General features: G+C 63.4%; 51 protein-coding genes and 1 pseudogene (1 of these 52 cut by a window edge). 28 read left to right on the top strand and 24 right to left on the bottom strand.

Annotation, left to right across the window (positions count from 1 at the left end; translation table 11 throughout):
* A protein-coding gene (locus tag ACQKRQ_RS36070) for an aldo/keto reductase (RefSeq protein WP_427482395.1) crosses the window boundary here: on the top strand, positions 1–497 show its 3' portion. It extends 505 nt beyond the left edge of the window; only the last 497 of its 1002 coding nucleotides appear in the window; the start codon falls outside the window, past its left edge; the stop codon is at positions 495–497.
* Between the two features lie 126 nt (positions 498–623).
* Here ACQKRQ_RS36070 and ACQKRQ_RS36065 read toward each other — a convergent pair whose 3' ends face one another.
* Together ACQKRQ_RS36065 and ACQKRQ_RS36060 are read right to left on the bottom strand one after the other, a co-directional pair.
* On the bottom strand, positions 624–953 hold the full coding sequence (locus ACQKRQ_RS36065; protein WP_342960527.1) for a hypothetical protein: 330 nt from the start codon (positions 951–953) through the stop codon (positions 624–626).
* 222 nt (positions 954–1175) lie between these two features.
* Positions 1176–1763: an NUDIX domain-containing protein gene (locus tag ACQKRQ_RS36060; RefSeq protein WP_427482392.1), complete on the bottom strand. Its 588-nt coding sequence runs from the start codon at positions 1761–1763 to the stop codon at positions 1176–1178.
* A gap of 123 nt (positions 1764–1886) precedes the next feature.
* Between ACQKRQ_RS36060 and ACQKRQ_RS36055 the strand changes: the two genes are divergently transcribed.
* From ACQKRQ_RS36055 to ACQKRQ_RS36040, 4 genes are all read left to right on the top strand, one after another.
* A complete protein-coding gene (locus ACQKRQ_RS36055) occupies positions 1887–2642 on the top strand; it encodes a DeoR/GlpR family DNA-binding transcription regulator (protein ID WP_427482391.1) in 756 nt (251 codons plus the stop codon).
* Positions 2643–3075: 433 nt separating this feature from the next.
* Positions 3076–5904, top strand: a complete 2829-nt coding sequence (locus ACQKRQ_RS36050) for a xanthine dehydrogenase family protein molybdopterin-binding subunit (RefSeq protein WP_427482389.1) — start codon at positions 3076–3078, stop codon at positions 5902–5904.
* On the top strand, positions 5901–6623 hold the full coding sequence (locus tag ACQKRQ_RS36045; protein WP_427482387.1) for a (2Fe-2S)-binding protein: 723 nt from the start codon (positions 5901–5903) through the stop codon (positions 6621–6623). Before ACQKRQ_RS36050 ends, ACQKRQ_RS36045 begins: the two co-directional genes overlap by 4 nt.
* Entirely contained in the window at positions 6620–7879 is a 1260-nt protein-coding gene (locus ACQKRQ_RS36040; RefSeq protein WP_427482385.1) for a c-type cytochrome, read from the top strand. The genes ACQKRQ_RS36045 and ACQKRQ_RS36040 overlap by 4 nt, the downstream gene beginning before the upstream one ends.
* 155 nt (positions 7880–8034) lie before the next feature.
* On the opposite strand, the gene ACQKRQ_RS36035 is transcribed toward ACQKRQ_RS36040, so the two are convergent.
* The gene (locus ACQKRQ_RS36035; RefSeq protein WP_427482383.1) at positions 8035–8442 is read right to left on the bottom strand and encodes an SRPBCC family protein; all 408 of its coding nucleotides are present in this window, start codon (positions 8440–8442) and stop codon (positions 8035–8037) included.
* A gap of 131 nt (positions 8443–8573) precedes the next feature.
* Here ACQKRQ_RS36035 and ACQKRQ_RS36030 point away from each other — a divergent pair, with 131 nt between their 5' ends.
* The gene (locus tag ACQKRQ_RS36030; RefSeq protein WP_427482381.1) at positions 8574–8990 is read left to right on the top strand and encodes a hypothetical protein; all 417 of its coding nucleotides are present in this window, start codon (positions 8574–8576) and stop codon (positions 8988–8990) included.
* A gap of 619 nt (positions 8991–9609) precedes the next feature.
* On the top strand, positions 9610–10572 hold the full coding sequence (locus ACQKRQ_RS36025) for a peptidoglycan DD-metalloendopeptidase family protein (RefSeq protein ID WP_427482380.1): 963 nt from the start codon (positions 9610–9612) through the stop codon (positions 10570–10572).
* A 10-nt stretch (positions 10573–10582) separates the two neighbouring features.
* Here ACQKRQ_RS36025 and ACQKRQ_RS36020 read toward each other — a convergent pair whose 3' ends face one another.
* Together ACQKRQ_RS36020 and ACQKRQ_RS36015 are read right to left on the bottom strand one after the other, a co-directional pair.
* Positions 10583–11401, bottom strand: a complete 819-nt coding sequence (locus ACQKRQ_RS36020; RefSeq protein WP_427482378.1) for an alpha/beta fold hydrolase — start codon at positions 11399–11401, stop codon at positions 10583–10585.
* Between the two features lie 494 nt (positions 11402–11895).
* Complete coding sequence (locus tag ACQKRQ_RS36015; protein ID WP_132383021.1) at positions 11896–12294, bottom strand: hypothetical protein; 399 nt, start codon at positions 12292–12294, stop codon at positions 11896–11898.
* Between the two features lie 410 nt (positions 12295–12704).
* Here ACQKRQ_RS36015 and ACQKRQ_RS36010 point away from each other — a divergent pair, with 410 nt between their 5' ends.
* From ACQKRQ_RS36010 to ACQKRQ_RS36000, 3 genes are read left to right on the top strand one after another with little or no spacing between them, the layout of a single operon-like run.
* Positions 12705–13160: a (2Fe-2S)-binding protein gene (locus ACQKRQ_RS36010; RefSeq protein ID WP_427482376.1), complete on the top strand. Its 456-nt coding sequence runs from the start codon at positions 12705–12707 to the stop codon at positions 13158–13160.
* 1 nt (position 13161) lies between these two features.
* A complete protein-coding gene (locus tag ACQKRQ_RS36005; RefSeq protein WP_427482374.1) occupies positions 13162–15393 on the top strand; it encodes a molybdopterin cofactor-binding domain-containing protein in 2232 nt (743 codons plus the stop codon).
* A 12-nt stretch (positions 15394–15405) separates the two neighbouring features.
* Entirely contained in the window at positions 15406–16686 is a 1281-nt protein-coding gene (locus ACQKRQ_RS36000) for a c-type cytochrome (RefSeq protein ID WP_427482372.1), read from the top strand.
* Between the two features lie 81 nt (positions 16687–16767).
* Here the strand turns inward: ACQKRQ_RS36000 and ACQKRQ_RS35995 are convergent, their stop codons facing one another.
* The 7 genes from ACQKRQ_RS35995 to ACQKRQ_RS35965 all read right to left on the bottom strand — a co-directional run bounded on the left by ACQKRQ_RS35995 (position 16768) and on the right by ACQKRQ_RS35965 (position 23188).
* On the bottom strand, positions 16768–17424 hold the full coding sequence (locus ACQKRQ_RS35995) for an amino acid ABC transporter permease (RefSeq protein ID WP_427482371.1): 657 nt from the start codon (positions 17422–17424) through the stop codon (positions 16768–16770).
* Positions 17425–17426: 2 nt separating this feature from the next.
* On the bottom strand, positions 17427–18173 hold the full coding sequence (locus ACQKRQ_RS35990) for an amino acid ABC transporter permease (protein ID WP_106277825.1): 747 nt from the start codon (positions 18171–18173) through the stop codon (positions 17427–17429).
* A 67-nt stretch (positions 18174–18240) separates the two neighbouring features.
* Positions 18241–19065, bottom strand: a complete 825-nt coding sequence (locus ACQKRQ_RS35985; protein ID WP_408285946.1) for a transporter substrate-binding domain-containing protein — start codon at positions 19063–19065, stop codon at positions 18241–18243.
* A gap of 75 nt (positions 19066–19140) precedes the next feature.
* The gene (locus tag ACQKRQ_RS35980; protein WP_427482369.1) at positions 19141–20214 is read right to left on the bottom strand and encodes an ABC transporter ATP-binding protein; all 1074 of its coding nucleotides are present in this window, start codon (positions 20212–20214) and stop codon (positions 19141–19143) included.
* Between the two features lie 39 nt (positions 20215–20253).
* Positions 20254–21138 (bottom strand): ABC transporter permease, encoded by an 885-nt coding sequence (locus ACQKRQ_RS35975; protein ID WP_427482368.1) that lies wholly within the window; start codon positions 21136–21138, stop codon positions 20254–20256.
* On the bottom strand, positions 21135–22097 hold the full coding sequence (locus ACQKRQ_RS35970; protein WP_427482367.1) for an ABC transporter permease: 963 nt from the start codon (positions 22095–22097) through the stop codon (positions 21135–21137). Before ACQKRQ_RS35970 ends, ACQKRQ_RS35975 begins: the two co-directional genes overlap by 4 nt.
* Entirely contained in the window at positions 22094–23188 is a 1095-nt protein-coding gene (locus ACQKRQ_RS35965) for an ABC transporter substrate-binding protein (RefSeq protein ID WP_132383037.1), read from the bottom strand. The genes ACQKRQ_RS35970 and ACQKRQ_RS35965 overlap by 4 nt, the downstream gene beginning before the upstream one ends.
* Before the next feature lie 533 nt (positions 23189–23721).
* On the opposite strand from ACQKRQ_RS35965, the gene ACQKRQ_RS35960 reads away from it, so the two are divergent.
* Positions 23722–24615: a LysR substrate-binding domain-containing protein gene (locus ACQKRQ_RS35960; protein ID WP_427482366.1), complete on the top strand. Its 894-nt coding sequence runs from the start codon at positions 23722–23724 to the stop codon at positions 24613–24615.
* Between the two features lie 66 nt (positions 24616–24681).
* On the opposite strand, the gene ACQKRQ_RS35955 is transcribed toward ACQKRQ_RS35960, so the two are convergent.
* Both ACQKRQ_RS35955 and ACQKRQ_RS35950 read right to left on the bottom strand, forming a co-directional pair.
* Positions 24682–25764, bottom strand: coding sequence for a calcium:proton antiporter (locus ACQKRQ_RS35955; protein WP_427482364.1), 1083 nt, complete (start codon positions 25762–25764; stop codon positions 24682–24684).
* 472 nt (positions 25765–26236) lie between these two features.
* Complete coding sequence (locus ACQKRQ_RS35950) at positions 26237–26599, bottom strand: BON domain-containing protein (RefSeq protein WP_132383043.1); 363 nt, start codon at positions 26597–26599, stop codon at positions 26237–26239.
* 418 nt (positions 26600–27017) lie between these two features.
* On the opposite strand from ACQKRQ_RS35950, the gene ACQKRQ_RS35945 reads away from it, so the two are divergent.
* Both ACQKRQ_RS35945 and ACQKRQ_RS35940 read left to right on the top strand, forming a co-directional pair.
* Positions 27018–27659, top strand: a complete 642-nt coding sequence (locus ACQKRQ_RS35945; RefSeq protein WP_132383045.1) for a DNA-3-methyladenine glycosylase — start codon at positions 27018–27020, stop codon at positions 27657–27659.
* Between the two features lie 282 nt (positions 27660–27941).
* Positions 27942–28286, top strand: coding sequence for a DUF4148 domain-containing protein (locus ACQKRQ_RS35940; RefSeq protein ID WP_427482361.1), 345 nt, complete (start codon positions 27942–27944; stop codon positions 28284–28286).
* 369 nt (positions 28287–28655) lie between these two features.
* Here the strand turns inward: ACQKRQ_RS35940 and ACQKRQ_RS35935 are convergent, their stop codons facing one another.
* Entirely contained in the window at positions 28656–29099 is a 444-nt protein-coding gene (locus ACQKRQ_RS35935) for a CBS domain-containing protein (RefSeq protein WP_132383049.1), read from the bottom strand.
* A 270-nt stretch (positions 29100–29369) separates the two neighbouring features.
* On the opposite strand from ACQKRQ_RS35935, the gene ribA reads away from it, so the two are divergent.
* Positions 29370–30020 (top strand): GTP cyclohydrolase II, encoded by a 651-nt coding sequence (gene ribA, locus ACQKRQ_RS35930; protein ID WP_116121574.1) that lies wholly within the window; start codon positions 29370–29372, stop codon positions 30018–30020.
* Between the two features lie 128 nt (positions 30021–30148).
* Here ribA and ACQKRQ_RS35925 read toward each other — a convergent pair whose 3' ends face one another.
* Both ACQKRQ_RS35925 and ACQKRQ_RS35920 read right to left on the bottom strand, forming a co-directional pair.
* Complete coding sequence (locus tag ACQKRQ_RS35925; protein WP_427482359.1) at positions 30149–30352, bottom strand: hypothetical protein; 204 nt, start codon at positions 30350–30352, stop codon at positions 30149–30151.
* Positions 30353–30366: 14 nt separating this feature from the next.
* The gene (locus ACQKRQ_RS35920; RefSeq protein WP_427482357.1) at positions 30367–31284 is read right to left on the bottom strand and encodes an NAD(P)H-binding protein; all 918 of its coding nucleotides are present in this window, start codon (positions 31282–31284) and stop codon (positions 30367–30369) included.
* Between the two features lie 205 nt (positions 31285–31489).
* Here ACQKRQ_RS35920 and ACQKRQ_RS35915 point away from each other — a divergent pair, with 205 nt between their 5' ends.
* Positions 31490–32428 carry a helix-turn-helix domain-containing protein gene (locus tag ACQKRQ_RS35915; RefSeq protein ID WP_132383055.1) on the top strand — a complete coding sequence of 313 codons (939 nt, stop codon included), beginning with the start codon at positions 31490–31492 and terminating at the stop codon, positions 32426–32428.
* A gap of 89 nt (positions 32429–32517) precedes the next feature.
* Here ACQKRQ_RS35915 and ACQKRQ_RS35910 read toward each other — a convergent pair whose 3' ends face one another.
* The 3 genes from ACQKRQ_RS35910 to ACQKRQ_RS35900 all read right to left on the bottom strand — a co-directional run bounded on the left by ACQKRQ_RS35910 (position 32518) and on the right by ACQKRQ_RS35900 (position 34733).
* On the bottom strand, positions 32518–33345 hold the full coding sequence (locus tag ACQKRQ_RS35910; RefSeq protein WP_132383057.1) for an anti-sigma factor family protein: 828 nt from the start codon (positions 33343–33345) through the stop codon (positions 32518–32520).
* Positions 33342–33860 (bottom strand): sigma-70 family RNA polymerase sigma factor, encoded by a 519-nt coding sequence (locus tag ACQKRQ_RS35905; RefSeq protein WP_012426855.1) that lies wholly within the window; start codon positions 33858–33860, stop codon positions 33342–33344. The genes ACQKRQ_RS35910 and ACQKRQ_RS35905 overlap by 4 nt, the downstream gene beginning before the upstream one ends.
* Positions 33861–34010: 150 nt before the next feature.
* Entirely contained in the window at positions 34011–34733 is a 723-nt protein-coding gene (locus ACQKRQ_RS35900) for an anti-sigma factor family protein (protein WP_408181905.1), read from the bottom strand.
* 280 nt (positions 34734–35013) lie between these two features.
* On the opposite strand from ACQKRQ_RS35900, the gene ACQKRQ_RS35895 reads away from it, so the two are divergent.
* The 3 genes from ACQKRQ_RS35895 to ACQKRQ_RS35885 all read left to right on the top strand — a co-directional run bounded on the left by ACQKRQ_RS35895 (position 35014) and on the right by ACQKRQ_RS35885 (position 37023).
* Positions 35014–35283 carry a DUF4148 domain-containing protein gene (locus ACQKRQ_RS35895; RefSeq protein ID WP_132383061.1) on the top strand — a complete coding sequence of 90 codons (270 nt, stop codon included), beginning with the start codon at positions 35014–35016 and terminating at the stop codon, positions 35281–35283.
* Between the two features lie 112 nt (positions 35284–35395).
* On the top strand, positions 35396–36487 hold the full coding sequence (locus tag ACQKRQ_RS35890; RefSeq protein WP_427482354.1) for a catalase family peroxidase: 1092 nt from the start codon (positions 35396–35398) through the stop codon (positions 36485–36487).
* On the top strand, positions 36484–37023 hold the full coding sequence (locus ACQKRQ_RS35885; protein WP_132383065.1) for a cytochrome b: 540 nt from the start codon (positions 36484–36486) through the stop codon (positions 37021–37023). Before ACQKRQ_RS35890 ends, ACQKRQ_RS35885 begins: the two co-directional genes overlap by 4 nt.
* Positions 37024–37030: 7 nt before the next feature.
* Here the strand turns inward: ACQKRQ_RS35885 and ACQKRQ_RS35880 are convergent, their stop codons facing one another.
* Entirely contained in the window at positions 37031–39526 is a 2496-nt protein-coding gene (locus tag ACQKRQ_RS35880) for a GcvT family protein (protein WP_427482352.1), read from the bottom strand.
* 273 nt (positions 39527–39799) lie between these two features.
* Here ACQKRQ_RS35880 and ACQKRQ_RS35875 point away from each other — a divergent pair, with 273 nt between their 5' ends.
* The 5 genes from ACQKRQ_RS35875 (at position 39800) to ACQKRQ_RS35855 (ending at position 46501) form a co-directional block, all read left to right on the top strand.
* Positions 39800–40582 carry a DeoR/GlpR family DNA-binding transcription regulator gene (locus tag ACQKRQ_RS35875; RefSeq protein ID WP_132383069.1) on the top strand — a complete coding sequence of 261 codons (783 nt, stop codon included), beginning with the start codon at positions 39800–39802 and terminating at the stop codon, positions 40580–40582.
* 124 nt (positions 40583–40706) lie between these two features.
* Positions 40707–44165, top strand: coding sequence for a DEAD/DEAH box helicase (locus ACQKRQ_RS35870; protein WP_132383071.1), 3459 nt, complete (start codon positions 40707–40709; stop codon positions 44163–44165).
* Positions 44166–44406: 241 nt separating this feature from the next.
* Positions 44407–44655, top strand: a complete 249-nt coding sequence (locus tag ACQKRQ_RS35865; RefSeq protein WP_132383073.1) for a hypothetical protein — start codon at positions 44407–44409, stop codon at positions 44653–44655.
* A 318-nt stretch (positions 44656–44973) separates the two neighbouring features.
* Positions 44974–45786: a peptidoglycan DD-metalloendopeptidase family protein gene (locus tag ACQKRQ_RS35860; protein WP_427482349.1), complete on the top strand. Its 813-nt coding sequence runs from the start codon at positions 44974–44976 to the stop codon at positions 45784–45786.
* A 100-nt stretch (positions 45787–45886) separates the two neighbouring features.
* Positions 45887–46501 (top strand): septal ring lytic transglycosylase RlpA family protein, encoded by a 615-nt coding sequence (locus ACQKRQ_RS35855; protein WP_427482347.1) that lies wholly within the window; start codon positions 45887–45889, stop codon positions 46499–46501.
* Between the two features lie 505 nt (positions 46502–47006).
* Here the strand turns inward: ACQKRQ_RS35855 and ACQKRQ_RS35850 are convergent.
* On the bottom strand, positions 47007–49745 hold the full coding sequence (locus tag ACQKRQ_RS35850; RefSeq protein WP_427482345.1) for an MGH1-like glycoside hydrolase domain-containing protein: 2739 nt from the start codon (positions 49743–49745) through the stop codon (positions 47007–47009).
* Between the two features lie 300 nt (positions 49746–50045).
* On the opposite strand from ACQKRQ_RS35850, the gene ACQKRQ_RS35845 reads away from it, so the two are divergent.
* The 5 genes from ACQKRQ_RS35845 to ACQKRQ_RS35825 all read left to right on the top strand — a co-directional run bounded on the left by ACQKRQ_RS35845 (position 50046) and on the right by ACQKRQ_RS35825 (position 53633).
* Positions 50046–50375 (top strand): hypothetical protein, encoded by a 330-nt coding sequence (locus ACQKRQ_RS35845; RefSeq protein ID WP_427482343.1) that lies wholly within the window; start codon positions 50046–50048, stop codon positions 50373–50375.
* Positions 50376–50537: 162 nt separating this feature from the next.
* On the top strand, positions 50538–50807 hold the full coding sequence (locus ACQKRQ_RS35840) for a hypothetical protein (protein WP_427482342.1): 270 nt from the start codon (positions 50538–50540) through the stop codon (positions 50805–50807).
* Positions 50808–50952: 145 nt separating this feature from the next.
* Positions 50953–52365, top strand: coding sequence for a DUF3300 domain-containing protein (locus ACQKRQ_RS35835; RefSeq protein ID WP_427482555.1), 1413 nt, complete (start codon positions 50953–50955; stop codon positions 52363–52365).
* 12 nt (positions 52366–52377) lie between these two features.
* Entirely contained in the window at positions 52378–53292 is a 915-nt protein-coding gene (locus ACQKRQ_RS35830) for a DUF2950 domain-containing protein (protein WP_427482340.1), read from the top strand.
* On the top strand, positions 53292–53633 hold the full coding sequence (locus ACQKRQ_RS35825; protein ID WP_427482339.1) for a hypothetical protein: 342 nt from the start codon (positions 53292–53294) through the stop codon (positions 53631–53633). The genes ACQKRQ_RS35830 and ACQKRQ_RS35825 overlap by 1 nt, the downstream gene beginning before the upstream one ends.
* Before the next feature lie 79 nt (positions 53634–53712).
* Here ACQKRQ_RS35825 and ACQKRQ_RS35820 read toward each other — a convergent pair whose 3' ends face one another.
* Together ACQKRQ_RS35820 and ACQKRQ_RS35815 are read right to left on the bottom strand one after the other, a co-directional pair.
* Entirely contained in the window at positions 53713–55449 is a 1737-nt protein-coding gene (locus tag ACQKRQ_RS35820; protein WP_427482337.1) for a SulP family inorganic anion transporter, read from the bottom strand.
* Positions 55450–55486: 37 nt separating this feature from the next.
* Positions 55487–55804, bottom strand: a pseudogene (locus ACQKRQ_RS35815) (polyphosphate kinase 2); the annotation flags it as partial.

Below are 55804 nucleotides of genomic sequence, written 5' to 3'. Positions count from 1 at the left end.
CGCCGATTGCCGATCTGCAAATCGAATACTCGCTGATGTCGCGTGGAATCGAGGCCGAGATTTTGCCGGTGTGCCGTGAACTCGGCATCGGCATCACCGCGTATGGCGTGTTGTCGCGGGGTCTGCTGAGCGGCACGTGGTCGAAGGAGCGCGGCGCGCAGAAGGATTTCCGCAGCGTGAGCCCGCGCTTTCAGGGCGAGAACCTCGAGCGCAATCTGGCGCTGGTCGAAACCCTGCGCGCTATCGCCGACGCGCGCGGCACCAATCCAGCGCAACTGGCGATTGCATGGGCCTTGTCACGCGGCGACGACATCGTGCCGCTGGTCGGCGCGCGGCGCCGCAGCCAGTTGACGGATGCGCTCGCGGCGACCAAGTTGCGTCTGAGCGCCGACGAGTTGGCGCGCATCGAAGCTGCGATTCCGCCTGAAGCCGTGGCGGGTTCGCGCTACAACGAGGTGCAGATGGCGCATCTCGACAGCGAACGCAGCGGGCATTGATCGGCTGATCGGCTATTGGGAAAAGGAAAGACGTAAACGAATCGCGCGCCTTGGATAACGGATTATCACAAGGCGCGCGAATTTCAGACTATGAATATCGAGCGGCGTATTAAAACGGATTAGCGCTCAATTCATCACGTAATTCTGAAACAGAATGCCGACGATAACGCCAAACGGAATACCGAACGTCCGGCCGCGAAGGGTGGCGTTGATGTCCTCGTCGAGGACGAAGCTGCAGCGGCGCTCGCGCCAGACGGTTTTATAGGCCAATGGTTTCGCGTCGACGATCACGATGGAAATCAGCGCGGTCATCGTAACCTGTTCGAGTGCATGCAGTTTGGCCATAAACGGCGAAAATTCGCCTGCATTGCACAGGAGCACCATGATGACGGCGGCAATCAGGGTGCCGAAGAAAAAACCGTTCATGAATCGGTTTGCGGAACTGAGAGAATCCATTTGAACCTCGGCTTTACCCGCAGCCTTGATAAAGGCGGCGAATTAAAAATATTCTGACGGAAAGGGTTTTCCATTCGATAAACCGGCGTCGCCTTGACTGCGGCGCCGGTCAATCTCACTGGGATGCGTAAGAATATTTTTACTGCCGTGTTTAACCTATCGTCCTTTTCCTAATGCCGGGTAGGATGATTCCGAAAAGCGCGGAAACTCGCCACGTTCGAACTACGTGCCGAACAGATTCAGTTGGGCGTACTGCAACAGCATGATGGTCTTTCCGTCGACGATTTCTCCGCGCTCGATCATCGCCAGCGCGTCGTCCACCGGCAGCTCCAGCACCTCGATATCTTCACCTTCGTCGGCGAGGCCGCCGCCCGCGCCGACTTTCGCCACCGCATCATATTCAGCGACGAAAAAGTGCAGTTTCTCCGTGACCGAACCCGGGCTCATGAAGGCCTCGAATACCTTGCGGACGTCGCGCACCCGGTAGCCGGTTTCTTCCTCGACTTCCGCGCGAATCCGTTCCTCCGGCGACGCGGTCTCCAGCAGCCCGGCCGGCGTCTCGATCAGCATGCCGTGATGACCGTTGACGAACGCCGGCAAGCGGAATTGCCGCGTTAGCACGACCGTGCGCCGGTGCGGTTCGTAGAGCAGCAGCGTCGCGCCGTTGCCGCGGTCGTAGGTTTCGCGGCTCTGGCGTTGCCAACTGCCGTCGGCGCGCTGGAAGTCGAAGGTGGTTTTTTTCAGCACGTACCAGTCGTCCGACAGCACCTGGACGTCGACAATCCTGACCCGTTCGGCGATTTCGTTCATGGCTCGCATCCTGTTCTGTAGGGAAACGCGGTTAGCCCCGCATGCGAATCATGGTATCGTGCGATATCGTGCAAAAACAAGTAATTTCGTGCAAATCGATAAGACTCGCTAAGGACCGCCGCCGTGCTCACATCGCAAAGAAAGCAACTGATACTCGATGCGCTCAAGCGTAACGGGCAAGTGGTCGCCAAAACCTTGAGCGCCGAATTCGAGGTCTCCGAGGACACGATTCGCCGTGATCTGCGCGAGCTCGCAGCCGAGGGCCAGCTACAGCGCGTGCATGGCGGCGCACTGCCGGCGTCGCCGGCGGCGGCCGACTTTGCCGGGCGCGAGCGTATCGAGTCGGCGTCGAAGGCGGCGATCGGCCGGGCGGCCGCGGGCATGATCGCGCGTGGCCAGATTGCGTTCGTCGACGGCGGCACGACCGCGGTGCAACTCGCGCGTCATCTGCCGCGTGACTTGCGGGCGACGATCGTCACCCATAGCCCGAGCATCGCCGTCGAACTCGCGGAGCATGCCGGGTTGGAAGTCGTGATGATCGGCGGCCGCCTGTTCCGACATTCGATGGTCAACGTCGGCGCCGCGGCAATCGAAGCGCTCAGCCACATTCGCGCGGATCTGTATTTCATGGGCGTGACCGGCGTGCATCCGCAAGCAGGCCTGAGTACCGGCGATAGGGAAGAGGCCTACGTGAAACGCGCGTTCGCGGAACACGCGGCGGAGACGGTGGTGCTGGCGTCGGCGGAAAAACTCAATGCGGCCTCGCCGTACAAGATCGCTGATGTGACGGCGGCGAGCACGATCGTCGTCGAACGGAATACGGACGAGGCGTTGACCGCGCCGTTCGAAGCGTTGGGTATCACGATCGTGCGGGCATAGTTGGGCATGCTGATTAAAAAGTAGAAAAACCGCCAGAAACCGCTGTAAACCCACGAATATAGCGGACCATACGAGATCCGTTATTTGCGAGATAGGGCACAAAATTTGACGCACCCCGCGGCAAATCAGCGCGATAATCCCGCCCCTTGCCCTCTGTGGGGCGAGGACAAGGCAACTCACGGTAGTTCAAGGTCAATCAGATCGACTGCGGCACGACCGAAGTGACGGTCGTCGCAGGTCGCCGGTACGCCCGGGCGTTAGATAGCGTCCGCGGTTCGAACACCTCCCTCGTGGTGATAGCCGTCCAGCGCAGGTTCGTCGCGTGCCAGCACGCACGCGGCCGCGCGCGCGTGACGGTCCGTGTCTTCCTGACGCCAGGAAGGAAAGGCCTTGATGGCCCGTATTGCCGCCGTATTCACTAAAGGAGAAGTCCATGGGGAAACTCGACCTTTCGCGTCGTAGTTTTCTGAAGGCCAGCGTGTTGGCGGGTGTGTCGGTGTATATCGCGCCGATGGGCAGCCGCGCATTCGCTGCGTTGTTCGAAGAAAAAATCCTGACGCCGGTGCAGTGGGATACGGCCAACGGTCAGGCAAAGTTCCGCATCGACGGCATTGCCAAGGTAACCGGCTCGAAAGTGTTCGCCCGCGACATCCGCGCCGCCGACATGCCGCACTGGCCGCCGCAGCAGTCGCACGCTTTCATTCTGCGCACGACGCAAGCCGACCGCAGCTACGAAGGCTTCGACCTCACGCTGCTCGGCGACGACCTGAAGCCCGACCGCGTGATCACCGCCGCCGATCTGGCGCGCGACGGCCTGATCTTCCCGGCCTTCTATGGCGACGACATGCTACTGCCGCCGGGCAAGACGCCCGCGTATCTCGGCCAGGCGGTGGCGATTCTGATCTATCACGACTTCGCGCGCTTCCGCTTCGCGAAAGACAAGCTGAAGTTCCAGGATCAGATCATCCGTTACGGCGCGCAAACCGGTGCGCTCGAACGTGATCCATGGGGCACGTTCCGCTTCGTGCGCGTCGGCGGCAAGACGCCGTACGACGACGACACCTTCTCCAGTCTTAAAGACGCGCCGGTGTTTCCGAGCATGATGCGCAAGCACCAGCCGGTGTGGCCGGACGGGGGCGAACACGGCAAGCTCGACGAGCAGGGCATGTTCCACGCCGCGCGGATCCAGCAGGAATTGGATCAGCCTTCCGCGGACTGGCTGGTGATGGAGCGCGAGTACAACACGCAGTCCATCGACACGGCCGCGCTCGAGCCCGACAACGCGAACTGCTGGTACGACGCGGCGACGCAATCGCTGCATATGGTCGTGCCGACCCAGGCGCCGTCCGAGGTCGCCGACAGCGCGGCCGGCATGGTCGCGAAGTGCGCGTTCCCGGTGAAGCACCTGTTCATTTACCCGTGCTACACGGTGGGCTACGGTTCCAAGGATCACTTCAATGTGCCGTTCTACGGCCTCGTCTGCGCGATGTATGCCGATGGCCGTCCCGTGCGCCTCGCCAACGATCGCTACGAGCAATTCCAGACCTCGTTGAAGCGCCATGCGTTCAGGATGAACTACCGCATCGCCGTCGACAGAAAGTCCGGTTTGCTGCAATCGTTCAAGGCGGAGATGGAAGCGAACGGCGGCGGACGCTGCAACTTCTCGCCGTCGGTGGCGATGGTCGGCGCGACCGCCGCGCAGTCGATCTACTACTTCCCGAAGAACGATCTGTCGGCGGTGGCGCTCGCAACGCGCGCGATCGACGCCGGCTCCGCCCGCGGCTACGGTACGCTGCAGAGCATGGCCGCGACCGAGATGATGGTCGATGAAATCGCCGCGCGGCTCGAACTCGATCCGATCGAGTTCCGCCTGAAGAACGCATTGCGTTCCGGCATGAAGAACACGCAAGGCGCGGTGCCGGCCGGCGCGATTCGCGTCGACGATGTGTTGAACAAAGCGAAGGTGCATCCGCTGTGGCTGAACCGCGCGAAGCGCAAGGCCGAGTTCGAAGCGGCGCATCCGGGCAAGCGCTACGGCGTCGGTTTCGCGTGCGTGCAGAAGGACTTCGGCACCGGCGCGGAGACTTCGTTCGCGAAGGTCGAGTTCAGCGCCGATGGCAAGATCAGCCTGCAACACACGGCGGCCGAAATCGGCACCGGCATGTCGACCTCGCAGGCAGTCGCGGTGGCGAAGTGGCTCGGCAAGCCGGCCACCGACGTGCATGTCGCCATCACCGACTGGCCCGATCTGCCGGTTGTCACGAGCGGCGATCCGTACATGATGTCGCAAGCCGATCAGGACAAGCTCGCGGCCAATCCGCGCTGGTCGCCGGGCTACGCATCGCCGTCGAGCGCGACGAATTCCGCTTACTACTTCACGCACAGCACGCGTGAAGCGGCGCGCGTGGTGTTCGCGCATGGCCTGTGGCCCGCGGCGATGTCGATCTGGAGCCAGGGCATCGGCGGCGGTCAGGTCGCGCCGCTGGTGGTGCGTATCGAAGACGCCCGCTGGGTCGACGGCAAGCTCTCCGCAGCCGGCCTCGAAGCGCTGCCGTTCGAACAACTCGCGAAGAAGGCGCACGAACTCGGCCTCGTGACCGGCGCGACCGTGCACGTGTTCAACCGCTGGCAGTGGACCGAAGCGGACTTCGAGATCGACGGCAGCGTCGAGCGTTGGCCGCTCGACGGTCTCGCTGTGCGCTATGGCGACAACGCGTCGGCCGACAAGCAGAAGATGCAGACCACGGCGAATCGCTACCGCGTGCTGGACCGCCAGCGTGTGTTCATTCCGCCGGTCCAGCGCAACAACGCGGCCGTCACGTACTACAGCGCGGTCGGCACGCTGGTGGAGCTGTCGGTGCATGAAGCGAGCGGCAAGGTCGATCTGCTCGCGCATCACTCGATCATGGAGTGCGGCAATCAGATCTCGCCGCAACTCGTGTCCGGCCAGTTGCAAGGCGGTCTGGCGATGGGCATCGGCCACGCGCTGCATGAATATCTGCCGCTCTACGAAGACGGTCCCGGCAACGGCACGTGGAACTTCAATCGCTACCACTTGCCGCGCGCGACGGACGTTGCCGTCTGGACCCAGACCGGCGAAGTGCTGCCGCCGCTGACCGAGACCGATCCGCCGAAAGGCATCGCCGAAGTGGTGATGATTCCGGTGGTCGGCGCCATCGTGAACGGCATCGCGCATGCGATCGGACATCGCTTTACCGATCTGCCGGTCACCCCGCAACGTATTCAGGAGGTGCTCGCATGACGGCCCCCAATCAAACCAACGCTAATGTCGCTGGCGGCGCGGTGAGCACTGCCGCTGCAAGTGGCGCTTCCGCTGCATTCGGTGCGGCTCCCGCAAGTGGCGCTTCCACGGCTTCGGCCGCCGACGCCGCGCGCGCGCCTGCCGCCGGCGTGGTCGAGCGTCCGCTCACGCATTTCCGTTCGATGCCGCTGTCGATCAAGGTGAACGGCGAGATCGTCGGTCCGACCGATGTGCCCGCCGGGCTGATGATGATCGACTACCTGCACGAGTATTTGCACCTGACCGGCTCGCGCCTCGGCTGCGGCCAGGGCATCTGCCACGCGTGCGTGGTGATCGTCGACAAACCGGACGGCACGAGCGAAGAAGTGCGCACCTGCATCACCGGCGCGAATTTTTTCCACGGCAAGTCCATTCGCACGATCGAAGGCCACGCGAAGCGTAACGAAGCGGGCGAGGTCGTCGAACTGTCGCCGATCCAGCAGAAGTTTCTCGAGCACTTCAGTTTTCAGTGTGGCTACTGCACGCCGGGCTTCGTCAATGCGGCGACCGTGTTGATCGAACGCCTGAAGCGTGAGCCGGTTGCCAAAGACAAGGTCGAGGCCACGATTACGGAAGCGCTGAACGATCACATCTGCCGCTGTACGGGCTACGTGCGCTATTACGAAGCCGTGAAGGAAGTCGTGCTGACGACGCCTGGCCTCGTAAAGGACGCCGCATGATGAGCCGACCGATGAACTTGCGCCGCGCGCTGCTGCTGCTCGGTACGACGCTCGCGCTGAGCGCTTGCGGCAAGCACGACGACTCCGGCGCGCTGGCCGCGGCCGCCGCATTGGGACCGCAATCCACCGCCGCCGATCCGCTCGCGCGCGGCCGCTACCTCGTCAAGGCCGCCGATTGCGCTGCCTGCCACACCACGGCAGACGGCGCGCCGTTCGCCGGCGGCGTGAAGCTGGCTTCGCCGTTCGGCACCTTCTATGGCACCAACATCACGCCAGATAAGGACCACGGCATCGGCAACTGGAGCGCGGACAATCTCTACAAGGCGCTGCATGACGGCGTCACGCCGGACAAGCAGCTTTATCCGGCGATGCCATACACGTCGTACCGTCAGTTGTCGCGCGCGGACAGCGATGCGATCTACGCGTACCTGATGGCGCAGAAGCCGGCCGCGGTGGCGAATCACGAGCCCGAACTGTCGTTCCCGTTCAACATGCGCTTCGGCGTGCGTTTCTGGAACTGGGTGTTCCTGAAGGACGCGTTGCCGGATGCATCGACTGGACGCACGGCGGAGTGGAATCGCGGCCGCTATCTGGCGAGCGCGCTCGGCCATTGCGCCGAGTGTCACACGCCGCGCGGCACGTTCGGCCAGCTCGACGGCGCGAAGCCGCTGACCGGCGCGGCACTCGGCCGGATCGCGGCGCCGGATATCACGCCGCACGGTCTCGCGGCGCGCGGCTGGAGCGCGGCCGACCTGCAGACGTTCTTCGCCACCGGCATCGCGCCGCAGGGCTCGGCATTCGGCGAGATGTATCCGGTGGTGCATCTGAGCAGCCAGTACCTGACGCACGACGACCTGCGCGCCATGTCGACCTATCTGCTCGGTGACCAGGCACCCGCGCCGCAACCGCTGCGGTCGGTTTCCGCGGATGCCGCTCAGCTCGAAGCAGGGCGCAACGTTTATCTCGCCGTGTGTGCGGGCTGTCATGGTCTGAACGGCGAAGGCAAGCCGCATGTCGCCGTGCCGATGCACGGCAACTCGACGCTGCGTCAAGGGGATGCCCACAATCTGATCGTGGCGATGCTCGATGGCATCGGCGCGCAGGATTTTCCGGGCCTCGAACGGATGCAGGATATGCCGGGCTTCGCCACGCAACTCAACGACGCGGAACTCGCGCAGCTCGCCAATTATCTGCGCGCGACGTGGGGCGGCCAGCCTGCAGATGTGACGGCGGATGCGGTGAAAGCGCTGCGCTGAACCGTAGCCGCACTTCTGGCGCTTGATATCAGGCGCCAGGCAGCGTTCAAAGAAACCGGTGCTCTTTCGTTAAGGGTGCCGGTTTTTTTACGCGCGAGGGTCATGCGCAAGCAGCAGCGTGGACAAAAACCGTCAAGGCCGCGCACGCACTTTCGTCAATCGCGCCCTTCGACCAACGCCTTCAGCTTGCCCAAATCCCGTTCGACCCATTGCGCGTCAGCGGCAAATTTCTCGTCCGTCATGCCGGGCACGCGAAACAGTGTGAATTGCACATCGCAGCCGCTGCCGTTCGCGATCACCCGCAACGGTATGTAGATCTCGCTGCCGTCGGGCAAGAGGACGTAGTGGTCGAGCACGCCATACTCGTTCGGCGCGGAAAAGCGCACGGTCGTCGTGCCTTCGCTGCCTTCGAAACGCCATGTTGCACCGTCATGGCCCAAGGGCCGGCCCAATCCTGATGCCCATTCGGGAAATGCCGCCGGCTCCGATGTGAAAGCGTAAACCTCGCGCCAGTCATGCGCGATGTGGACGCTGATGATTTGCGCCTGCGCAGGCTGAGTCATGATGTCTCCTGTGAACGGCGCGCAATGAACTCGCGCGCTACGGTCTGCTCAAATGGTATCGCGCCGCTGCCGGCTTGCGGCGCGCCTTACGTTTCGCCGTAGGCAAGACAGATTCCTTTCACGGAGACTTCATGAACAATCGCGCGACGCAGATCCTTCCTCATCATAGTTACGTCTATTCGCTGGGCGCGCCGCTGGCCTGTGTGCAAGGCACGACCAGCAAGGTGTTCGCCAGCCCGGAGAATCACAACGGCGCCAATCACCAGCACTTCGTCATCAAGATCGACACGGTCGTGAAGTTCGAAGGCGGTACGGAAAAACTGGTGGGCACCGAGGTCTTCGTCGCCGTGCGTTTCGGCGACAACGAGGGCCTCGCGCACGAGATCCCCAATTTGCAGGCAGGGCAGCCAATCGAAGCGCAAGGCGAATACATCCCCGACGCCAGCGCCTATCCCACCGAAGACAATCGCAATCCCGTTCTGTCGGTACTGCACTTCACGCATCATCCGATCGGCTACGTGAAGTACCAGGGGCAGTACTACAGCTAGCATCGTTCCATCGAGCCGGACGGACGCCGGGCCGGCCGCGCGCCGACACGATCCTCCTTCACGCCCGCCGCCGCCGCTGGCAATTCAAGTTTTCACGCCATTCTGCCGTTAATGCAAACGTTATCGTGCGCTTGCGTGGGCTTCGGCGTGCGTGCGTCCTGCATGGCTTGCAGACCCGCAGCCTGATCCGCCAGCGGCGCATGAAACACAGTCCGGTAATGACGAACTTGCGGCGGCCACGCGGATGCCTGACGGGCACGCGCCGCCGTACACGTTGCACGTGCAACGATGTCCGCAATACCGTGCGTAAGGTTTGTATCAAAGTATGTGGGTTGGCGCGTTTTTTATAAAACGCACTTTACAATTCCGCTGGAATTTTAATCGGCAGTCTGGCCCTTTTCGCGGACGATGGGCTGTTTTGGCGGGCGGCATGTACGCGTCCCGGGCATCCGGCAGCTTGTGAAGGCGAGGGTTGGGTTGGTCGGCAGGGCATGGGTGAGCGCCGCACGAAGCGGCTTTGCCGTGTCGCAGGGGAAAGCAGCGCGCCGTCCGGGCGCGCGCATCGCACGCGACAAGGTGGCATCCGGCTCGCCAATGAACGAGGCAGGAGTCGAACAAGATGGGAAAGCGCTTCGACAGAACAAAGATGGCCAGTCTCGCTGGCGTATGGGTCGCGCTGGCGGTCAGCGGTTGTGCGAATGTGGGCCAGCAGGACGCGCAGACAGCCGCGGCGGCTGCGTCCAGCGTGCCGGCGCCAAGCGCGCCGGCAGCCGATGCGAAGGCGGCCGCGCCGCCCGCGATCACCCCCGAGCAGAGCGCGCTGCTCAAGAAATCACCGCCACTGGTGTATCGCGTCAAACGTGGCGACACCTTGGCGCGCATCGCGCAGCATCATCATTGCAGCGTGAAGCAGTTGCAGACCTGGAATGGATTGAAGGCGTCCTCGCACTTGAAGTCGGGACAGGTCTTGCACGTCGCGTCGCCGGAAACGGTGCGGGCGGTGAACGCGGCTAATGCGGCTAATGCGGCAGTGAAGGCCGCCGCGGCGTCCACGCCGGCGACTTCGGTTGCGGCGCAGCAGGCGGCGGCGCCGGCCTCCGCGTCGGGTCCAACGCAGTCAACGTCGCAGTCCGCTCAGGCCGTGCAGTCGCCGACGCTCAGTGCCGCTGAAGCACGCGAAGTCGCGCAGCAAACCGCGCGGCACGCGAACGGCGTATCACTAGCCTGGCCGGCGGGCGGGCGCGTGGTCGAAGGATTCCAGCCGGGCGAAACGCGCGGCATCGAAATCGGCGGCAAGCCTGGCGATCCGGTGCGGGCCGCGGCAGACGGCAAGGTGATGTACGCCGGCACGGGCCTGAACAGCTACGGCAGCCTGATCATCGTCCAGCACAACAAGGACTTTCTGACCGCCTACTCGCACAACCGCAAGCTGCTGGTCAAAACCGGCGACATTGTCGTGCAAGGACAGCAGATCGCCGAGATGGGCGACGAAAACAATTCGCGCGTTTCCGTGGGCTTCGAATTGCGCCGCGACGGAAAGCCGATCGATCCCATGCCGTACCTGCCGCACGGACGCGGCTAGGCGCGCGACCTCAATCCAGCCACAGCAGCGCCGCGGCAACGATCGCTTCCGGCGCGTCTTCCTGCATCAGGTGGCCGGCTTTCGGCACCGACTGAAAGCGCGCTTCCGGTATGGCCGCGGCCAGTTGACGGCCGCGCGCCAGTGGAATCCACTGGTCCTCTTCGCCCCACAGAATCTGCACCGGACAGCGTAACTGCGGGTAGCGCGCCTCGACCTCGTCGGTGTAGCGCTGATCCATTTGCGCGATCTGCCGGTAAAACGCGGCTTGACCCGTTGCGCCGAGCCAGGGCGTCACATAGGGCGCGAGTTCGTCATCCGGAATCTCGCGCGCGATCGCGCCGCGCACGTACGCCTTCACCACCGCCTCGTGGATGTAGGGCGGCAGTCCGGCAAACGCGTCACCGTGTTCGCGCACATGCCGCACGAACGGCGAACCCCACGGCGCGACCGCCACCGGATCGATCAGCGTGAGGCTGCGATAGTCGCAGCCGTCGATCAGATGGGCGCGCAATGAAGTCGCGCCGCCGAAATCGTGCGCGATGACATCCGGGCTTTCCAGTTGCCAATGCGCGAGCAATTCCGCCAGCAAACCATTCTGCACACCGAGCGAGACGTCCTGGCCGTCGCGCTGTTCGGATTGTCCATAGCCGAGCAGATCGTAGTAATAGACGGTGCGCGTCTGCGCGAGATGCGGAGCAATGCGGTGCCACACATACGAAGAAAAGGGCGTGCCGTGAACCAGCACCAGCGGCGGGCCATTGCCGCTCACGTTGAAGCGCACGGCTTGATCGCGGAAGGTATAGCTTTCGGGGAGCGGCCAGTTTTGCATAGCGATGAGCGTCGCAAGAAAGTCTGCTTACCTTAGCAGGGCTTCGTGAAGCATGCTGACCGGCTTTTCGTAGCCTGCCTCAGGATGCCTCCCGCAGAAGCTCACCTTTGTTTTAGTCAGCAAAGCCAGGCAAATTCAACCTTGACTCGGTCGCGCACTCGTTTCAACGGCAAACGAATCCACCATACAACACACACTCTTACGAATCGTGCATAAATTGGCCTGAAAATAAGGCCTCGTTGCGTTGGCCGCATTCAAAAAGCCTGGTAATCCGTCAACGCCGCCGCCGTGCCGCCGTCATGCAGACGAGTCCCGCTCGATCGAAACGCGCGCTTTTCAATGGTGAGGAAATTCGGGAGCCGAGGCGGCATGAACGCTGCGCGCCGCGCTCGCGACCATGCCGACAGCGAATCGCCAACCACGCGCAAACCACGCGCAAACCACGCGCGGCCCGAACCCGCACGACGCGAGCACACGAAGCCGCGCGCAACCGGCTACTTCGATTCAATCCCGCGCAACAGCTGCGACACCTGGCCATGCTGATGCAGGATCGCCGGATCGGCCTGCAATAGCGGCAGATAGCGCGGCAGGAAGGCATTGTTCGGCTGGTCGGGCGAGAAGAGCCCGGTCACCGCTTCGGCCGCGGCGGTGCGGTCGGCGGCTTCGGCTTCCTTATCGTCGAGAATCTCGTCGACGTTCGCAATGATCGTCGAGAGCGGCGTGAGCCAGCGGAACCCCGAACCGTTGATGAGCACCTGCAGGAAAGCCGCCGGCGTGACCGGGCCGAATTCCTTTTCGTACACGGCACGCTCGTGATCGAGGATGGCTTTGTGCAGCGCCAATAGCGGTCGGCGAATGTCCGAGAGGAATTGAGTGCATTGCGAGTCGTTCATGTGTGCTGCTCCTTCGGATAGTCAGTCAGACCGGATCCATGCTAACAAAATCGCCCGGCATTGATTCAACAAGATTCACTGATCGTATAAAGGCCGATCGCTCGAACCGCCGCGCGGATAGTTTCCGCCGATTAAAAACACCTTTCAGCCACGCGATCGGCGCCCGCGAGAATCTTCCAGCCGGCCGGCGGCATGCAGCTTCGAGGCGAACTTTTTAAAGGGCGTCTACAATTCGCCGATCAGTTTTGGCGCGTTCGCGCCCATGCATTCGCCGCCGTTTTAAACGACTGGAAAAGCCGCAGCGCGCATTAGTCCGGCTTATCGAATAAACGCGGCGAGTCTTTACGTTTTGGTTCGACGTCTCTGCCTAAACAACCTGATAAACAATAAACCCCACTCGGAGCCGCTCAATGACAACGCTGAATATCAATGGCCAGACGCACACCGTCGACGCGCCGCCCGACATGCCCCTCCTGTGGGTCTTACGCGATGTGGTCGGTCTGACCGGCACGAAGTTCGGTTGCGGCATCGCGCAATGCGGAGCTTGCACGGTGCACCTCGATGGCGTGGCGGTGCGCTCGTGCGTGTTGCCGGCGGCGGCTGTTGGCGACCGCAAGATCACCACGATCGAAGCGGTGGGCGGCACGCCGGCCGGTCAGAAAGTGCAGCAGGCCTGGCGTCAACTGGACGTGGTGCAATGTGGCTACTGTCAGTCGGGGCAGGTGATGTCGGCGGCTTCGCTGCTGGCGAGCAACCCCAATCCTACCGATGCGGACATCGACGCCGCCATGGCCGGCAATATCTGCCGCTGTGGGACCTATAACCGCATCCGCGCGGCGATCAAGCACGCCGCAAAGGGGGCATGACATGTCCCAAGGATTGCTCGATGCACAGAGCGGCGCGCGTGCCGCACCTGGCTTTTCACGACGCACCTTTCTGAAATTTGGCGTGACGGTAGGCGCGGCGGCAGGCGGTGGCCTGTTGCTCGGCTTCAGCATGCCGGCCGCGAGCCAGGATCAGAAGGCCGGCAAATCGGTGATCGGCGGCGACGGTGTCGAAACGCCGCAAAGCGGCGTGTTCGCACCGAACGCCTTTATCCAGATCGATACCGCGGGCAAGGTCACGCTCGTGATTCCGAAGGTCGAGATGGGCCAGGGCGTCTACACGTCGATTCCGATGCTGATCGCCGAAGAACTCGAAGTGCCGCTCGACGCGGTCACCATCGATCACGCGCCGCCGAATGAAAAGCTCTTCATGGACCCGCTGCTCGGCGGCCAGCTCACGGGCGGCTCGACCTCGATCCGCTATGCGTGGGAGCCGATGCGCAAAGCGGGCGCCACCGCGCGCACCATGCTGATCAGCGCGGCCGCGCAGCAATGGCAGGTCGATCCGGCAAGCTGCCATGCGCAGGCCGGGCAGGTGATCCACGAGGCCAGCAAGCGCAGTGTCGGCTACGGTCAACTGGTGACCGTGGCCGCCGGTCTGCCGGCGCCGCAAGACGTCAAGCTCAAGGACCCGAAGGACTTCAAGCTGATCGGCACGGCGGTCAAGCGCCTCGATTCGCCGGAGAAAGTGGACGGCACCGCGATGTTCGGCCTCGATGTACGCGTGCCCGACATGGTCTACGCGGCGATTGCGAACTGCCCGGTGTTCGGCGGCACGCTCGCCAGCGTCGACGACACCAATGCGAAAAAAATCCCCGGCGTGCGCCAGGTCATCAAGATCGACAACGCGGTCGCGGTGATCGGCGACCACACGTGGGCTGCCAAGCGCGGCGTGCAGGCACTCGTCATCAAGTGGAACGAGGGTGCGGGCGCGAATCTGTCGATGAAGCAGATCGTCGACGATCTCGCCAACGCCTCGCAACGCAACGGCGCGGTGGCGCGCAAGGACGGCGACGTCGGCAATGCTTTCTCCAGTGCGAAGACGCGCGTCGACGCCGTGTATCAGCAGCCGTTTCTTGCGCACGCCACCATGGAGCCGATCAACTGCACGGTGCACGTGCGCCCCGACGGTTGCGATGTCTGGCTCGGCTCGCAGGTGCCGACGCGCGTGGTGGATGCCGCCGCGGCGGTCACTGGCTTGCCCGCCGACAAGATCGTCGTGCACAACCATTTGATCGGCGGCGGCTTTGGGCGGCGGCTCGAGTTCGACATGGTCACGCAAGCCGTGAAGGTCGCCAAACAGGTGTCGACGCCGGTGAAGGTGGTCTGGACGCGCGAAGAAGACATTCAGCACGACATGTACCGCCCGTATTACTACGACAAGATTTCGGCCGGGCTCGACGCGAACGGCAAACCGGTCGCGTGGCAGCATCGGATCGTCGGTTCGTCGATATTGGCGCGTTTTGCACCGCCCGCCTTCAAGAACGGTATCGATCCGGATGCGGTCGAAGTCGCTTCGGATCTGCCATACGACTTGCCCAACCAGTTGATCGACTACGTTCGCGAGGAGCCGCACGCGGTGCCCACCGCATTCTGGCGCGGCGTGGGACCGACGCGCGGCACGTTCGTGGTGGAGAGTTTCATCGACGAACTCGCGGCGCAGGCCAAAGTCGATCCCGTCAAATACCGTCAGGATCTGCTCGGTAAGACACCGCGCGCGCTGAACGTGCTCAACGTCGCCACGCAGGGGGCGAACTGGGGCAGCGCGCTGCCGAAGGGACAAGGGCGCGGCGTGTCGGTCATGCATGCGTTCGGCAGCTTCTTTGCGATCGTCGTCGACGTCGCGGTGGATCAGGGCGAGGTGGCGGTCAAGCACGTGGTGTGCGCGGTCGATTGCGGCATGGTGGTCAATCCGAACACGATCGAAGCGCAGGTGCAGGGCGGCATCATCTTCGGCATCACAGCGGCGCTCTACAGCGAGATCACGATCAAGGACGGCCGCGTCGAGCAGAACAACTTCACCGACTACCGGATGCTGCGCATCGATCAGACGCCGCCGATCGAGGTGCATATCGTGAAGAGCAGCGAGGCGCCCGGCGGCATCGGCGAACCCGGCACGGCGGCGCTCGCGCCCGCGCTGACCAACGCGATTTTTGCGGCCACCGGCAAGCGGCTGCGGCAATTGCCGGTTGGCAGCCAACTGCAAACCGCCTGATCGGAGCCCGACATGAAAAACACTCTGAAGGGTTTCGGTGCGGCGTTGTGCGTGACGCTGCCGTTCCTCGCGCAGACTCCGGCGCTGGCAGCGGATCAGGCGTTGGTCCAACGCGGCGCTTATCTGGCGAAGGTCGGCGACTGCGTCGCCTGTCACACGGCACCGAAGGGCAAGCCGTTCGCGGGCGGCCTGCCGATGACCACGCCAATGGGCCAGATCTACACCACCAACATCACGCCCGACCAGCAGACCGGCATCGGCGCTTATACGGAAGAGGACTTCGCGCGGGCGATGCGCGAAGGCGTCGCCAAAGACGGCCACAACCTCTATCCGGCGATGCCGTATCCGTCGTACGCCAAGGTCAACGACGACGACATGAAAGCGCTGTACGCGTATTTCATGAGCGGCGTGGCGCCGGTGCAGCAGGCGAATCGCGAGCCCGACATCAAGTGGCCGATGAACATGCGCTGGCCGTTGAAGTTCTGGAACATGGTCTTCCTGGAGAAAGGCGTCTATCAGGACAAGCCGGGCAAGGATGTAGCCTGGAATCGCGGCGCGTATCTGATTCAGGGGCTCGGGCACTGCGGGTCGTGCCACACGCCGCGCGGCATCGCGTTCCAGGAGAAGGCGCTCGATGAAAGCGGCAGCGCGTTCCTCACCGGCGGCCTGCTCGACGGCTGGTTCGCGGCGAATCTCACCGGCGAGCAGAACGTTGGTCTCGGCCGCTGGAACGATCAGGACCTGCAGGCGTTTCTGAAGACCGGCGCGAATCGCCATGCCTCGGCGTTCGGTTCGATGACCAGCGTGATCAACAACAGCACGCAGGGCATGAACGATACGGACATCGCCGCCATGTCGACGTATCTGAAGTCGCTGCCGCCGGCGGGCGGCAGCGGTGCGCCGCCTTATAAGTACGACCCGCAGGCGACGAAGGTGTCGCTGAACCGTCCCGCGAACGATGCCGGCGCGCGGGTCTATACGGCGTATTGCATGCACTGCCACGGTGTCGATGGCCGCGGCTTCGCACCGATGCTGGCGCCCTTGTCCGGCAACCCCAACGTGCTGGAGAAGGATCCGTCGTCGCTGATCAACGTGACGCTGAACGGCACCGAGGACCTGGTGATCGGCGGCATTCCCGCGCCGTATCCGATGCCGAAGTACGCGCCGGTGCTCAACGACCAGCAGATCGCCGATGTGCTGACCTTCGTGCGAGCCGGGTGGAACAACGGCGCGCCGGCGGTGACAGCGGACGACGTGGCGAAGTTGCGCAAGTCGACACACGCGGCTCGCTAGTCCTCTCACGGCAGTAATAAAAAAGCGGCAACCGTTCTGCACGGTTGCCGCTTGATTTATTCACACGCTGTGCAGCCAATTTCAACGATGCTGGCCCACCTTCTGTCGTTTCTCCAGCACCCGCGCGTACCACGTCAGCGGGAAGCACATCGCGAAGTAGATCATCGCGACCATGCCGTAGATCGGGAACGGGCGGAACGCGGCGTTGGTGATCATGGTGCCGGTCTTGGTCAATTCGGTGAAGCCGATGATCGACGCGAGCGCCGTGCTTTTCACCACTTGCACGAGAAAGCCGACCGTCGGCGCCACCGCGATTTTCCGCGCCTGCGGCCACACGATATAGCGCAACTGCTGGGCGAACGTCATACCGAGACTCGCGCCCGCTGCCCACTGACCACGCGGCACGGCTTCCACACAGCCGCGCCAGATATCGACCAGATAGGCGCTCGTATAAAGCGTCAAAGTGACGGTGGCCGCGACCCACGGCGACACGTCGACACCGAGCAGCGGCAAGCCGAAAAACGCCAGAAAGAGCTGCATCAGGAGCGGCGTGCCCTGAAACACTTCCACATACACCACGACGATGCGCCGCAGCCAGGCGATCGGCGACACGCGCATCGCGAGCAGAATCAGGCCGACAACACCGCCGCCGACAAACGCGATCAACGACAGCAGCACCGTCCAGCGGGCGGCGAGCAACAGATTGCGGGCAATGTCCCACAGCGTGAATTCGACCATGATCAACGCTCCGTGGGCAGGGTGCGGGCGCCGCGCCACATCAGACGGTTGCGCCAGTTACGCGGCGCGCTCTCGTTGCCGCGCGCCGCACGGCCCGCGAACAGACCACGACCGAGCCGGTTGAGGATTTGCCGCAACACGATCGACAGCACCAGATACGTCGCGGTGATGATCAGGTAGCTCTCGAACGAGCGGAAGTTGCGCGACTGGATGAAGTTGGCCGCGTACGTGAGATCGGGCACGGAGATCTGCGAGACCACCGCCGAGCCGAGCATCACGATCAGCACCTGGCTCAGCAGCGCGGGAAACACGTTGGCGATGGCCTGCGGCAGCACGATGAAGCGAAACACTTGCCGCCCATGCAGACCGAGAGCCTGCGCCGCCTGCACCTGGCCGCGTGAAATCGAGTCGATGCCGGCGCGCACGATCTCGATGGCGTAAGCTCCGAGATTGACGGTCATGGCCAGAATCGCGGCCTGCACTTCATCGATATGAATGCCGAGACTCGGCAAACCGAAGAACACGAAGAACAACTGCACGATGAACGGCGTGTTGCGGATCAACTCCACGTAACTCGCCACCACCCAGCGCGCCCATTTCGGCCCGGCCACCGCCACGCTCGCACCGGCAATGCCGACGATCCCGCCGAGCACGGTGGAGACGGCCGTCAGCCCCAAGGTCACGGCGACGCCGCGCGCGAGCATCCCCGCATAGAGGCCGAAGCCGCTGAAATCGAACGCATAGGTCATGGCGTGGCGCTCATCGTGAGGTCAAACTCCGGCGCGGACCACGCTTCGTGGTCCGCGCAAAAAAGGTTCAGAGGTCGGCCGGCAGCGGCGCACGCAGCCACTTCTGCGAAATCGCGTTCATGGTGCCGTCCTTGCGGGCCTTGGCAATCGTTTCGTCGACCTTCTGCTTCAGACGCGGCTCGTTCTTGTTCAAACCGACGTGATCCGGCGAGCTGAACAGCGAGAACTTCTGCTCGGGATCGTTGGCGGGATGACGCGCGAGAATCGTGGCGCCGACGTCGTTGCCGACTACCATCAACTGTACCTGACCAGAAAGAAACGCCGAAATTGCGCCGTTAGGATCGTCGAAGCGTTTGATGTTCGCCGTGGGCGGCGCGATCTTGGTCACGCTCAGGTCTTCCAGCGTGCCGCGCGCGACCGAAATCGACTTGCCGGCGAGGTCGGCGGCGTTCTTCACGGGCAGCGCTTTCGGGCCGAACACGGCGAGGTAGTAGGGCGCGTACGGTTGCGAGAAGTCGATCACTTTTTCGCGCTCCGGCGTCTGGCCGACCGACAGCAGCATGTCGGCCTTGTGGTCGGCGAGGTAGGCCATGCGGTTGTCGCCCGTCACCTGCACGAGTTCGACCTTGGCGTTGAGCGCCTTGCCGATCAGGTTCGCGACGTCGATGTCGTAGCCCATCGGCTTCATGTCCGGGCCGATCGAGCCGAACGGCGGGTAGTCCTCGAACACGCCGATGCGCACCGTACCCGACTTGGCGATGTTGTCGAGCGCGTCCGCATGCGCGGCCGACGGCAACGCGCACAGTGCGCCGAGGGCGGTGAAGGCGAGCGTCGCGGCGAGCGTGGCGAATACGCGGCGGGTGCGGGTTGGGGCAGCGGGGCGGTGGTTCATGATCTTTCCTCTGTCGAAAATGTCGGTATTGGAATGGGTTTGAGTGGCGTGCGATTCAGTGGGAGTCAGTGCGCTTCAATGCCGGACTCGCGCGGCGATCAGTTTGCACGCATGCGGCGGCAATTCCGCGAGCACCGGCATGCCGAGCGCAAGCCCCGGCGTTTCGCGCGGCGTGGTGGCGGCGGTCAACATGAAGCCGGCGCAGTCGATGGTCGCTTCGAGCGACGCGCCCACGTCGCGGATAAACGTCACGGTGCCTTGCAGCCGGTTCGGACCCGCGGAATCGGACGCGGCTTTCACGCACACGTCTTCGGGGCGGATCAGCAGGCGGATATCGCTGCTGGACTCCGGCACGCGCGCCGGTTGCACCACGCTGATGCGCCGGCCGCCCGGCAGGCTCACGCCGCCCGCGCCGTCGTAGGTGACCGGCAGGATATTGCCGAGACCGATGAAGTCGGCGACGAACTCGCTGACCGGATCGCGATAGATATCGAGCGGCTTGCCGACCTGTGCGATGCGGCCTTTCTCCATCACGACGATCTCGTCGGCCATCGTCATTGCTTCGCGCTGGTCGTGCGTGACCATGATCGTCGTGATGCCGAGACGCTGTTGCAGCAGGCGGATCTCCACCTGCATGGCTTCACGCAGTTTGGCGTCGAGCGCGGAGAGCGGTTCGTCGAGCAACAGCAGTTTCGGCTGCGAGGCGATCGCGCGCGCAATCGCCACGCGCTGACGCTGGCCGCCGGAGAGTTGCGTGACCGGCCGGTTCGCCATGTGCGGCAACTGGATCAGTTCCAGCAACTCCGCCACGCGGCGCGTCTGCTGGTCCTTCGCCGTCTTGCGCAGCTTCAGCGGATACGCGATGTTCTGCGCGACCGTCATGTGCGGAAACAGTGCGAGCGACTGGAACACCATGCCGAAGTCGCGCTGGTTCGCCGGCAGGCGCGTGATGTCGCGCCCGGCGAAATGGATGCTGCCCGAGGTCGGCGTTTCCAGGCCGGCGATCATCCGCAGCAGCGTGGTCTTGCCGCAGCCGGATGGGCCGAGGAAGCACACCAGCTTGCCGTCGGGCACGCTCAGATCGACGCTGTCGACGGCATGGGCCGCGCCGAAGCGCCGGGTCACGGCCTGCAACGTTAAATGGGTCATCGGATGCTCCAGCAAGAAGAGGGCGTCATGAGCGCGCGATCACAAAGCGACGCCTTCGTCGCCGATCAGCTTTTCGAGCAGCCAGATCAGCGCGAAGTCGATCGCGACGATGAACACGGCAAAACAGAACACGGTCGGATCGAGCGACGACACCGTGCGGCTGTAGAGCCACACCGGCAGCGTCATCGTATCGATGCCGTACAGGAAGAACGTGACCGTGAATTCGTTGAACGAGATGATGAACGCGAACAGCATGCCGGCGAGAATGCCGGGGCGCATCAGCGGCAGGATCACGTCGACGAGCGCGCGGCTGGGACTCGCGCCCATCACGCAGGCAGCCTCTTCGAACTCCGGACCAATCGAGGCGACCGACGCCGCGCAATTTTTCACGGTGAACGGCAGCGCCAGAATCACGTGCGCGATGATCAGGCGGAACACGCCGAGTTCGACCGGCAGCACGTTGAACACCAGCAGCAGCGACAGGCCGAGCATCACGAGCGGATAGACGAGCGGCAACGCGACCAGTTGCTCGACCGCGGGCTTGCCGCGAAAGCGGTAGCGGCTCAACGCGTAGGCGGCGGGCACCGAGACGAGCGTGGCGATCACCATGGTCGATAGCGCGACGATCAGGCTCGTGCGCAATGCGCCGCCCATCGACAGCGTGTCGCTCGCGTCCGGCGACACGAAGCTGTGCCACGCGGCGCGATACCAGTGCAAGCCGTAGGCATGCGGCGGGAATTCGAGCGTGTCGGCCGCGCTGAACGACATCGTGATCATCGTGAGGATCGGCAGCGCGGCGAGGAACAGAACGATTGCCGCGAGCAGGGCGGTGGCCCTGCCGAGCTGGCCGGGCATGACAGCCGGCAAGCGTGGTGCACGCGGTTGCAAGCGCGGCGGCGGCGCGGTTTGAATGGGCGTGCTCATGCGTGAGGCTCCTCGGCGAGACGCTGCGTGCGGCGCACGAGGCGCTGCGACAGCGCCATCACCGTCAACGTGGCGACCATCAAAACGACACCCGACGCGGAGGCCGCCGGCCAGTTCAGCAAGGGCGCGACCTGATCGTGGACCAGCACGGCGAGCATCGGCACGCGGCGTCCGCCGAGCAGCAGCGGCACGGCGAACGCGCTCGCGTTATAGGCGAATACGAGCAGCGCGCCGGACACGAGACCGGGCATGGCGAGCGGCAACAGCACGTGACGCAGCGTTTGCCAGCGCGTCGCGCCGAGCGTGGCGGCGGCTTCTTCGTAGGAACTCGAGACCGCGCGCATCGCGCTCGAGAGCGGCAGCACGGCGAGCGGAAACGCCGTCTGGATCAAGCCGAACAGCACGCCGTTTTCGCGGTACAGCCACATCAACGGACGTTGCACGAGGCCGCTGCCGAGCAGCGCGTGATTGAGCAGGCCGGCCGGCCCGAGAATGATCAGCCAGCCATAGCCTTGCAGCAGCAGATTGACGAGCAGCGGCAGCAGCACGCCCGCGAGCAGAAGCCGTCGTGCGAGCCGCGACTTCGTGCGCGCCATCGCCAGTGCGACCGGAATCGCCAGCAGCACCGCGCAGATCATGCTTTGGAACGCGAGCTTCAACGTGAGCCACAACGACTTCATGAAGTAGCCGTCGAGCAGGTCCGCGTAGTTTTGCAGCGTGAAGCCGCGCCACTCGTTGCCCTGCGTGCCGAAGCTCATGCGCAGCACGACCAGCGCCGCCGCGCCGAGGATGGCGAGAAACAGCAGGATCGGCGCGAGCAGCAGCCATGGCCGCGCCTTTGCCATCGCGTTGGCGGCAGGCGTGTCCGGTCCGAGACTGGACGCGCCCGTCGCGGCATCCGAGGCCGGATCGGACGCCGGTGAAGCACGCCGCGAAAAGCGCGCGAGCATCGCGGTCATGCCGAGAAGATTTCGGTGTAACGCTTGATCCACGCCGGCTGCACCACGGCGAGCGCCTTGTCGTCATGCAGCACGGCTTTCTCGGCGATCTGCTGCGGACTCGGCACGAACGCGCGGCTCTCGGCGGGAATCACCGCTTTCGAATTGACCGGGCCGTTCAGCACGTCGGCGGCCATGCGGCCTTGCACGCCGGCGTCGAGCGAATGGTTGATGAAGGCGTGGATCAGATCGCTGTCGCCCGGATGCGCCTTGGGGATCACGGTGAACATCAGCTGCGTGGCGAAGCCTTCCTTCATGCCGTAGGTCACGCCCATCTTGTACTCGGGCTTGCGGATCTGGTTGGGGAAGAACGCCGGCGAATAGATGCCGCCGATGTCGAGCGACCCGGTGCGGAACAGATCGGCCACCTGGTTCGGGTTCTCGCCGAGCGTCATCACACGGTCTTTCAACAGCATCAGTTTCTTGAAACCCGGCTCGATGTTCTGCTGCGAACCGCCGTTCATCTTCGCGGCGATGATCGCCAGGTCCACCGCTTCGGCCCACTCGGGCGGCGGCAGGAACAGGCGGCCGGCGTATTTGGGATCCCACAATGCTTCGTAAGATGCCGGCGCGGTCTTGACTGTCGACGTGTTGTAGATCAACCCGTCCGACCACAGCAGGTAGCCGACGCCGAAGCCGTTTGCGCCCGTGCGGTACTGCGCCGCGACGTCTTTCAGGTTCGGCAGCTTGTCCAGATCGGGCTTCATCAGCAGACCGGCGTCGCCGAGACCGGCCGCGCCGACGCCGGCCAAGGTGATGACGTCGTAGGTGGGACGATCGCCCGCGGCCTTGACCTTCGCGACCATGCCGGAGGTGCCGTCGGCGCGGTCGGCGATCACTTTGGCGCCGGTTTTCGCCGTGAACGTGGCGGCGATATTGCGCAGAGCGGCGGCGCCCGTGTCGTCCGACCACGTCAAGAGACGCAGCGTCTTGCCGCTGAAGTTGTGTTCCTGCGCGCGCAGATTGATGAACGGCATCGGCAAGGTGGATGCCGCGAGTGCCGCGCCGATCGACTTGATGGCCTGCCTTCTACCCCGTTTGATCTCTTCCATGGCGGTCTCCTGTGTTGAACGCCTGTTGCCTGGTGATATCGCTGTGACCGCCGCCGCTGCATCGCTCGTTTGCGTTGCTTGCCTGCGCTGCGTGTGGATGCACTCTAGGTTTGCCAAAATCCCTCAACAAACGAAATATGCGCATGGAGGGCATGACGTAAGCTCATGCGAAGGCCGTCGCGCGACCGGGGCGGCGCACGCCCGTCAGAGGGCGGGAGCGCCGAGGCAGTAGCGCATGCGGGTTAACGTCCATGTTTCGTCGACGATTCGCGCCCTCGTGGAGGTATGAGGAAAGCTCGGTTCTGGTGCGGTTGCGGACGTGTTTTGCCCTGCGCCGGTGCATGCTGGCCTGGTTAACGGCAAGTTTTGGCATCGGCATGAGCCGAATGCATGACCGTCGTGTTCACCGCTGCTCGTGCGGCAATTTGTGATCGCGTATCCTGTAGGCCCGCGAGAGGCGTTCTGGCGGCAGGCGACGACCCGCGCCGTCACGCCCACGCAATGATTTTTCCTGATCGTACTGGACACCCACGATGCGCCGCCTACCGCCGCTCAACGCGCTGCAGATTTTCGAAACCGTGGCGCGGCATCGCAGTTTCACGCGCGCCGCCGACCATCTATGCCTGACGCAGGGCGCGGTCAGCCGGCAAATCATCGCGCTCGAGGACTACTACAAGTTTCCGCTCTTCAAGCGCCATGCGAAAGGCCTGACGCTCACCGCCGAAGGGGAATTGTTGCTGCCGGCCGTGAAGGAGAGCTTCGCGCGCATCGAGGAAATTTCGCTGCGCCTCACCCGGCAGCGCACCGATCTCGCGCTGAAAGTGCCGACCTGTGTGATGCGCTGGATGCTGCCTAAGATCATGCGCTTCCAGGCCGAGTATCCCGAACTGCACGTGCAGATCACGACCACGTGGCAGCACGACGTCGATTTCCAGCTCGAACCGTTCGACGCCGCGATCATTTACGGCTCGTCGCCGGGGGCGGACGTGCAGGCGGTGCCGTTGTTCGAGGAGCGTCTGACGCCCGTGTGCGCACCCGATCTGCTGAAAGACAAGCCGCTTGCCGAGGTGGCTGATCTCGCGCGCCACACGCTGCTGCATCCCACGCGCGATCATCGCGACTGGAAGATGTGGCTCGCCAAGGTAACCGAGATCGATGCCGCGCACGCCGCGACGATCGACGCCGAGCACGGCCCGAGCTTCGACACGCTCGATATGGCGACCAACGCCGCGTTACAGGGGTTCGGTGTCGCGATCAGCGATCTTGCGCTGATCGACGAGGACGTGGCGGCCAAGCGGCTCGTGCGGCCGTTCGATACGGTGCTCAAGACCGGCTGGCGCTACTACTTCGTCTACCCGGACTCGGTCGCGCATCAGCAGAAGCTGAATCTGTTCCGCGACTGGATCGCGGCGCACTGGGAAGAGTAGTCCGGCTGGCGTGGCGGCGTGGGTCAGCCGACCCGACGCCGCTCTTTCAGGCTCTGGCGCCCAAGGTCAAGGTGCGAACGACAGAAACAGATACGCCGCGAACAGCGACAGATGCACGGCGCCTTGCAGAATCGTCGTGCGGCCCGAGCTGAGCGTGAGCGTGCCGACTATCAGCGTAAGGACGAGCAGCACGGTTTCCTTGCCGTCGATGCCGAGCACCAGTGGCTGGCCGGTGTACAGAAAGACGCAGGCGACGGTCGGAATGGTCAGGCCGATACTGGCCAGCGCCGAGCCGAGTGCGAGATTCAGGCTGTTCTGCAAACGGTCGGCGCGCGCCGCGCGCACCGCGGCCAGCCCTTCAGGCAGCAACACGAGCGCGGCAATCACAATGCCGACCACGGCAGCCGGCGCGCCCGCATTCTTGACCGCGGTTTCGACCACCGGCGAGAGCACCTTTGCAAGCAATACCACCGCGACGAGGCACACCAGCAGCAAGCCGCCGGCCGCCATCGCCTGGCCGGCGCTCGGTGGCGCGGCATGGACGTCCTCGTCCGGCGTGCCGGCCAGAAAGTAATCGCGATGGCGCACGGTTTGCACGAACACGAACACGCCATACAGCACGAGGGACGACACCCCGGCAAACGCCAGTTGCGATGACGACAGGACCGGGCCGACGTTCGTGGTGGTGTAGTTCGGCATGACCAGCGTCAGCACGGACAGCGACGCGAGCACGGCCAGCGCCGCAGCGGCGCCACGGCTTTGAAAATCCTGCTCGCGATGGCGGATACCGCCCACCAGCAGGCAAATGCCGACAATGCCGTTGCAGACGATCATCACCGCCGCGAATACCGTGTCGCGCGCGAGACCGGCCTTTTCCGGACCGGACGTGAGCATGACCGAGACGATCAGCGCGACTTCGATCACGGTGACGGCCACTGCCAGCACCAGCGTGCCGAACGGTTCGCCGACACGATGCGCGACCACTTCCGCATGGTGCACGGCAGTGAAGACCGCGGCGCACAACGCCACGCCGACCAGCACGAGCAGCAGGCCGCTGTCCGGCAAGGCATACGCGATACCGAGCACGATCCACGCGACGAATGGCACGGCAATGGTCCAGCGGGGCAGAACGGTCGCAGGCGTGGTCATCGGGCTTCCTTTAAATGCTTGTATTGAGTGGCCCGGCGGGGCGCGAACGGCTTCCGCCTTGGCTTGAAGCGAGCGCATATGTTCATGCAGCTTCTAAACAACACGCCCTAACACTTTAAATTATAAAGGATAATTGTTCGTGATCGTGGCTTTGTCCATGCTCAGGGACACACGACGATGGCGTGCGTCGGGCATGCTGTAGCGCAAACGGCGACTGCTGGAGAAAGGGATCGGGTCACGCAGAATTGCGCGGATGACGCGTGGCGGACGTGGCTGGTGTGTGACGAATGCGCGGTGGCTACGGCGACCGGTAGGCATTGAGGTTCCGTCGGCTAAACGCGGGATGTCGGGCGAACCCCGGTGTGTCGAGGATACTACGGCTGCCGCGTGCGGCGAAACCGCTCCGGTGGCGCCAACGCCCCTGTGACAGGGCATTGGCGTCCGGCTACGTGATTACAGCAGGCTCACTCGATTACTGGCCGACCGGACGAATCGTCAGGGCGTTCTTGACCGACGTCACGCCGGCCACGCCTTGCGCCGCCTGAGTGGCCAGGTCGACTTGCTGCTGCTCGGGCACGGAGCCAGCCAGCGTCACTGCGCCGCCGCGTGCACGCACGGTGATGTTCGCCACGCTCAGGCCTTTGGTCTTCGACAGTGCGGTGCGGACCTTGCGTCCCAGGGCGCGATTGGCCGCCTTGGTCTGCTTGGCCGTCGGTTGCGCCGACTCCGATGCCGCGGCCGGAGCTGCGGCGTCGCTGGTTTGCGCATATGCATTGAGGGACGCGAGAACGATCAGCGCGCTGCCGATCATCTTGATTGCCGGGAATGCTTTCATTCAACTCTCTCCTATTGTCATGGGTACAACCGCCCCCGAATGAGGCAGTGCGCTACACCAGCAGGTACATCGGGATCAAAACTGAATGGAACGGTGCTGCGGATCGTGCGAATGCTTTCAAACTGTATGCTGATTCGGGCGGGCCGAAACACACGCGAGCCGGCAAAGGCTGTGCTGCAGGCCGGAAACACACGATACTCCAATTAGTGCCATGGTGATGGCGGCGCAGCACGGAAGTGAGGTTTTGGTACAACGAATGGGCCGATGAAAACTGACCGATGGCGCTCAACCGCTGGAACCAGAGCGTTGGCTCGCGCCGTTGGCGGCTCGCGACGGCGCGGTTGCACGCATCCCATCCCATACCGTTTGCATAGCTTTCGAGTCCCACACCATGCGCTTTAAGAATAAGGTCTAACGCATGCGGAAACATCAACTTCCCATCCTGCCATTGCTTCGTGACGAATTACCGCTCGATACCGTCGAACTCGCGCGCTTCATGATCGGCAAATACCTCGTGCACGATCTGCCCGAAGGGCGCATGAGCGGACGCATCGTCGAGACCGAGGCGTATCCGCTCGGCGATTCGACCAGTCATGCGTTCATGGGCCGACGTCCGCATAACGGTTCGATGTTTCTCGCGCCGGGTCACGCGTATGTGCGGCTCACCTATGGGCTGTCGTACATGCTCAACATGTCCGCCGAAGCCGAGGAGGTCGGCGCCGGTATTCTGTTGCGCGCAATCGAGCCGCTCGAAGGCCTGCCGCTCATGGAAGCGCGGCGGCCCGGCGTGCCGTTGCGCGATCTCGCGCGCGGACCCGGCCGGCTCACGATGGCGCTCGGGATCGGCCCGGCGTTCGACGGCTGGGATCTGTGCTCGGGCCGCAGCTTGTGGATCGGCGTCATGGAGCGGGGCGAACTGCCGGTGGGAGTGACGACGCGCATTGGCTTGTCGCGCGAAATGCATCGGCCGCTCAGGTTTTTCGAACCCGGCAGCGCCTTTGTCAGCGGGCCGCGCAAGCTCCTGCTGACGCCCCAATCCGGTGCGCCGAACAGGGCGTAAATCTGCCCGGCGATCACGCGTATGTCAGCAGAACACGCTCAGATCAAATGCATTTTTGAAACTTCAGACACAAAGGGTTACGATCCCGACAATTATTACGCCAAACATGCTATTTGGATTGAGGCTTGCGGTAATTTTCGACCCATTCTTGCGATTGCGACAATTATGTATCTCGAAATCTAGGGTTTTCCCTTGGCGATCTGATGACTAGACTGAAATCACTCGCTTCTCACATGGTGTGGCAAGCGTTGCAAATAAAACCAGGTCTGGAGGTAAATCATCATGAAATCGCTCATCAAGGCAGTCGCCATTGCAGCCGTTCTCGCCGCTCCGATCGCTTCGTTCGCTCAGTCGAGCCAACAGCCCATCACCCGCGCGGAAGTTCGCGCCGATCTGATCCGGGTCGAACAAGCCGGCTACAACCCGGGTGCGTCGAACGATTCGACCTATCCGGCCGATATTCAGGCTGCCGAACGGCGCGTACAGGCGCAGAACCCAGCCGTCGCGCAGACCCAGGAGCCGGTCGCCGATACCAGCGGTTACGGTGGTGCGACAAGTGGTTCGTCGCAAGTGGGCGGCGTGGTTCAGCCGATGTCGGGCCCGAAGTCGGTGTACTTCGGTAACTAAGCCAGCGAGGGAGCCGCTTGCGGGCCTGGATTCACGCCGTAGTGGCAGGCCCTTGCAGAACGTCGATCGAGGCGAAAGCGCGCGGATCAACCGGGCAGCATTTCGCCTCGAACGAGATGCAGTAGTCTGTCAGCAAGCAGTGTGAAGTCGGTATCGACATGCGCGCCGCATTGATGGCGCGCACGCTTTCAACCGTCGAATTGATTCGAGCGCGACGCGGCAGCAGCGCCGCGAGCGCCACAAGACAGCCGGGCCGCGCGAGTCGCGGCCCACAAGTCAAGGAACCTCCGCTGCCGCAAGGTAGCTTCGCCCAACCGTTTCACGGATTGGGCTTTTTTTGCGCGTCGGTTCCGCGGCGTGCGTATCAGGTCAGGGCCGCTCGCCGTGAATATAGAACTCGAGCTGCTGAATGGTGAACTGCTGTTCGGCGATGATGTTCTTCACCAGGTCGCCGATCGATACCATGCCGACCAGCCGGTCATTGTCGATCACGGGCAAGTGGCGCATGCGCCGCTCTGTCATGAGGGCCATGCAGTCGTCGGTGGTCTGATCGGGGCGGACAAAGCGCACGGCCTTGCTCATGATGTCGCGCACCGGCGTGGCCTTCGACGAACGGTCCATCAGCACGACCTTGCGCGCATAGTCGCGCTCCGTGACGATTCCGGCGATGCTGTCGCCGTCCGTGACGACCAGCGCGCCAATGCCCTTTTCGGCCATCAGCTTGATCGCTTCGTAGACTGAGTCGTCGGCCCCGACAGTGAAAACAGTGGTGTTGTTCGGTTTCGTTTTAAGAAGCTGTGCAACGCTTGTCATGGAGCGGCTCCGTTTCGCAGTGCAGCACGCCGGCGCGGCGCGCTGTCGTGAGGGACAGGCCATTCCAGTATAGGCGTGACGCGCCACCGGGGTACTTCGGGAATACCTGTGGCGCGCGCTGCGTTTAACTCGGGTAGCGGCGCACCGCGACAGCGGTTCCGCGCTCCATGCAGGGGCATACGGGTGCGGCAGGCCGATTAGCGGTAAACTCCCAGTCCGTACCTTATTCCCGGTTTGATCGGGTTCATGTCAGCACCATTGTCTAACGCCATGCTCACGTCTCACGATCCGTCGCCCGCAGTAGACGGCGCACCCAACGGCGAATGCGTCATTCTCGACGCAACCGCCACGCTTCCTACGCGCTACGGCACGTTCACTTCCTACGTGTTTCGCGTATGCGAGAGCGGCGCCGAACATCTCGCGCTCGTGATGGGCGACGTCGCCAACCAGTCGTCCGTGTTGACGCGCCTGCATTCCGAGTGCCTCACCGGCGACGTGCTCGGCTCGTACCGCTGCGACTGCGGTGAGCAGCTCGACCTCGCGCTGCGCTACATCGCGGCGGAAGGCTGCGGCGTGCTGCTGTATCTGCGCGGCCACGAAGGGCGCGGCATCGGCCTGTCGAACAAGATTCGCGCATATGCGTTGCAGGAGCAGGGGCGCGACACCGTCGAGGCCAATCTCGATCTCGGCTTGCCGGACGACTCGCGCGAATACGACTCGGCCGCGGGCATTCTGCGCACGCTGAAGGTCACGTCGGTGCGTCTGATGAGCAACAATCCGGAGAAGTTCGACACGCTGTCCAAGCATGGCATTCCGGTGTGCGAGCGGGTCGCGCTGGCGATTCCGATGCGCGAGGAAAACGAGCGCTATATCCGCACCAAGCAGGTGAAGTTCGGTCATTACTTCGACGAGAACGAATGAGCCACGCGCCTGTGCCGGCCGCCGTGTGTGAACGGCAGCCGGCGTTGTAGCGGCGGATTCGTCGATATCTTGCGCCCGGCATGCCGGGCGCTTTGCTTTGCGCCTTCGATACATCGAAGCGCGGCGGATCAGAACAGGCTGAAGTCGTCGTTGCTGTCGGGAATTGCGTTGAGCACGTCTTGCAGCGCGCGCCAGCCTAGCCATCCCACAAGACTTGCCGATATCGCCAGCCAGCGGTGCGCGCGCGTGTTCATGCGCGTCGATCGCGTTCGATGTTGGGATGCGACCTTGCGCGCGTCGATCGATGCGCGTAGCAAAGGGCAGGTATGCATGCGGTCTCTCCTCTCTAACGAGCGGTGCCGTCGGCGGTTGCCGCAGCCGTGGCCACGCGCGGCAGAATCGCCGCCAATACTTCAGCTAGCGTCGTCGCGCCGAAGCGATGTTCGCTGATATCCGCTTCGACATCGATACGACCCGCGTTGTGCGCGTCGTAGAGATCGGTGATCAAACGCGCGTGGCCTTCGCCGAGCCCCGCGCCTTGCAGCACCGTGGCCCATTCGCCGCGCGGCACTTCGCGTGCTACGACGGCACGGCCTGCCAGTTCGCTGATCGTGCGCGCCACGTCCAATGCGCTGATGCGCTCATCGCTTTCGATGCTCACGACACGCGGCGAGACCGGCTGCACTCGATCGTCGAGCAACAGTTCGGCGGCCAGCACGCCCACGTCCTGTGCGGCGACGGTGGGAAAGCGTTTGCTCAACGGATGATGCAGACTCGGCAGCGCGCCTTTCGCGAGCGCGATCGGCAGCACGCGTGCCCAGTTATGCATGTGTTCGGCGGCGCGCAGAAACGTCAACTGCGAGTCCACCGTTCGCAGTTGCGTTTCAAGCTCGTGAAACAGCGTGGTGATGCCCGTGCCGGCCGCATGTTCCGCGCCGTAGTCGGAGAGCGCGAGAATGCGAGAGGGCGGATCGGCGCGCAATGCCGCGACGCTCACGTCGATCATGCGCCGCATCGCCTGTGCGGGATCGGCGTGTCCCCGTGGCAACGGACACAGCAGTTGCACGGCATGCGCACCTTCGATTGCGCGCGCCACCGTTGCGGCGTCGAGCAGATCGGCAACGGCGATCTCGCAGCCGATCCCGGCGAGGAATTCGCCCTGTTTTTTATCGCGGACCACCGCACGCACGTTGCGGCCCGCCCGGCGCAATGCCGCCGCGCTCACTGCGCCGACATTGCCGGCTGCTCCAAAAATCACGAACACGTTGCGCTCCTTGTTGGCTCGGTACGGCCTTATCTTAGAGGCGCGGCAGCGGGGAAACGCGCGGGCAAGGATCGCGCCGCGCAGATTCGGATGACGGTTTTACTTGCCGCGCAGCAGCAGACGCGTTGAATCTCGTAGAGTCGAGCGAAGCGGCGCGAGACGTCGCACAATGCAGGCACACTCGAAGTCATCCACGAGGGCAACAATGAATGCAGTGACACCGATACCTGGACTGCAACCGCAGCCGCATAGCGGTTCCCGCGTCGTATTGCGTTCGAGCAGGCTGCTCGGCTGGCAAGGCTTCGGCGCGGAGCTGGTCAACGTGTCGGCCGGGCTGCACCGTATTCCCGCGTTCAAATATCACCGGGTGGGCGTGCATGTCGGCGCGCCCGTCAAGGCACGCTGCCTGTGCAACGAGCGCCGCTACTCGCGAATCCAGGCGCATGGCGACGCCGACGTGATTCCCGCCGGACTCGACGGGCAGTGGAGCGATGAAGCCGCCTGCACGATTTTCAGCGTGTGGATCAGCGAGGCGTTCGCGCAGCGGACCGTCGAGCAACTGTCGCTGAAATCGAGCGATGCGCAACTGCGCCCACAATTCCAGCTGCGCGATCCGCGCTTTCAGCATCTCGCCTGGGCCTTACGCGCCGAACTCGAAGCGGACGAGGCATCCGATCCGCTCTACGCCGAAAGCCTGTGTACGGCGATGATGGTGCGATTGATCGGCGGTGCGCCGACGCTCGATAACAAGCGGCGCACGCTCGCGCCGAAAACGGCCGCGCGCGTGATCGAGTTTATCGAAGCGCATCTGGACCAGCGTCTCACGCTAAGCGAACTGGCCGCGCTCGCCGAGTTGAGCGTGCCGCATTTCAAGGTGCTGTTTCGCGAGACGCTCGGCATGCCCGTGCATCAATACGTGGTGCAGCGGCGCGTGGAGCGCGCGCGAACGCTGCTGCTGCAGGGCAAGCTCAACGCGAGTCAGATCGCGCTCGATACGGGCTTCGCGCATCAGAGCCATATGGCGCATTGGATGGGCCGCTTGTTGGGTGTGACGCCGCGCGAGCTGATCAGGTCAAGTGCGAATTCAGGCAGCATTGTCGAGTTCGATTCGAGCCATTCCCGCCGCATTGCTACGCCGCGCTAGACCCTCGCAACGACGTTATGCGCGCGGCCTCAATGGATCGAGGCCGCGCGCCTGGAAGCTGAAGCGCACACCGTAGTGCAGGGCACCGATCAACCCGGCGCCGCGCCCGTCAACTGCGAATAGACGTCATGCGACAGTTGCAGCAACTGCTTGCGGTCGATTCCGCCCGACACCGCATAGCCGAAATCGCCGTCGATCCAGTAGAACACGTTCACCGGGCCGTCCTGATACAGCTTGAACGCGGTCGTGTTCGAGTTCTGCTGGCGGCGCGAAATGCACAGCGTGACGCGCTCGCCGTTCGGCCCGCGATACATGAACTGCGCGGTCGGTCCGTCGGCGCCGGGCAGCAGCCGTCCGCCCGAGAGATTGAAGCCGCTCTTCGACAGAATCGGCGGATGCACGTTGGTGCCGAGACGGTTGGAGAGCCACTGCACGAAATCCTGTTCGTGATCGTCGGTGCTCATCTCGGTCGGCCGGTCGACGGCGGGCATGTAGACCACATGCGCCACCGCCGCCTGCCGCGCGAACACTTCCGAGCTGTCCGCGCTGACAGGCCGCGTGTCCGAGTGGCCACTTGCAACCGGCGCGATCACGTCCTGTCCCATATGCGTGCCCACGCCGATGCCCACGCCCATCACCAGCGCCGCCGCCATCCCGGCGAATTGCGGCCAGTTGGCGGCAATCCGCCAGCGGCGCGGCGCAGGCGCCTGCAGGCGCTTCGGCACGGGTTCGCTCAGCACGCGGTCGTAGCGCTCGTGGAACATGCTGTTCAGCGAAAAATAATCGCTGACGCGCGCGGCCAACTCGGGGTTCTGTTCGAGCGCGCGCTCCACATCGGCACGGCGTTCGTCGGACAGCGTGCCGTCCACGTACGCATGCAGGTCTTCTTCGCCGATCGGCATAGTTTGGTCGCTCATCGCACCACCTGTAATTTTGCACCGGGCTGCGTGCCCGCCATCAACGCCCGCAACCGTTCGCGTCCGCGCGACAGCCGCGACATCACCGTGCCGAGCGGAATGTTCAGCGCGAGCGCCACGTCGGCGTAGCTCATTTCCTCGAGCCCCACCAGCAGCACCACTTCACGCTGCTCCATGGGCAGGCGCTGCAGCGCGTAGTCGAGGTCGCGCATTTCCAGCGAGCGGGTCTGCTCGGAGGGCACGGCGAATTCGCTCTCGGACACGCTTTCGTCGTCGACCGCCACGTGGACGGCGCGCGCCGAAGCCTTGCGCGCCTGATTGGCAAACACGTTGTGCATGATCGTAAACAGCCACGCGCGCAGGTCGGTGCCCGGCTGGAACATGCCGGTGCGGCCGAGCGCGCGTTCGAGCGTGTCCTGCACCAGATCGTCGGCGAGGTCGCGATTGTTGATCAACGCTCGTGCATAGCGCCGCAAACGCGGTACATGCTCCATCAACTCGTCACGGACATCCATTTTGTATCCCAATCGTGGAGTTTTTCCGCGGGCAAGAAGGCGTTCTCCTGCCGCGCGAAAAGACGCATTCGAGATGCGAACACACGTGCGCGCATTTTATTCCGCCGTGGTGTCTGAGAGCGTGAAATGCCTGCCGCAGTCAACACCCCGTCATCGCATGGTCATCGCGTCGGCGGCGCGCATCAGGCCGTGGGTGCGGGCGTCGCCGGCGACCACGAAACGCTGCCGCTGCGCGGTCCACAGCAACAGGCGAATCTCGCCGATGCGTCTCGCGGACCACTGCGCCTGCGCCGGCGCGAACAGCGCCAGAGCCGACAGCAGCACCACCGGTTGATTGTCGCCGTTCAGATAGATGAATTCGCTGACCCGCTGAAGCGGGCCCAGCGCCACCACTTTTTGGTCCACGAGGCGCAACCCGATTGCCGAAAGATTCGGCGCGGACGGATCGGCGCGCGTTGGCGACGCAGCGGAAAACTGCCCGGCGGCGCTTTCGGCCAATGCCATCACCGCGGCGTTGTTTAGCGCCTGGGCGGACACCTGAGTCGCGGCGAGCCAGCCGCTTGCCACCGCCAGCGTCAGCGCGAGCGCCGCCAGCGTGTTGACCACCTTGCGGGTCCGTTTTCCCGTGTTGATGCGCTCCAACACGCGGCGCCATCCTTTGACGCGGCCCGGCACGGGTTCGTCAGTTGTTTGGAAAGCCTGCTGAATCTGCGCGTTCAGCCTGCCGTAAAACGCCACCCGGCGCGCCTCCGCCGGATCCTTGCCCAGATAGTCCCGCAGAAATGCCGCGCGCTCAGGCGTCAGCGTGCCGTCGGCGTAGGCCTGAATGTCCGCTTCGGAAAGCGGCGAATCGGAAGGGGCGTCAGTGGTCATGATGTCGGCGTGCGAGGGAGTTCGGCTAGCGAAGGGGCGAACACGCACACACCCAAGTTTATTCCATATGTTCGCACGCCAATTTCAGCGCCGCAGGGCGGCCGCGAGCGCACTTTCATGCGCCCCTCAGCGCGCTGCCGAAGCACGAGCTAACCCGATTGCGCGCCGGTTTATTCCCGCTTCCGGATATGTTTTTTCTGACGCTTCGAGGCAGGAATAAAAGCCATGGACCCGTGGTTCTCCCTCATGCAAACCCGCACAAAACTCACTGGAGTTCATCATGAAGAAGATCGCTTTTGCCGCATTGTCCGTTGCTGTTCTCGCTGCTTCGTCGAGCGCTTTCGCGCAAGGCAAGACGCGTGCTGAGGTGTACCAGGAATTGATCCAGGCCCAGCAGAACGGCCTGAATTACGTCACCGACGCATCGTATCCCGACGTGAGTCCGGTGTTCGCGCAGCAGGTCGCGCAGCACAAGGAAGCACTCGCCAAAGAAGCGGCAGCCGCCAACCATGTTGCGAGCCAGGACGCGCAGGCAGGCAGCGTCAATTGAAGTGCCGATACCCCGGCGCGCGACTGGAACGGGCGCGCCGGATATCGAATGGAATAGATCGCTGCATCGCGTGTTAGCCCGGTAAGCGCATCTATCCGAGAGAGGAGTTTTCGTGGCAAAACCATCCGTTCCCAATCCCGGGCCTGTCTGCGTGCCCTGCCGACTCATCGCGATCGGCGCGGCCGTGCTGGTGCTCGCCGGCGGCTTCGCCTTCACGGCAGGCTGGCTGACGCCGGCGCGTCTCACCGCACCGCGCATCATCAACACATTCGAGGCCGTGGCCGGCCAGCCGCATCCCGGTTATCGGCGCAATCATGCCAAGGGCCTGTGTATCGAGGGCTATTTCGACAGCAACGGCGATGGCGCGGCGCTGTCCAGCGCGGCCGTGTTCGCGCCCGGCCGCACGCCGGTCACGGGCCGTTTCGCGGTGCCCGGGGGCAACCCGTCCGCGCCGGATACCAGTTCGCCCGTGCGCAGCCTCGCGTTGCTGTTCCAGTTGCAAAACGGCGAGCAGTGGCGCACCGGGATGAATTCGACGCCCGTTTTCGCGGTGCACACGCCCGAGCAGTTCTATCAGCAACTGGTGGCCGCCAAGCCCGACCCGGCGACCGGCAAACCGGACCCCGCCAAACTCAAAGCGTTTTACGCGGCGAATCCCGAGACCCAGCCGTTTCAGGCGTGGGTGAAGGCCCATCCGCCTTCGTCGAGTCTGGCGAATGCCGCGTACTACAGCATCAACGCATTCCGTTTTACCGACGGCACCGGCAATACGCATGCCGTGCGCTGGGCGATGGTGCCCGAGACGCCGTACGCGCCGATCACGGACGCCGAAAAAGCCGAGAAGAATTTTCTTGAGGCCGACCTCGATCAGCGCCTGCAAAACGGCCCTCTGCGCTGGCATCTGATCCTGACCGTCGCAAAGCCCGGCGACCCCACCAACGACGCCACGCTGCAATGGCCCGACGATCGTCAACAAGTCGACGCGGGCACGCTCGTGATCGATCACACGACGTCGCAGGCAAACGGCACGTGCCGCGACGTCAACTTCGATCCGACCATCCTGCCGGCCGGCATCAAGCCGTCGGACGATCCCTTGCTGGCCGCGCGCTCGGCCGCGTACGCACTATCCTACAAGCGCCGCACACGCGAGGAAGCGTTGCATCCCGCGGTTCATCAAGCCCAGACAAACGGAGACCACTCATGAGGCCGACGCGCACCCATTTCAGTCCGCTCGCGCGCCTGTTGCATTGGACGATGGCGCCCCTGATCATCGCAATGCTGTTCATCGGCGTGGGCATGGTCGCCACCGTCTCGAGCGCGCACAACACGCTGATCGCGATTCACCGGCCGCTCGGCATTGCGTTGCTGCTGCTGGTGGTGCTGCGTGCGGGCGTGCGCCTCACACGCGGCAGCCCGCCGTTGCCCGACGATATGCCCACGCCGCAGCGGTTCGCGGCGAAGGCTTCGCATCTGGTGCTCTATGTGTTGATGGCGGCAATGCCGTTGATCGGCTGGGCGATGCTGTCCGCCGCGGGTTATCCGGTCACGCTCTACGGTCCGCTGCACTTGCCGCCGATCGCGCCGCATAACGTCGAGTTGTTCGCCTTGCTGCGCGCGTTGCACACGTGGTTTGCGTTCGCCTTGTTCGCCACCGTGCTGCTGCATCTCGCGGCGGCGCTGTTTCATGGGCTGATCCGACGCGACGGCGTGTTTTCGAGCATGGCGCGCGGCGAGCGTTAGTTCTTCTTTAGCGCTTCACGCGTTCCGAGCGCGGATCGTAAGGCGCTTTCAGATGCAGCGTTGCCGGCAGCAGTTCGCCGGCGACGTCGATCGCATAGCGGCCGCTGTTCAGATAGGCGGCATCCGCTGCGCCCTCGGGATTGTTCACATAGCCCATCGCCACAGGACAGCCGAGCGTGTGGCCGAACGCCGCCGAACTCACGAAGCCCACCGGCTTACCGTCGCGCAGAATCGCTTCACCGCCCCATAGCATGCGATCCGCGGCGCCGTCGGCGGTCAGCACGACCATGCGTCTGCGTGGCGGTTCGGCGCGCAATTTCAGCAGCGCGTCGCGGCCGCGAAACGCCATGTTCTTGTCGAGCTTGCACGCGAACGACAGTCCCGCTTCGAACGGATTCGTATCCGGCGTGAGTTCGCGGCCCCATGCGCGATAACCTTTTTCGATGCGCAAAGAGTCGATTGCATAGTAGCCCGCGTTGACGAGGCCGAACGCTTTACCCGCGGCGCGCAGCGTCTCGTACACGCCGACCGCGAATTCCACCGGCACATACAGTTCCCAGCCGAGCTCGCCGACGTAGGTGAGGCGGGTGGCCCGCACCGTTGCGTAACCGAGGTCGACCTCGCGGCTCTGGCCGAACGCGAACGCTTCGTTGCTCCAATCCGCTTTCGACACGCTTTGCAGCAGTTCGCGCGAACGCGGGCCCATCACGGCGAGCACGGCATACTGGCCGGTCACGTCGACGAGCGTGCAGTGTTTGTCGTGTGGAATGGCCTTGTCGATCATGTCGAAGTCGCGCGTGGTTTGCGCGGTGCCGGTAACGAGCAGATATTGATCGTCGGCGAGGCGCGTGAGCGTGAAGTCCGATTCGTAGCCGCCGCGCTCGTTGAGCATGGCGGTGTAGACGGTGGTGCCGGTCGGCACATCCACGTCGTTGGCGACGATGCCTTGCAGCACGTTTTGCGCGTCGCGTCCCTTGACGAGAAATTTGGAGAACGACGTCATGTCGAACAGCGCGACGCCTTCGCGGCACGCGCGGTGTTCGGCGCCGCTCCAGGGCAGCCAGTTCTGCTGGCCGAATGCGTACTCGATCCTGGCCTCTTGCGGCGAGGGCGCAAAAAAGTTGGCGCGTTCCCAGCCCATCTTGCTGCCGAAACACGCGCCTTCGTCACGCAGCAGCGAATACAGCGGCGAGCGGCGAAACGGCCGCGCGCTGTCGAGTTCGCGATTCGGCCACGGCATCGCGTAGTGCAGGCCGAGCGTTTCCTTCACGCGGTCGTGCAGCCACGTGTCGTTGCCGTTGAAGCGCGCGAAGCGGCGGATGTCGACCGGCCACAGATCCATGGTCGGCTCGCCCGCCACGATCCATTCCGCGAGTGCCATGCCGGCGCCGCCCGCCGAGGCGATCCCCATCGAATTGAAACCCGCGCCGACGAAAAAGCGCCGCAGTTCGGGCGCTTCACCGAGCATGAAGTTGTTGTCCGGCGTGAACGATTCGGGACCGTTGTAGAACTGCTTCACCTGAGCTGTTTCGAGCGCGGGCACGCGCTGCAGCGCATTTTCCATCAGGATTTCGAACTGATCCCAGTCGTCCGGCAGCAGTTGAAACTCGAAATTCTCGGGGATGCCGTTCATGCCCCACGGCTTCGCATCCGGTTCGAAACCGCCCATCACGAGGCCGCCCACTTCTTCCTTGAAGTAGATGAAGCCGTCCGGGTCGCGCATCACCGGCAGGTCCGGATGCACGCCGGCAATCTGTTCCGTGACGATGTAGTAGTGCTCGGCCGAGTGCAGCGGCACAGTCACGCCGCACAAGCGTCCGACGGCCTTGGCCCACTGACCCGCGCAATTCACCACAATGTCCGCGCCGAGCGTGCCTTCCTCGCCATTCTTGTTGCGCCAGGCGAGGCCGCTGACCTCGCGCGCGCCGCTCGCTTTGCCGTCTTGCGCGGTGCGCGTGTGGATCGCCGTCACGCGGGTGTTTTCGACGATGCGCGCGCCGCGCTGGCGGGCGCCGCGGGCGAGGGCCTGGGTCAGATCGGTGGGATTCGCCTTGCCGTCGCCGGGCAGCCAGACCGCGCCGAGCAGGTCGTCGGTGCGCATGACCGGCCACAGGTCGCCGGCTTCGCGCGGGCTGATCACGTCGCAGGCCACGCCATAGGCGCGCGCGACGGCGGCGGTGCGTTTGAGCTGCGTCATCCGCTCGGACGTGCGGGCCACCGAGAGCGAGCCGCATTGCTTCCAGCCGGTGGCGAGGCCGGTGTCCGCTTCGAGTTCGGCGTACAGCGCGGTCGAATAGCGGATCAGCTTCGTCATGCTCTCCTGGGCGCGCAACTGGCCGACGAGCCCGGCCGCATGCCAGGTCGTGCCGCACGACAGTTGGCCCTGTTCGAGCAGCACCACATCGGTCCAACCCAGCTTGGTCAAGTGGTAGGCGACCGAGCAGCCGATGATCCCGCCGCCGACAATGACGACGCGAGCGTGAGTGGGAATGGATGTGGACATGTGTGGATATGCGTGGATCGGGTGCGTGTAGATTGCCGTAAAAAGACACGAAATGCAACGAATACACAGCCTTGTTCTGATTCGGGCGGCGTCATGCGGCGGTCATACGACCGTGCGCCTTCCGGAAGGGTACGACTGCTTCGGCCTTGTTTCAGAAGGAGAAAGCTCATAGTGCGCCTTAAAAATGTGGTTTTAGTTGGAAATGTGTGGCTATTCAATCCGTAAAACTGTGTCTTTTGCTAGACTGCAGTGAATCCTCCCCGCCCCATCGCCATGTTCTCCAACCAGCGCCAAGCCGAAATCCTGCGACTCGTCCGCGAGCAGCGCACCTGCACGATCACCGATCTCGCCGGGCGTTTCGCCGTCTCCGACGAGACCATCCGCCGCAACATCAAGCCGTTGATCGCGGACGGCCTGCTAATCAAGGTTCACGGCGGCATCATGCTGCCGGAGCGTCTCGACGAGCCGCCGTTCCAGCGGCGCATGACGGCGAGCCTCGAGGGCAAGCGGGCAATCGGCGCGCGGATCGGCGAACTGGTGCGGGACGGCGATTCGCTGATCCTTGAAGGCGGCACGACGTGCCTGCATATCGCACAGGCGCTCGCTGCCCGTTCGCGGCTCACGGTCGTGACCAATTCCATCGAAGTCGCGCGCGTGCTGGCGCCGCGCAACGGCAACCGGGTGTTCGTCGCGGGCGGCGAGCTGCGGCCCGACGACTGCGCCGCGGTTGGCGACAGCGTGCTGGCGTTCCTGCGCCAGTTCCACGTGCGCTACGCGATCGTCTCGGTCACCGCGATCGACATGCAGGGACGTTTCATGGACGCGCTGCCCGCCGACGTGGCGTTTTCGCTGGCGGCGTTCGCCCAGGCCGAACGGCGCGTGGTCGCGGCGGATCACGCGAAATTCGGTCACAGCGCGCTGGTGCACGCGTTCGGCGCGGACGCCGTCGATCTGCTGGTGACGGATGAAGCACCGGCGCCCGCATTGGCTCAGGTGTTCGCGGCGGCGGGGGTGGATGTGGAAGTGGGCACACAGCCAATTTCGTCCAACGCGTAAAATGGCCGGTTATCACAGGCAATCGATGCTGCACAGACACTCACCGGCCGGCGCCAGCCGCGCTCTGTCGAGCTGATTCTGTCCGCGCGCTTGCCCGAGCCGGCTTGAATAGGATTGGACGCTGATGTCGTCAGTTTTCTTTGATCGGGAACGGATTGCAGAATGGCTGGGGGACCACACCGTCGCCAAGGCGCGCTCGGTCGGCCCTATCGCCAATGTGAAATGGCACGGCGCCACGCTGAGCGGCGACGTGCAGGGCACGCGGACGCTTCCCTACAAAACGCGGGTACGGTTTCGCACCGACGGCGGTTCCCCTTGGGCGCAGAGCGACTGCACGTGTCCGGTCGGGCGCAACTGCAAGCATGTCGCCGCGCTGCTGCTCGCCGAACTCGACTATCACGACGAGATGGACCACATCACCCATGTCGAACTCGACGACGGCGATTCGGCGCGCGATCTGCCGCCGAAGCCGATGGCGCACATGGGACAGCCTTCAGGCGTGCGGCCCGAACTGGTCAGTTGGCTCGAACGTTTTCGCGCCCGCGCCGAGGCTGCGGACGCCGACGCCCAGAAGGCGAGCGCCCCGCGCACCCAGACGCTCGCATACCGGCTGAACTGGTCCAACTTCCACATGCGCCACGAGGTGGTGCTGTACCGCGCGCGCTGCAATCCGGACGGCGCGGTTGTCGAAGTGGACGAACCTTGGGGCAATGTCGAGACGGCGCTGCTCAAGCAGCCGAAATTCGTCTCCGACGAAGACCTGTCGATCCTGCGCGGCCTGTGGCTCGGCCGCTCCCGTGAGGACTTCGGCCAGTTCATCCTGCGCGGCACGAGCGGCGCGGAGATGCTGCAGAAACTGATCGCGACGGGGCGGCTCTTCGTCGACTTCAATCCCGCGCCCGGTCAAGCGGGACCAACCGCGCTCTCGCGCGGCGCCGACCGGCCCGGCCGGATCGAATGGGAGCCGCTCGCCGACGAGCGCCTGCGGCCCGTGCTGTGCACCGAGCCGCGCGCCAGCATGGTGCTGCCGACCGAGCCGGTCTGGTACGTGGACGGCGTCGCGAATGAGGCGGGCATCGTTCAGTCGTCGCTGCCGTTCCAGCAGTTGCCCGACTACCTCGCCATGCCGCCGATCTCGCTCGCCGAAGCGCCGCTGGTCGCCTCGGTGCTGCGCGAGATCGCGCCCGAGTTGCCGCTGCCGCCCACGCACGACGCGTCCGCGATTCGCGTGATCGACGTCGAGCCCGTGCCGGTGCTCTCGCTCAACAGTCATGCGCTGCCGTCGTCGGCGAGCAAGGCGGGGCTGCGTCAATCCGGAGCGGTCGAGTTGGCCGGCGTGAGTTTCGATTACGACGGCGTGAGCATCAACGTGGACAGCAGCGTGACGCTCGTGCCGATGCCGGGCGGCGATGTGATTCATATCCGCCGCCGCTACGAGGCCGAGAAAAAACGTCTGCTCGAACTGCGCAAGACGGGTTTGCAGAAGGTGCCGACCAGCCGGGTCTACGCATCGCGCCTGCTGCCCGACACCATGCTCGGCCTGCCCGATGCCGAAGCGTGGTCCGCGTTCGTCAACGACGCCGTGCCCGACCTCGTGAGCAAAGGCTGGCGCGTGACGATGGCGCCGGAGTTCCGCTACAACGTCATCGAGATCGACGCGATCGAAGGCACCGCGCATCAGGCCGGCGACGGCTGGTTCGATCTGGAGATGGGCATCCGCATCGGCGAGCGCAACGTGCGGCTCGAACCGCTGCTCGCCGACCTGTTCCGGCGCGACCGGCGCTGGCTGAGCGGCGCGCTCGAAAGCATCGCCGACGACGAACCGATCGAGCTGAAGACCGAGGAGAACAAGCGTCTGCGCTTGCGCGCCAACCGTCTGAAGCCGGTGGTGCGTGTACTCGTCGATCTGTTCGACGCGCTCGGCGGCTCGCTCGCGGAGGGTGCGCCGCTGCGCGTGGCATCCGTCGACGCCGGTCGACTGGAAGCGTTGAACGGCACGGGCCGCTGGCAATTTCGCGGCGAAGATTCGATCCGGCAACTCGCGCAGCGTCTGCAAGCCGGGCCGGGTTTGCGCGAGGTGCCGGTGCCGCGCGGCCTGAAGGCCGAACTGCGGACCTATCAGCACCAAGGCCTGAACTGGATGCAGTTTTTGCGCGAGCAGAACCTCGCCGGCGTGCTCGCCGACGACATGGGTCTGGGCAAGACCGTGCAGACGCTCGCGCATATCCTCGCGGAAAAAGAAGCGGGGCGTCTGACGCGGCCGGCGCTGATCGTCGTGCCGACCACGCTCGTGCACAACTGGCGCGAAGAAGCGCGTCGCTTCGCACCCGAACTCAAGGTGCTGGTGCTCAACGGTCCGCAGCGCAAGGAGCGCTTCGAACAGATCGCCGGGCACGAACTGATTCTGACCACGTACGCGCTGCTATGGCGCGATCAGAAGGTGCTCGCCGAGCATGACTATCACTTGCTGATTCTCGACGAAGCGCAGTACGTGAAGAACGCCACCACCAAAGCCGCGCAGGCGATTCGCGGGCTGCGCGCGTCGCATCGGCTGTGTCTGACGGGTACGCCGCTGGAGAATCATCTCGGCGAGCTGTGGTCGCAATTCGATTTTCTGTTGCCGGGCTTTCTCGGCAGCCAGAAAGACTTCACCAAACGCTGGCGCAATCCGATCGAGAAGAATGGCGACGGCGTGCGCCGCGCGTTGCTGGCGCGCCGCATCCGGCCGTTCATGCTGCGCCGTCGCAAGGACGAGGTCGCCAAGGAACTGCCGGCCAAGACCACGATCCTGTGCTCGGTGGACCTGGAAGGCGCGCAGCGCGATCTCTACGAAACCGTGCGCACGGCGATGCAGGAGAAAGTGCGCGCCGCCGTCAGCGCGCAAGGTCTCGCGCGCAGCCACATCATCGTGCTCGATGCCTTGCTGAAGCTGCGCCAGGTGTGCTGCGATCCGCGACTCGTCCGGACCCTCAAGGCGGCCGGCGAGGCCGGTGAGGCAGGCGAGAAACGCGACAGAACGGACCGGGTCGAGAAGGGTGCACGCGCCATGCGTTCGGCCAAGCTCGACCTGCTCCTGTCGATGCTGCCGGAACTGATCGAGGAAGGGCGCCGCGTGCTGCTGTTCTCGCAGTTCACGGGCATGTTGGCGCTGATTGCTGAAGCGCTCGAAGAAGCCGCGATTCCCTATGTGATTCTCACCGGTGACACGACAGACCGCGTCACGCCGGTCGAACGTTTTCAGCAGGGCGAGGTGCCGCTGTTCCTGATCAGCCTCAAGGCGGGCGGTGTCGGCCTGAACCTGACCGCTGCCGACACGGTGATCCACTACGACCCGTGGTGGAATCCGGCGGCAGAGAATCAGGCAACCGATCGCGCGCATCGGCTCGGGCAGGACAAGCCCGTGTTCGTCTACAAGCTGATTGCGGCGGGCAGCATCGAGGAAAAGATCGTGGAGTTGCAGGAGCAGAAGGCCGGGCTTGCGGACAGCATTCTTTCCGAAGACGCCGCCGGCGCCGCCAAGTTCTCGGACGACGATCTCGACGCGCTGTTCGCGCCGATGCCTGAGATCGAAGGCGGCCGGTAAGAACCGGCGTTCCAGAAAATCCATCTCGAAACGTCCGGCGCGCATGCCGCGCCGCGCGACGTTGCGCCCGTTCGCGGGCGCTCAAATATCTCCAGATTTGATGGTGCCGTGAGCGAAAGCGTGACAAGTGGTCAAGGAACGTCCTGTTCCCGACGATGCCGTCAACGCTTTGTCCTGACACTCGTTGAACACGCGGCCGTGAAGCGGTCAGTCAACGCAGTTCGTTAAGGAAATACCATCCATGAAGAAGCACATTTTCGCCGTTACCGTCGCGGGTCTGTTCTCGATCGGCGCATTCGCCCAGGCATCCACGCCGGTCGACGCATCGTCGCAAGCAGGCGTGGCTACGCAGGAAGCCTCGGCGCCGGCTGCGAAGCATCACCACAAGAAGAAGCATCACAAGCACGCGCATCGCCATCAGGCTGCGTCGGCTGCTAGCGGCGCGCAAGCCGCTGCGTCGAATGACGGCGCGGCGCCAATCAAGCCGTAAGCATCGGCCGACGATGCGAGGATGCGGGCCGATGCAGGTCGTCGGCCCGTCCTTCATCGCTGTTGGAATCGCAAGGCGTGAGGCGAAGATCAGCGGCAAATCGATGCGAGCTGCAATCACGCATCGCTTGCACGCGCGCCGCTTGTTGCCCGTTGGACCACGCGACGAACCACGGATGCCGATGCTTTGCGAGAACCGTCACGCGCGCCACCGAATGAATAGCCGGCCGCCATAGCACCGCGCGCCGACACCACACCGCATGCCTGCAGTCGCGGCAGTCGCGGCTAGCCACCCACGTGATTTACCCGGATCTCCCCGATGAAAATCTGTTCGTCCCGCTTTGCCAAATCGGGCTTTTCCATGCTATTCGCGCTGTTGCTGGCCGCGTCGTTGGCGGGCTGCGCGCTGGCCAGGCCGCGAGCACAGCCGGCCGCTCCGGTCTATGCCGTTGACGTGCCGGCGCACGTGTCCGCACCTGCGCCTTTGCCTACGCCCGCATCCATTTCGCAAGTCCCTGCCGGTTTCTACCGCGTCAATCCCGGCGACACGCAGATCGGCGTTTCCAAGGCGTTCGGTCGCGAGGCTTCAGCGCTCGCGCAGTGGAACCGCTTGTCGCCCGCTGACGGCCTGCGTGTCGGCCAGGTGCTGCGCGTCGCGCCGCCGCTGGGTGCCGGTGCCTCGCCCGCAGCCAGCGCGCCATCGAACTCACTTGCGCAAGCGCGCGCGCTCTTCGCGGATAGCCCGAGCGAGGCTACGTCCACAAAGGCACGACTCGCGTGGCCGGTGAGTGGCCCCGTGACCGCGCCGTTCGTGTCGGGCAAGACGAAGGGGATCGTGATGCGCGGGCGCGTCGGCGAACCGGTGCGGGCGGCATCGGGCGGCCGCGTGGTTTATGCGGGAGGCCGGATCGCGGCGTACGGCAAGCTGATCATCATCAAGCACGACGCGCATGTGTTGACCGCATACGGCAACAACCGCGCGTTGCTCGTCAAGGAAGGCACGGACGTCAAGGCAGGCGAGGCGATCGCAGAAATGGGCGCGGACGACAAAGGCCAGGCATCGCTGCGCTTCGAAGTGCGCGCGGACGGCAAACCGGTCGATCCGCTCAAGTATCTCCCGAAACGCCAGTAACGCGGCGCGTTCGCGGCCTCGCCGCTCATCTGACCTTGACCTTGACCTCGAGCGCGACGCGGAGCCTGCCGCATGCAGTGCGCCGCGCGACGTGATGCTTATGAATTTCTATCTACATTGCTTTGGCACGGGCCGGCGCGCGTCGACAGTCTTGCTGCTCGGCGCGTTGCTCATGCTTGCCGGATGTGCGCAGCCCGGCGTCGGTCGCGAATCGCTCAGTGGCGGCGCTGCCGCCGCACGCAACGGTCAACGTGCAACAAAACCACATGCGGCACGAACCGGCGACATCGACACATCGCGCGCATCGGACACTGGGAGCGAGGAATCGTCACCTGGTCCTTTGGCGAACGACGATGCTGCATCGACCACGCCCGTCTGCGCGTGCGGCAAGACTTTCCGGCAAACGGGCATAGCAACGTGGTACGGCAAGCGGTTCCACGGACGCCGCACCGCGAGTGGCGAGCGCTACGACATGCACGCGCTCACCGCGGCGCATCGCACTCTGCCGTTGGGCGCCTGCGTGCGAGTGACGGCGCTCGGCGGCGCGCGCTCGGTGATCGTTCGCATCAACGATCGCGGCCCGTTCGTGCGCGGACGGATCATCGATCTTTCGTATGCCGCCGCGCAGGCGCTTGGCGTCGGTTCGGCGGGCAACGCGCAGGTGACGCTGGAACGCGTCGTTGCGGCACGCCGCTGCATGGAAACCGGCGCCTGATACTGATCGTGATTACGAGAGAAGGGAACCCCGAACCTGTGGCCAATTGATTAAAGGCCGTCGTCGTATTGCGACCAGCGCGTCGACTGTAACAAAACCTCTGCGTATGTAAATTATCAGTTGCGGGCGCTTCAATTCATACGATTTTCAGCGCAGATGGCGCAACGTTTTTATGCGGCCGCCGTTTACGTCCGACGTAATAACTACCTGGCCGCCAGTTACAAAAGTAGTTCTTTCATCTTGAGGTCAATTTTCTGACCGGCTAATTTGTGTTCACTCGTGCGGCTAGACCCCCGCGAGCGTGTGATGTTTTGAGCGGCGTCGGCCTCCGGATTGAGACGACGCCGCATTTTTTTGTCTGGATCGCGAGCCTGGTGGATTAGCAATCTTTCAACAATCGTGCAGCGCCCTTTTTGAGCAACGATGCGCGAGATAACGCACTGAATCAGATACGTGTACTGGCTAAAACAACGCCCGGAAGCGTACGTCGGAAATGGTTGCTCCGTCACCTTTGATTTGCGGCTTCTCCGCCAATCTGTTCTTTGACGACTCTTGCCATTAGCTGCACGCGTTCTGTTTCAAGCAGAGACTTTGCATCGATGCGTCCAAACAGATCTAAGAGAGGGGCCGCCAGCCCCGTCCATCCGGTCTGGTGGCTGGCGCCAAGGCCCGCGCCGTTGTCACCGTGGAAGTACTCGTAGAACAGGATCAGGTCGCGCCAGTGCGGATCGTGCTGAAATTTCGCCGATCCGCCATAGACCGGCCTTTGTCCATGCTCATCTCGCAGGAACGTGCCGGTGAGCCGCCGAACAATCTCCTGGGCCACCTCGAACAGTGTCATCTGTGGCCCGGTACCCGTGGGACATTGAACCTTGAACTCGTCGCCGTAAAAGCTGTACAGATTCACCAGCGCCCGAACGATGAGCATATTGACCGGCATCCAGACCGGACCGCGCCAGTTGGAATTGCCTCCGAACATGCCGGTATTCGATTCGGCGGGCAGGTACTTTACTTTGTATTCCTGCCCACCGACATTGAGAACGAACGGATGCTCCAGGTGATAGCGCGAGAGCGAACGAATGCCGTGCGGCCCAAGAAATTCGTTCTCGTCGAGAAGATACCCAAGCACACGCTCGAGTTTCTTTTTATTGAGGATAGACAACAGACGCCTTTCCTTATAGCCGATGAAACCCGCTTCCGTCGGGGCAATCTGGGCAATCAATTCGGGGTGACGTGTTCGAAACTGAGCCATCAGTTCCATCAGCTTCGGATAGCGAGTGGCGGAATCCGCTTCGAACACCGTCGACGCGCACAGCGGCAACAGTCCTACCATCGACCTCACTTTCAAGCGGGTCGCCTGGCCGTCAGGGAGGCGCAGTAGATCATAGAAAAAGCCGTCTTCCTCGTCCCACATCTCGTCGTGATGTTCGCCGCGGCGGTCCATCGCATAGGCAATCCACATAAAATGCCGGACAAACTTGAAGGCGATCTCTTCGTAGATGGGATCGTACTCGGACAGGATGATGGCCATCTCCAGCATGTTCTGGCAATAAAACGCCATCCACGCCGTGCCGTCCGCCTGCTCCAGCACTCCACCGGTCGGAAGCTGCGCGCTGCGGTCGAAGACACCGATGTTGTCGAGACCGAGAAAGCCGCCGGCGAAGACGTTGCGTCCGCTGGGGTCCTTGCGATTGACCCACCAGTTGAAATTGAGCATCAAACCCTGAAACGATCGCTCGAGGAACCGCGGATCAGCCCGGCCCAGCTGTTTCTCGTATTTGTATAGCCAGAGTGTCGCGGCGGCGTGCACCGGCGGGTTCACGTCGCTGAAGTTCCACTCGTAAGCCGGAATTTGCCCGCTCGGGTGGAAGTACAGGCTTCGCAGCATCAGCAGCAGTTGCTCCTTGGCGAAATCGAAATCCACCAGCGCCAGCGAGATAGTGTGGAAGGCCAGGTCCCAGGCCGCGTACCAAGGATATTCCCACTTGTCCGGCATGGAGATCACGTCGGCGTTCAGCATGTGGAACCAGTCTGTGTTGCGCACATCGCGACGGGCGGTCTCGAGCAAAGGATGGCTCTTGTGCTCACGCAGCCACTTGTCCAGATCGAAGTAGTAATACTGCTTGCTCCATAACATGCCTGCCAGCGCCTGGCGGTGCACTCGGCGTTGATCGTCTGTCAGCGATTTTGGTGCAATCCGCTGGTAAAACTCATCGGCGTCGGCGATCCGGCTCTCGACTATCCCGTCGAAACCGTCGAAGGGCTCGTTCATTCTGGTTGCCGTCAACCGTAGGCGGATCGTCCTGCTTTCCCCACCAGCCAACTCGACGATATAGTGAGCGGCGGCCTTCGTTCCCGTCTTTGCTGGACTTACCGCATCGGTCTGCTTCGAGATAATGTAGTTGTGAAAAGCATCCTTGACGTAAGGAGATGCGTTGGGCTCGCCCCACAGATGCTGCGCATTACTCTCGTTCTCGGTAAACAACGACTCCGGATCACCCTCGCAATAGAGCCAGTACTGGCCCAGTTCATGATGGGTTCCGCAAATCGTACCCGCTCCATCTTCACACAGCGACGGCTTGCGGTCATCGTCTCCCCAGGACCAGGTATTGCGGAACCATAGCGTTGGCAATACTCTTAACGGTACGCGCTCCGGCCCGCGGTTGTGCACCGAAATCCGGACAAGGATGTCGTCAGGATCTGCCTTGGCGTATTCGACGAATACATCGAAATACCGGTCATCGTCGAAGACACCGGTATCGAGCAACTCGTACTCAAACTCTTCCCGTGAACGCTTCCCGTTGGTCTCGACCAGGTCCCGGTAGGGATACTCCCGCTGCGGGTACTTGTAGAGGTACTTCATGTAGGAGTGGGTGGGCGTGCTGTCGAGGTAGAAGTAATACTCCTTGACGTCCTCTCCATGGTTGCCCTCGCCATTCGTGAGGCCGAAGAGGCGCTCCTTCAGAATCGGGTCGCGCTCGTTCCATAGCGCCAATGCAAAGCACAGCCGTTGCTGGTCGTCGCACAGTCCGCCGAGTCCGTCCTCTCCCCACTTGTAGGCGCGTGAGCGCGCCTCGTCATGAGTGAAGTAATTCCAGGCGTCGCCGTTATCGCTATAGTCCTCTCTGACCGTTCCCCACTGCCTCTCACTTAGATAAGGCCCCCACTTTTTCCACGGGATTTGTGCTTCGCGCGCTTCGTTCAAACGTACTTGCTCCGTCACATCCACAACTTGCGCGGCCATGGCTTTTCCTCCGCTACGGGTGAACGAATCCGGCTCGACATCCCAAGCGGATCAGGGCGTTTCAGGCGAACGTACGGCATGCCGGCCAGCGCCAGTCTCGTTGACCCCGACGATTGCGTTCGAACTCGATCTAAAGGCTTGCGGAACGCTGATCGTCGAGGCTTTCCATACTTAACCGGATTGGTGTCGCTTGAATGACACGGGCCTGTGAACTGAATGACACAGGCGTCTCGCTACCATGAAAAAAACGGTCGCGATGCCGTTCATCCGAATGGTCGTTGAATCCATTTAGATTCCTAAATGATCAACCATGAGGTGGGTACGGACAATAAGACTTTGGTCGCACGGTTTATCGAATATTTCAGTTCCCTTCCATCGAGAAGCGGCAGCATTTCCGAAGTGGGACGAGGCGATCAAAAAAGCGGATCGACCAGGAAGGACGACGTCTCGCTGCAACGCAGAATTGCGGATTGGCAGGCCGTACGAGCCGTCCCGCAGGATCTGTTTCCTGGGGCTGTGCGCAACGCTGCGGACTGTGGCAGCCAACTGATCCTTACATTTTTGCCGGGCCAGTATGGGACCAAAGGCTCATTGTCACTGAACAATCCCGTGTCCGATAATGAAGTGTGAGAGGCCCGCGAGGCAAAAAGATCACGCGGTTCGGAATTACGTTTCCATACAGGTGACTGACGTCCGTCGTGCTGGCGGTCGAAGTCATGGTTTTCACCTGGCGGAGCGAATTTGGCCGGTCGGCCCACCGTCGCCCCGCAACCCGTCCAGTTCGAGGTTCCCGTGAAGAAAATCATTGCAACGTTCCTGCTGTGCACCGGCGTGCTTGCCACGACGAGTTGGGCACAGACTGCTAGTGGGCCCGCGGCGAACGCGGCACCAGGCGGCAATTCGGATGAGATCGTGAAGATGCATCAGCAGGTTGCCGCAGCCAACAGAGCGTATGACCGGAAAGTCAGCGCAGCGAAAAAAGTCTACAACGAGCAGAAGGCGGCTGCGGCAAAGGTCCGCGACGAAGCCATTGCTGCGGCCCATAGCGGCGTGGATCAATAGACCAGTTCGGTTGCCGCTCAGCGACCCGTCATCTATCCATCGAAGGGGAAAAGTCCACAGCTTCGAAAAATAACACTACCCCGTGCCAGGCATGGGCGATGCAAACGACCGATGTTCGCGCGGTTGTGGGTTGGAGGGAGTAGCCATGAATCGGTGGAGTGAAAGACTGTCGCAAGTGGTCTGCATATGGTTTGTCGCTGTCGTGATGATGGGTTCGAATGGTGTGAGCGCCCAGAATCCACCGCAGCAGCCGACCTTCAAGCCAGAGGAGATCGAGGCGCTGGTTGCACCAATCGCACTCTATCCCGACTCTCTTTTATCTCAGGTACTGATGGCCTCCACCTATCCACTGGAGATCGTGCATGCCGCGCGCTGGGTCAAGTCCAATCCGAACATCAAAGGTGACGCCGCAGTGAAGGCGGTAGAGGGGCAGCCTTGGGATGTCAGCGTGAAATCGCTGGTCGCGTTTCCGCAGGTACTCGAGCCGATGAACGACAAGCTCGACTGGACCCAGAAACTGGGCGACGCCTTCCTCGCGCAGGAAAGCGACGTGCTCGCTGCGGTACAGCGACTGCGCTCGCGCGCTGAGAAATCGGGCAACCTGAAGTCCAATGAGCAACAGAAGGTGATCTCGGAGCCTGCGCCGGCGGGTGGGCAAGCCGCGCAGACCATCGTGCGCATCGAGCCGGCGAACCCGGAGGTGATCTACGTGCCGGCCTACAACCCGACCGTTGTGTACGGCGCATGGAGCTATCCGACCTATCCTCCGTACTACTGGCCACCGTCACCGGCTTACTATCCCGGCGCCGCACTCGCCACTGGATTTGCCTGGGGCGTCGGCCTTGCCGCGGCGGGAGCAATCTTCGGCAACTGCAACTGGGGTGGTGGAGACGTCAATATCAACGTCAACAAGGCCGCCAATATCGATCGCAATTTTGATCGCACCAAAGTTCAGGGCGGCGGCAAGTGGCAGCATGATGCCAGCCATCGTCAGGGCGTCGCCTACCGTGATAACGCGTCCCGCGAGAAGTTCGCCAATAATGTCTCCGGCGCCGACGCGCGCGGTGACTTCCGTGGCCGCACTGGTGACGCAGGCGACCGGGCCGGCGCCGGCAACCGCGCGGGCGGCGCGAACAATGCCGGCGTAGGCGACCGCGCAGGTGGCGCGAACAACGCCGGCGTGGGCAACCGCGCAGGTGGCGCGAACAACGCCGGCGTAGGCGACCGCGCTGGTGGCGCGAACAACGCCGGCGTGGGCGACCGCGCTGGTGGCGCGAACAACACCGGCATGGGCGACCGCGCTGGTGGAGGGACGACTGGAGGCTTCGGCAATCGTGCTGACGGCGCGAATACTGCCGGTGCCGGCAATCGCGCGGCAGTGTCCGATCGGGCCAGTGCCGGAGCCGGCCGCGACAGTGCCTTCCAGGGTGTGGGCGGCGGTGGCGCCTCACAGCGAGACTTCAACCGGGGCCAGGCCAGCGCGCGGTCTTCGGGCTTCAATAGATCGGGCGGCGGGGGCGGGATGCGCTCGGGTGGTGGCGGACGTGGCAGACGCTAGGGAGGCACGAGCATGAAGTCATTACTACGATTTCCTGCGGCTCGGCTCGCCGCGATCGGCGGTTCAGTCGTGGTTGCGCTGGCACTCTGCTTCGGGGCGCCTCCTGCTGCATACGCGCAGACGGACTTCAAGTCGCCGGAAGAGGCGATGACGGCGTTCGGCCACGCTGTTGCCAATAACGACGAGGCAAGTTTAAGGGCTTTGCTGGGCGTCGACTTTCGGGAACTCATCCCTCCGGTCGGCGCCGAGATCCGAAGCCGCTTTCTGAAGGCCTGGGACACGTCGCATGCGATTCAGGCGACGAACAGCGAACGTGCCGACATCCTGGTGGGCAATGATGGCTGGACTCTGCCCATCCCCATCGTGAAATCGGCCAAAGGCTGGCATTTCGACACGCGCGCCGGAGTCGAGGAAATGCGCTTGCGCCGCATTGGCCGAAACGAGCTTGCCGTCATCCAGACAATGCTGGCGGTCTACGATGCGCAGCGCGAATACGCCGAGACGGACCATGACGGCAGTGGCGTGCTCGCCTACGCGAAGAAGCTGTCGAGCTCGCCCGGCAAGCAGGACGGCCTGTACTGGCCAACCGGCCCCGATGACAAGCCAAGTCCGCTTGGGGCCGCCTTCGTGACGGCGGGCGCGCGCACCGGGCAGGCAGGCTATTACGGCTACCACTACAAGCTGCTCACGTCGCAGGGCCCTCACGCCCCTGGCGGGGCGTACGACTATGTTGCCAAGGGCAAGCTCTTTGGCGGCTTCGCCGTCGTTGCCTGGCCTGTTCGCTACGGGGATACCGGCATCAAGAGCTTCATGGTCAGTCACGACGGGCAGGTCTACGAGCGTGATCTTGGCCCCGACAGCGCGAAGAAAGCGGCGGCGATGCAGTCATTCGACCCCGGCCCCGGGTGGGCGCAGGTGGCACATTGATGCGCCTTCTTCTACTCGCGGCTGCCTGCGGCGTGCTCGTCGCGCTATCGGGATGCCCTTACTACGCGGTCCCCGCCGGCACGGTGGTGATGACGCCAGCCAGTTACGATCGCTCGTTTGCCGCCGCGGCAGGCGCCATGCGCGACGAAGGACTGGCCGTTACCGTACAGGATCCGGCGAACGGCACCGTCGTTGGAAATTTCGGCAGCGTCATCGTGACGGCCGGCGTGCGCCAGCAGGCCGATGGGAGCGTACAGGTGCGGTTCGACTCCAGTGACGCACGCGACCCGACTTTGCTTCAGCGCATCTCGCGCAGCTACGACCGTCGTATGGGACGATGAGCGAGGCCAGGGGTAGGGGGCCAAGCACGCGACGTGCGGTCAATCTAACGTGTCGCTTTGCCGATTTGGATGGGTGGTGTTAATCGTGAGCCTGGTCGGTTTGATACCTGGCAACCGCCATGTCCATATTGAAAAACATTCTGTCGTTCCCGAGCGTCTCTCCCAGCGGACAGCGCCGCACCATCGCGAGCACGTCGGGATTGAGACCGACGAGCCAGAGCACGACTCCCTGCTCCTCACGAATTTTCCTTTCCGCATCGGTTAGCATCTTCAATGCCGTGTATTCGAAGTCGAATACAGCAGAGAGATCGAGCACCAACACTTTCGGTCTGGGCTCGGCAATGAGCAGCCTCAGCTTCTCTCCGACGCGCATGGCATTGGCAAAAAAAATGCGTCCCTGCAGCCTCAGCATCAGTAGGCCGGGGAAGGTCTCGTCGGCGGGGTTGTCGGTCGAGCGCGGACGGAAGACGTTCGTGCCGGGCTTCCTGCCCAGCACATAAACCGGCGGGTCCGACATCTGATGAGCGAGCGCGGCCAGCGACACGATGATCGCGACGACAATCCCTTCGAGCGTGCCGACCACGGCCACGCCGACCAGCGCGACCAGCGCCCAGATGAACTCCGTGCGACGTACCTTGAGGATCTCCCGGAATTCGGCCGGCTTGATCAGTCCGATCGAATAGACGATGACCACTGCTGCCAGTGTCGCCTCCGGCATCAACCCGATGAGCGGTGCCAGAACGAGCATTGTGCCGAGCGCGGCTAGCGAGGCGACCAGTCCGGAAAGTTGGGATCGCCCACCCGAGAGCCGGTTCACCGCGGTCTGCGTCGTCCCGCCGCCAGCGGCCATGGCGCCGAAGAAAGCGCCGCCTAGGTTTGCCAGTCCCGTCGACAGCAATTCCCTGTTCGGCTGTGGAGTCGGCTCGCCGCTTTGCGCAAACGCCCGTCCTGCCGCGATGGATTCGGTAAAGCTCATGAGTGCTATGCCCAGCGCAGGGGGCCAAAGCATCGTCACCATTTGCAGATCCGGCGGCGTAAAGGGAGGCAGTCCCGTGGGGACGTGGCCGACCGTCGCCACACCATACGCCGGCAAGGCGAACAGTTTCACGGCGGCAATGCCGGCCGCCACCGCGACCAGGGGTGCGGGCGCACGGGGGAGGAAGCGCTCCATGGCGACCAGCAGAACGATCATGCCCGCGCCGACGGCCACTGTTGCCCAGGACGTTTGCGGGATCTCATGAACGATGGCGAGCAGGTTGTGAAACAGCGCGCCTTTCTGAAAATGGATGCCGAGTAGCTTCGGCACCTGGTCCACGACGATGACAATTCCGATGCCGGCCTTGAAGCCGATGAGCACCGGTTCGGAAATAAAATTCGCGATGAAGCCCAACCGCAGCAGTCTCGCTACGATAAGAATCGCCCCAACCAGGCATGTCAGCGTCGCCGAAGCCGTCAGCAGGCTGGCCGGATCATTCGCGGACGCCACACTGCCGAATGCCGCCGCGACCAGGATTGCGATCGTGGTCGTCGTACTCACGCTGAGGACACGCGAAGATCCCAGCAAAGCGTAGATCAACATGGGAACGAAGGCGGTGTATAGCCCGACCTGAACAGGAAGGCCGGCAATGGTCGCATACGCCAGTGCCTTCGGGATCACCACCGCGGCTAGCGTCAGGCCGGCAATGATGTCGGGCCTCAGCCACGCTGCCCTGTAGTCGGCAATCCATTCCGGGAAGGGCAGGCGGACGCTGCCGGTCGACCGCCGTAGTTGAGGGCCATTTCGCTTTTCCCGGCGGGACGGCTGTTCCTGTTTCATGGCAACGATGGCCTTCGTCTACAGTGAGCTCCCGAGGTCAGAATCGCTCAGCGATGTACTTGAACGGATAGTGCGGTTCCTCATAGCCTTCGGCTTTTTGCCGCTTGGGAAGCGTCACTTTCCTGCGGGGCATCGCCGTGTAGGGAATCCGGTGAAGCACATCGCTGATGACGTTGAGCCGCGCGCGACGTTTGTCATTCGAATTCGCCACGTACCACGGAGCGATCTCGGTGTCCGAGGCCTCGAACATTGCATCGCGCGCACGCGAGTAGTCATACCACCGGCTATAGGATTTCAGGTCCATATCCGTGAGCTTCCACACCTTGCGCCCGTCGTGGATGCGTGCTTCAAGACG

Origin of the sequence: Paraburkholderia sp. NPDC080076, from assembly GCF_050281145.1 — a bacterium.
Taxonomy (GTDB): domain Bacteria; phylum Pseudomonadota; class Gammaproteobacteria; order Burkholderiales; family Burkholderiaceae; genus Paraburkholderia.
Note: the sequence above shows the minus strand (reverse complement) of the source record. Positions and strands in the feature narration are given on the sequence as shown.

Bases quoted from the DNA above. Each gene is read 5' to 3' on its own strand.
- ACQKRQ_RS36065 (WP_342960527.1), bottom strand. From the start codon at position 953: ATGGATTCTCTCAGTTCCGCAAACCGATTCATGAACGGTTTTTTCTTC.
- ACQKRQ_RS36060 (WP_427482392.1), bottom strand. From the start codon at position 1,763: ATGAACGAAATCGCCGAACGGGTCAGGATTGTCGACGTCCAGGTGCTG.
- ACQKRQ_RS36050 (WP_427482389.1), top strand. From the start codon at position 3,076: ATGGGGAAACTCGACCTTTCGCGTCGTAGTTTTCTGAAGGCCAGCGTG.
- ACQKRQ_RS36045 (WP_427482387.1), top strand. From the start codon at position 5,901: ATGACGGCCCCCAATCAAACCAACGCTAATGTCGCTGGCGGCGCGGTG.
- ACQKRQ_RS36040 (WP_427482385.1), top strand. From the start codon at position 6,620: ATGATGAGCCGACCGATGAACTTGCGCCGCGCGCTGCTGCTGCTCGGT.
- ACQKRQ_RS36035 (WP_427482383.1), bottom strand. From the start codon at position 8,442: ATGACTCAGCCTGCGCAGGCGCAAATCATCAGCGTCCACATCGCGCAT.
- ACQKRQ_RS36030 (WP_427482381.1), top strand. From the start codon at position 8,574: ATGAACAATCGCGCGACGCAGATCCTTCCTCATCATAGTTACGTCTAT.
- ACQKRQ_RS36025 (WP_427482380.1), top strand. From the start codon at position 9,610: ATGGGAAAGCGCTTCGACAGAACAAAGATGGCCAGTCTCGCTGGCGTA.
- ACQKRQ_RS36020 (WP_427482378.1), bottom strand. From the start codon at position 11,401: ATGCAAAACTGGCCGCTCCCCGAAAGCTATACCTTCCGCGATCAAGCC.
- ACQKRQ_RS36015 (WP_132383021.1), bottom strand. From the start codon at position 12,294: ATGAACGACTCGCAATGCACTCAATTCCTCTCGGACATTCGCCGACCG.
- ACQKRQ_RS36010 (WP_427482376.1), top strand. From the start codon at position 12,705: ATGACAACGCTGAATATCAATGGCCAGACGCACACCGTCGACGCGCCG.
- ACQKRQ_RS36005 (WP_427482374.1), top strand. From the start codon at position 13,162: ATGTCCCAAGGATTGCTCGATGCACAGAGCGGCGCGCGTGCCGCACCT.
- ACQKRQ_RS36000 (WP_427482372.1), top strand. From the start codon at position 15,406: ATGAAAAACACTCTGAAGGGTTTCGGTGCGGCGTTGTGCGTGACGCTG.
- ACQKRQ_RS35995 (WP_427482371.1), bottom strand. From the start codon at position 17,424: ATGGTCGAATTCACGCTGTGGGACATTGCCCGCAATCTGTTGCTCGCC.
- ACQKRQ_RS35990 (WP_106277825.1), bottom strand. From the start codon at position 18,173: ATGACCTATGCGTTCGATTTCAGCGGCTTCGGCCTCTATGCGGGGATG.
- ACQKRQ_RS35985 (WP_408285946.1), bottom strand. From the start codon at position 19,065: ATGAACCACCGCCCCGCTGCCCCAACCCGCACCCGCCGCGTATTCGCC.
- ACQKRQ_RS35980 (WP_427482369.1), bottom strand. From the start codon at position 20,214: ATGACCCATTTAACGTTGCAGGCCGTGACCCGGCGCTTCGGCGCGGCC.
- ACQKRQ_RS35975 (WP_427482368.1), bottom strand. From the start codon at position 21,138: ATGAGCACGCCCATTCAAACCGCGCCGCCGCCGCGCTTGCAACCGCGT.
- ACQKRQ_RS35970 (WP_427482367.1), bottom strand. From the start codon at position 22,097: ATGACCGCGATGCTCGCGCGCTTTTCGCGGCGTGCTTCACCGGCGTCC.
- ACQKRQ_RS35965 (WP_132383037.1), bottom strand. From the start codon at position 23,188: ATGGAAGAGATCAAACGGGGTAGAAGGCAGGCCATCAAGTCGATCGGC.
- ACQKRQ_RS35960 (WP_427482366.1), top strand. From the start codon at position 23,722: ATGCGCCGCCTACCGCCGCTCAACGCGCTGCAGATTTTCGAAACCGTG.
- ACQKRQ_RS35955 (WP_427482364.1), bottom strand. From the start codon at position 25,764: ATGACCACGCCTGCGACCGTTCTGCCCCGCTGGACCATTGCCGTGCCA.
- ACQKRQ_RS35950 (WP_132383043.1), bottom strand. From the start codon at position 26,599: ATGAAAGCATTCCCGGCAATCAAGATGATCGGCAGCGCGCTGATCGTT.
- ACQKRQ_RS35945 (WP_132383045.1), top strand. From the start codon at position 27,018: ATGCGGAAACATCAACTTCCCATCCTGCCATTGCTTCGTGACGAATTA.
- ACQKRQ_RS35940 (WP_427482361.1), top strand. From the start codon at position 27,942: ATGAAATCGCTCATCAAGGCAGTCGCCATTGCAGCCGTTCTCGCCGCT.
- ACQKRQ_RS35935 (WP_132383049.1), bottom strand. From the start codon at position 29,099: ATGACAAGCGTTGCACAGCTTCTTAAAACGAAACCGAACAACACCACT.
- ribA (WP_116121574.1), top strand. From the start codon at position 29,370: ATGCTCACGTCTCACGATCCGTCGCCCGCAGTAGACGGCGCACCCAAC.
- ACQKRQ_RS35925 (WP_427482359.1), bottom strand. From the start codon at position 30,352: ATGCATACCTGCCCTTTGCTACGCGCATCGATCGACGCGCGCAAGGTC.
- ACQKRQ_RS35915 (WP_132383055.1), top strand. From the start codon at position 31,490: ATGAATGCAGTGACACCGATACCTGGACTGCAACCGCAGCCGCATAGC.
- ACQKRQ_RS35910 (WP_132383057.1), bottom strand. From the start codon at position 33,345: ATGAGCGACCAAACTATGCCGATCGGCGAAGAAGACCTGCATGCGTAC.
- ACQKRQ_RS35905 (WP_012426855.1), bottom strand. From the start codon at position 33,860: ATGGATGTCCGTGACGAGTTGATGGAGCATGTACCGCGTTTGCGGCGC.
- ACQKRQ_RS35900 (WP_408181905.1), bottom strand. From the start codon at position 34,733: ATGACCACTGACGCCCCTTCCGATTCGCCGCTTTCCGAAGCGGACATT.
- ACQKRQ_RS35895 (WP_132383061.1), top strand. From the start codon at position 35,014: ATGAAGAAGATCGCTTTTGCCGCATTGTCCGTTGCTGTTCTCGCTGCT.
- ACQKRQ_RS35885 (WP_132383065.1), top strand. From the start codon at position 36,484: ATGAGGCCGACGCGCACCCATTTCAGTCCGCTCGCGCGCCTGTTGCAT.
- ACQKRQ_RS35880 (WP_427482352.1), bottom strand. From the start codon at position 39,526: ATGTCCACATCCATTCCCACTCACGCTCGCGTCGTCATTGTCGGCGGC.
- ACQKRQ_RS35875 (WP_132383069.1), top strand. From the start codon at position 39,800: ATGTTCTCCAACCAGCGCCAAGCCGAAATCCTGCGACTCGTCCGCGAG.
- ACQKRQ_RS35870 (WP_132383071.1), top strand. From the start codon at position 40,707: ATGTCGTCAGTTTTCTTTGATCGGGAACGGATTGCAGAATGGCTGGGG.
- ACQKRQ_RS35865 (WP_132383073.1), top strand. From the start codon at position 44,407: ATGAAGAAGCACATTTTCGCCGTTACCGTCGCGGGTCTGTTCTCGATC.
- ACQKRQ_RS35860 (WP_427482349.1), top strand. From the start codon at position 44,974: ATGAAAATCTGTTCGTCCCGCTTTGCCAAATCGGGCTTTTCCATGCTA.
- ACQKRQ_RS35855 (WP_427482347.1), top strand. From the start codon at position 45,887: ATGAATTTCTATCTACATTGCTTTGGCACGGGCCGGCGCGCGTCGACA.
- ACQKRQ_RS35850 (WP_427482345.1), bottom strand. From the start codon at position 49,745: ATGGCCGCGCAAGTTGTGGATGTGACGGAGCAAGTACGTTTGAACGAA.
- ACQKRQ_RS35845 (WP_427482343.1), top strand. From the start codon at position 50,046: ATGATCAACCATGAGGTGGGTACGGACAATAAGACTTTGGTCGCACGG.
- ACQKRQ_RS35835 (WP_427482555.1), top strand. From the start codon at position 50,953: ATGAATCGGTGGAGTGAAAGACTGTCGCAAGTGGTCTGCATATGGTTT.
- ACQKRQ_RS35830 (WP_427482340.1), top strand. From the start codon at position 52,378: ATGAAGTCATTACTACGATTTCCTGCGGCTCGGCTCGCCGCGATCGGC.
- ACQKRQ_RS35825 (WP_427482339.1), top strand. From the start codon at position 53,292: ATGCGCCTTCTTCTACTCGCGGCTGCCTGCGGCGTGCTCGTCGCGCTA.
- ACQKRQ_RS35820 (WP_427482337.1), bottom strand. From the start codon at position 55,449: ATGAAACAGGAACAGCCGTCCCGCCGGGAAAAGCGAAATGGCCCTCAA.